Consider the following 55,824-nt stretch of genomic DNA (forward strand, 5'->3'; position numbering starts at 1 on the left):
AACACATGGTCGACGAGGTCGGGACCGATACCGATACCGGTATCCTCGACGGTGATATGCAGCTCATAATTGCCCTGCACCCGCTCGATGCCCACGATGCGGGTCAGCACATGGCCTTCCATGGTGAATTTGACAGCATTGCCCACGAGGTTGGTCAGAATCTGGCGGATACGCCCCGGATCGGCCACGAAACGGGTGGGCAGGAACATATCGTAATCGACGAGAAGCCGCAGGTTCCTGTCGCGCGCGGAAGGCTGCAGCAGCATGGTTACCTCATGCACACAACGTTCCAGATCGAAGACCTCGGGATAGAGTTTCAGCCGCTCGGCCTCGATCTTGGAATAATCGAGCACATCGTTGATGATGGTCAGCAGGGCCTCGCCCGACGAGCGGATCGTCTCCGCGTAAAGACGCTGATCCTCGGTCAGCTCGGTCTCCGCCAGAAGTTCGGCCATGCCGACCACGCCGTTCATCGGGGTGCGGATCTCGTGGCTCATATTGGCAAGGAAGGCCGATTTCGCGCGATTGGCGGATTCGGCCTTTTCGCGCGCCTCCTCCAGCTCGGCTTCGCGGGCGACATGCGCGGAGATATCCTGCGCGATGCAGACCAGATCGCCACCTTCGCCCCAGCGGTCGATCAGCCGGATATGGGCGCCCGAATGGGTGATGATCGTCATCGGCTCGATCGGATTGCGCCGGATGCGGGCGACCATCTCGTGATGCCAGTCGGCAGGGTCACGCCCGTCCAGATCGACCATCTTGTGTCGGGCCACGATCCGTAGGACCGAATCATAGGTATTGCCTGCGGTGATGGCGACCTCGCCCTCGAAGAAATCGAGATAGGTCTTGTTGGCGGCCACCAGACGCAGATCGGCGTCATAAACGGCAAACCCGTCCGGGATCGTCTCCAGCGCATCCCAGAGGCGGCGCTGCGCGATCAGCGCGACCGAATTCGCGCGTTCGAGATCGCCCATGACGCGGTGATTCTCGCCCTTGAGCGATTCTGCCTCCGTCAGGGCGCGGGTCAGGCCATGACGCTGCTCGACGATCTGGTCCGAGAGGGAACGGGCGTGTTGGGCCAGTTTCTGGTTTGCCGCAAAGAGTTCACGCTTCTTCTGGTCAAGCAGACGCTCGGCCGCGAGACGGGCGCGACGCTCTTGTGCCAGCTTGTCAGCGATGGTGTTCTTCGTGCCGGTCGGCATACTGGATCAGCCCCTATAACATACGCTTCGCATCTTCGTGACGTTCGGTAAATTTTGGCTTAAGCGGGACTCGCCACCGCAGCACAAGCTGTAGAAAAAGCTTCGTGTTTTTCTACTCAAGGGTGTAAATCTCCCGTATTTACAGCTTGGGTCCTACAGGCGGAAATGCAGAACCCGCCGCCACCGGAGGGGTGGGGCGGGTCGCGCGGGCGCAGACCGGCGTAAGAACAGGAGGACAGGCCTGTCAGGCGGCAGTGACCGACATCGGCACGAGGGGCTGACGCCCGTTCTCGGTCAGGAGCCACGCATCGCGGCCCTCGATCACCACGGCAGAGACCGGCCCGCCATAGCCTGCGCTGCTGTCCAGATTGAGGCGGTTGCCATAATGGGTCACCTGATCGAGCGCGGTATGGCCATGCACCACCAGACAGCCGTGATCGGTGGTATCCTCGAGCCAGCCCTTACGGATCCAGCACAGATCATCCTCGGTCTGGTTGCCGATACTGACGCCCGGACGGATGCCCGCATGGACGAACAGCAGATCGCCATAGATGAAATGGTTCGGCCGGCTGCCCAGCCAGAGGATATGCGATTCGGGTACTTTCTGAAGCGCTTCGGCATGAACGATATCAGCGGGGCGCTCGTCGGCATTCAGCACCCCGTAAGAGGCCAGCGTCGTATCGCCGCCAAGCCGCGGGTTGAGCCATGTCAGATCCTTGCGCAGCATCGGATCGGCATCGAAGGGATCATTCATGAAGATCGAGAACATCCGGTCGTGATTGCCCTTCAGCACCACCCAGTTCTTGCCCGCGCGCATGGAGGCGATGAGGTAATCAATCACTCCGGCGCTATCGGGGCCGCGGTCCGCCACATCGCCCACATGGATGACGGGGGCGGAGGTGTCACCACAGGCCGCGCGGTCCTGCTCGATCAGATCGTGCGCAATCTTCAGCTTGTCGAGATGTCCGTGAATGTCTCCGATGGCGTAGGCGCGCATATGTGATGTTCCTTGTAAATGGAAAAGGCCCCCGCGGGTCGCAGGGGCCTAAGCGTTCATTTACCTATTATGGCTTAGCCGAGAATGAATTCCAGCGGTTTTACCTGCTTGAAGATGCCCGAGGCTTTCATGGCCTCGACCGTCTCCGGCTTCAGGGCCTCGTCGAGATAGGCGATCGCGATGGCTTCGCCACCGGCTTTCGAGCGGCCGAGGGTGAAGTTCGCGAGGTTTGCGCCATGCTCGCCCAGCAGCGTGCCGAGCTTGCCGATCACGCCGGGAACGTCGTCATTGGTGGTGTAGAGCATGTGCTCGCCCACTTCGGCGTCGATATTGATACCTTTGATCTGGATGAAGCGCGGCTTGTCATCCGAGAACACGGTGCCCGCGATCGAACGCTCTTTCGATTCGGAGACGACGGTGACCTTGATGTAGCCCTCGTAGACGCCCGATTTGGTCTGCGAGGTGGTCGAGATCTTGATCCCGCGCTCTTTGGCCAGAGCAGGCGCCGAAACCATGTTCACGTCGGGCTGGCTGGCCTTCATGATACCGGCTACAACGGCGGCATCCAGCGCCTTGAGGTTCAGATCGGCTGCGGCGCCATCATAGGTGATGTTGATCGCTTTGATCGCATCCTCGGTCATCTGGCCGATGAAACCACCCAGATGCTGGCCCAGCTTGACCCACGGGCCCATGACCTTGGCTTCTTCCGCGGTCATCGACGGCATGTTCAGCGCGTTTTCGACAGCACCGTCCAGCAGGTAGTTGGACATCTGCTCGGCGACTTGCAGCGCCACGTTTTCCTGCGCTTCGGTCGTGGACGCACCGAGGTGGGGCGTGCAGACGACATTGGGCAGATTGAACAGCACGTTATTGGTGGCGGGCTCTTCGGCGAACACGTCGAGGGCCGCACCGGCCACATGGCCCGATTTCAGCAGATCCGCGAGTGCTTCCTCGTCAACCAGACCACCACGGGCGCAGTTGATGACGCGAACGCCTTTCTTGGTTTTCTCGAGGTTCTCGCGCGAGAGGATGTTCTTGGTCTGCTCGGTCAGCGGAACGTGCAGGGTGATGAAATCGGCGCGCTTCAGGAGGTCTTCGAGTTCGACCTTCTCGACGCCCATTTTCTCGGCCTTTTCCTCACCGAGGAAGGGGTCATAGGCGACCACTTTCATCTTCAGGCCGCGTGCACGGTCGCAGACGATACCACCGATATTGCCGGCACCGATCACACCGAGGGTCTTGCCCGAAAGCTCGACACCCATGAATTTCGACTTTTCCCACTTGCCCGCATGGGTCGAGGCCGAGGCTTCGGGGATCTGGCGGGCCACGGCGAACATCATCGCGATGGCGTGCTCGGCGGTGGTGATCATGTTGCCGAAGGGCGTGTTCATGACGATCACGCCTTTTTTCGACGCCGCTTCCTTGTCGACGTTATCGGTGCCGATACCGGCGCGGCCCACGACCTTCAGATTGGTCGCGTGCTCCAGAAGTTTCGCGGTCACTTTGGTGGCCGAGCGGATAGCGAGGCCGTCATATTTGCCGATTACCTCGGCGAGCTTGTCTTTGTCCTTGCCGAGTTTGGGCTCGAAATCGACTTCGATGCCACGGTCACGGAAGATCTGGACGGCGGTTTCGGACAGGCTGTCAGAGACGAGAACTTTGGGGGCCATGTGCGGGCTCCTTGAATATGGGGGTATCTGGGGAAACGGACGGGCAGGGGCTGCCCGTCACGACATCACAGAAGAGATCACTCTTGCGCGGCGATCTCGGCTTCGAACGCGTATTCGATCCAGGGCATCAGCGCCTCGACATCGGCTTTCTCAACCGTCGAGCCACACCAGATGCGCAGGCCAGCCGGTGCATCGCGATACGCGCCTGCATCCAGCGCCACACCTTCGGCTTCCAGCCGTTTTGCAACGGCTTTGGCGAAGGTCGCGCCATCCTTGATACGGTCATCGGTGAATTTCACGCAGACCGAGGTGGTGGAAGCGTTTGCCGCGTTATTGGCGAGGTTGGCGATCCACGGTTTGGCCGCGCAGAAGTCCCAGACCACTTGGGCATTGGCATCGGCGCGGGCGATCAGCCCTTCGAGGCCACCGATGGTCTTGGCCCAGTTCAGCGCAACGATATAGTCCTCGACGCAGAGCATGGAGGGCGTGTTGATGGTCTCGCCCTTGAAGATACCCTCGATCAGCTTCCCGCCTTTGGTCATGCGGAAGATCTTCGGCATCGGCCATGCGGGGGTATAGCTCTCGAGGCGGGCAACCGCGCGGGGCGACAGGATCAGGACGCCATGGCCGCCTTCACCGCCCAGCACTTTCTGCCAGGAGAAGGTGGTGACATCGAGCTTGTCCCAGGGCAGGTCCATCGCGAAAGCGGCCGAGGTCGCGTCGCAGATGGTCAGGCCCTCGCGGTCGGCGGGGATCGCATCGCCATTGGCCACGCGCACGCCGGAGGTGGTGCCGTTCCAGGTGAAGACGACATCGGTGTTGAAATCGACGGTCGCGAAATCGACGATGTCACCGTAATCGGCGGTCTTCGTCTCTGCGTCGAGCTTCAGCTGTTTCACGACATCGGTGACCCAGCCTGCGCCGAAGCTTTCCCATGCGCACATGGTAACCTTGCGCTCGCCCAGAAGCGACCACAGCGCCATTTCCACAGCGCCGGTATCCGATGCCGGAACGATGCCGATCTTGTAATCGGCAGGCACGCCCAGAATTTCACGAGTGGTTTCGATCGCCTCTTTCAGCTTGGCCTTGCCAACAGCTGCGCGGTGCGAACGGCCCAGAGGCGCGTCGGCAAGCATGTCGAGGGAGAAACCGGGGATCTTCGTGCAGGGGCCCGAAGAAAAACGCGGATTAGCCGGCCGCGTGGCCGGAGCTTCAATAGCCATATCTGGTATCCTCTCAGATAAACGCCCCTCGTTGGGGAGGGGTGTCCCGCTGTCGCCTCTACGCCTGTGCACTCGCCCTTGCAACAGGAATTTTGTCTCAATGCGAAGGATTAGAGTGGTTTTGCGACATCTGCATGGCAGGGGTGCGCGGGGTGCAGGGATGTTAGCGCCTACAGCCCCGCAGCCTGTCTATCCGGTGGGGGCAGGAGGGGGCGACCGGAGCCGCCGGCCCTGCCTTGCACGATGGTGGAACTCGGCGCAGCCTGAGGCCGGACCACAGAGGGAGAAGTGGATGCGGGAACTGGTGATTCGGCCATTCGAGGCCAGAGACGAGGAGGCGTGGCGCGTGCTCTGGCGCGGCTATCTGGACTTCTATCAGGCGCAGTGCGCCGACGAGGTCTACAAGGCGTCCTTCGCGCGGATGCTTGATCCGGAGCGGCCGCAGCAGGTGGGGTTTTTGGCCGAGTCCGAGGGGGCGCTTCTCGGCCTCGCCCATGTGATTTTCCATGCCCATAACTGGCATCTGGAGGAGGTCTGCTATCTACAGGATCTCTATGTCGCGCCGGAGGCGCGCGGGTCGGGTGCGGGCCGTGCCCTGATCGAGGCGGTCTACCGGCTGGCCGACACGCGTGGCGCGCCTGCTGTCTACTGGACGACGCAGGAGGACAACAGGACCGCACGACAGCTCTATGATCGGATCGGCGAGAAGACGGCCTTCATCAAATACCAGCGTCCGGCCTGACACCGAAGCGCTGCGGGGTCTTCGGCCATCAGGGGCGGCGGGGCTGGCCGCAAACGGGTGGGCCGCAAACGGGCGGGCTGGAAACGGGCGGGGCTTTCGCGCTATATCGCGGGCAACCTCATGATCCGGAGATCTTGCGCATGTATGTAGCCCTTCTGCTGGCCAGCCCGACCACCCCGAAACTCGATGACACCACCGTTGTGGCGCTGCGCAATGCTTGGGGTGGCGGCGAGATCACATGGCTTGCCGAGGGAATCGCGGCAGAATTCCCGATCGAGACGATCCCAGATAACCGCTGGACGGTCTGGGAGGACCTGCAGGCGCTGCAGATCGATCTGGTGGTCGTGCCTTCCGAAGGCCGCAGGAAGAAGATGCTGCTGGCCGATATGGACAGCACCATGATCCAGCAGGAATGTATTGACGAGCTGGCCGATGTGGCGGGCGTGGGCAGCCGCGTGAAAGAGATCACCGCCAAGGCGATGAATGGCGAGCTGGATTTCGAGGGCGCGCTGACCGAGCGCGTGGGCCTACTGGCCGGCCTTCCCGAGACGGTGATCAGGGAGGTTATCGACACCCGGATCACCCTGATGCCGGGTGGTCCGGAACTCTTGGCCACCATGAAACGCGATGGCGCCTATTGCGCGTTGGTTTCGGGGGGCTTCACGGCCTTCACCCGCCATATCGCGGCGACCCTTGGCTTTGACGAGAACCGCGCCAATACCCTGCTGGTCGAGAATGGCAAACTGACCGGCAAGCCGGGCCTGCCTATTCTGGGGCGTGAGGCCAAGGTGCAGGCCTTCCACGAGATCTCCGAGCGTTTGGGCCTGTCTGCCGATCAGGTGATGGCCGTGGGCGACGGGGCCAATGATCTGGGGATGCTGACCATTGCCGGTGCCGGTGTGGCGCTGCACGCCAAGCCCTCTGTGGCCGCGCAATGCGATATCCGTATCAACCATGGTGATCTGACGGCGCTTCTCTATGTGCAGGGCTATAGCCTCGCGGACTTCGCCTGATCGGCAGGAACTGGCGGATAGGCTGCCGCTTTGACCGCGGGAACGATCACAGAATTGCGGGGTCGCTTGCCCTTTAAGGTGCGACCTCCTAAGCCTTGAGGCAACTTGACGCGCTGAGGAAAGGGTGACCGGAATGTCGATCTTGCAGGTAAAACTGGGCGTGGCCGTTCTGGTATCGGCGCTCGCACTGGCCGGTTGCCAGACCACGACGGGCGGGCGGGCCACGGGCACCGTGATCGCGGGCGATACGGTCCTGAGTGCGCCTGCAGGCTATTGCGTGGCGGGGGAGGGCAATCCCGGCCAGACCGAGAATAACGTGATACTCTTTGGGGACTGTGCGGCGGTCACCGACGATGCGACGCGGCAGGGCGCTCCGCATCCGGCGATGCTGTCGGCCACGGTCGGGCCCAAGATGACCGGAACGCTCAAGAGCCGTTTTCCGATGATCGAGGCCTTCTTCCGTTCGGCGGCAGGGCAGGCGGCCATTGCTCGCTCGGGGCGCAGCGATGATGTCGATATCCTGAAATCGCAGAGCTCGGGAGATATCCTTCTGCTGAAGGTGCGTGACCGTTCGCTGGCCGAGGAATTTCCCGTTTCGGCGGAATACTGGCGCGGGGTGACCTCGCTGGAGGGGCATCTGACCGCGCTGTCGGTCATGCCGCTGAACACCCAGCCGATGAGCGATGCGCAGCAGCTGAAGCTGCTCAAGGATTTCGTAGGGCGGTCCGCTGCGGCAACGAAGGCGCATCTGGCCCGACAGGCTCAGCCCGCGCAATAACGGCTGCGCGCTAACCGGTCCCTGCCGTAACCGGTCTGGATCAGGCCGCAGCTCGCGGAATAACTCGCCTCCGGCGGTTCTGGTCAGGAAGCCGTGCCGCCATATCTTACGGCAGATGAAATACGAAATAACCTCAGGGGCTTCTGATCGCGCAGTCTTGACGTAACGCAACTTGTCTGCTTGGTCTGATAGTGACGGGGCGCAAGTCGGGGAAGCGGGGCGGAAAATGGCGCAAAGACAGAGCGGTCTGATGGACCGGCTGGCATTCAGGCGGATGCAGCGGCGCTGGGAGAGGGCGCAGAAAGCAGCACGGTTGCGGGGTGCGGGCGATCTGTCTGAGCTCTGGCGCGAGGTCACCGAGCTGACGCGCACGGGGGAGGCCCTGTGTCATACGATTTCCTGCGAGCGGGCGGCGCGTTTCGCGCGCAGCGAGACGATCGAACGGCCCTTGGGGTGTGACTGGGCATGGCGGCCACCGGTTATGACCCTGCCGGTCGCGCCGGACCAGCTGGCGGGGGCCGCCTCGGGCAGTCTGCTCGGCGAGGGGATAAAGCTGTTCCATGACTGCCCGTCGCAGGAGATAAGCCTGCGCCAGATCCGCAATACCGGCGCAAGCGCCACGCCTTTCGGCATCGAGCTGGAGGTGTTCGGCTTCCATGGCAGTTTCCTCTCGCTGGTGCTCGATCTACCCCAGGATGCGGTTTCCGGCTTCCGGCTGCATCATCTGGTCGAGCTCGATCTCGATATGGAGATGGAAGAGCCCCGTCCTGTCTATTGCCGTTTCAACATCCAGCACGGGCCCAATCATGACCAGCTTCTGGGCCAGATGCCCGAGGGCGGCGGGGTCGTCCAGTTCGATCTGGCCTATACCAAACTCAACGAGAAGCGGCTCGAGAAAGCGTGGATCGATCTGCTCTTCGAGGCGCCCGCAATGAACAAGATCACGCTGCGTGATATGACGCTTCTACGCCATCCGCGTGCCGATCTCTGACCCGAACTCTTCTCCGAAGGAGCCCCGCCTATGACTGTCGAATTCTCACGCCTGCGCGCCGGTGAATGGATCGTCGAGCTGTCTGCCCCGGGACAGCCCGTTCTGGAGGTCAGTTGCCACGGAACGGTGCTCGAGGACGGGATATGGGAGGATCTCGGAGAAGGACGCTGGCGCCTGCGCCAGCCACTGCCGGTGCAGATGCTGGAGGAGGGGGCCCAGACCCTCCTGCTGGCGGAACACTCGGGCGAAGTGGTCGCGCGGTTGCCCCTTCTGGCGGGCGCGCCGGTCGCACAGGAACTGGTTGCGCAGGTCGACCGGTTGCAGGCAGAGCTGGATCTGCTCAAGCGCGCCTTCCGCGCGCATTGCCGCGACACACGGTAGCCATCGCGCGGTTCAGCCCAGTGTGCCGCTGCGGCGGACCTCTTCGAAAAGCTGTTTGCACAGAGTGACGGTTCCGTCCTCGCAATGCTCCTCGACCGAAAGCCCGAACCTGCCCATCTGGGCGGTATAGGCCAGCGCGCCGGCGCCGGTGATAAGGCGGGCGTAGGTATCGGGCTGATCCCTGAACTGCCAGATCGGCTCGGGCTGGGGATGCACGGTTTCCCAACGGCGCGCGGCCTCGATCAGCATGTCGCGGGAGGCGACATCCGGCCCCAGATCGATCCGCAGCGCCTCAAGCCCCGTAAACTGACCCGCGAAGGCAGAGCGGTAGTTATTGGTCGCCACGACGAATTTCTGGGTATCCTCGACGGGTCGCCCCTGATGGCGCATATCGCGGATACGCCCGTGCCCCTCGCCTGTCGCTGCCCCTTGCAGATCAAAGGCAGGCGGGGCCGAGATGTCGATCTCGTAGGTCAGGCCCAGCATGACGTCGAAATTATAGGCGGGGACGCTGGGGCGGATCAGTGTCTGGCCCTGCGAGCCAGCGGGGATTGTCTCGAAAACGATGGCGGCCCGCTCGAGCCAGCTCTTCAGCCCGGCACCGTCGATGATGACGGCAGTGACGATATTGGGGAATAGATAGATCTCGCTGAGATTGCGGATACTGAGCGGGCCGGGTTTCAGATCGAGATAATATTCCGTCCCTGATCTCCCGCCCGATTTGCAAGGGGCTACAGCCGAAAGCAGGGGTAATTCCCCTTCGATCCGGCCTTCCAGCAGGGTTCGCACATGCTCGCGCTGGGCATGGGCCACGAAGGTCAGGGCGGCATCGGGCGCGGCCAGCGAGAAATAGCTGTGCAGCGGTACATCGAGCCGCGCGATACGCTGCCGGCTATGGCGCTGCACCTCGTCATGGGCCTGTGCCGTGCAGGCCACGATTCTCGGCGCCTCGGGCACGCTGGGCGTCTGGCGGACAGGGATGGCCTGCACCTGCGCGCGGGCCACCTGCCACCCCTGAGCATCGTGATGTAATGTCAGGTCGATCTGCCCCAGATGGCTGCCGAAATGGCCGGGCGTGACGGTTGGCACGCCATGCAGGACGCCGTGCTCGGGGTCGATCCAGTCCCGCGCGGGCACGTCAGGGCCGGGGAAAGTGATGTGGTCATGGCCGGCAACAAGCGCATCCAGCCCCTCGAGGCGGGCCAGAAGGGTCGCGACATGCTCGGCATGGGGATCGTCCTCGCGCGCATCGGGGTCGATGCCGGTATGGGCAAGCGCGACGACCAGATCGCAGCCCTGCGCCTTAAGTGTCGCGATCTCGTCTCTGGCGGTATCGACAATGGCACGGCTTTGCAGTCGGCCGGCCAGAAACGCACTGTCCCACAGGATGAATTGCGGCGGTAACACGCCAAAGACCCCGATCCGAAGCATATGGACCGTGCCCGCCTCATCGGTCAGCGCCCGCTCGATGATCGTATGGGATTGGGTCAGCGGCGCCCCCTGCGCGGTCAGGGCATTGGCCGCAAGGCAGGGGAAACGCGCGTCCGACAGGCTTTCGAGAAGGAATTCCAGACCGTAATTGAATTCGTGATTTCCCAGCGCTACCGCATCATAGCCCAACGCATTCATCGCCTCGATCACCGGATGGGGCGCGGCGGGACGCCCGGTGCGGTTGCGCGCCCAGTATTCGGTCAGCGGCGTTCCTTGCAGGAAGTCTCCATTGTCGAACAACAAAGTGTTCGGACAGTCGGCGCGGGCGGCGTCGATCAGGGTTGCCACCCGCGCGAGCCCGCAGCTGGTATCCTCACGGTCGGAAAACAGGTCATAGCCCCGCACATGCCCGTGCAGATCCGTCGTTGCCAGAAGGCGCAGACGCAGGGGTGTCACTTGGCCGTTATGCGGCTGCTGCGTGGGCACGGGCATCGCATTCCTCTCGAACGGGCGATCCAAGATCGCCTTTTGTCACTCATACCATATTAACCGCGCTCAACCCTAAGGTGTATTTGTGACATCAGGTCACGGAGGGAAAAGCTATACTCTTTTGACGATTAAGGCCTAAATTCGTAACACTAAGCAAGCGTATTGCGTAACCAGACTTAAAATCGGGGTCTCCCTTCATGTCATCTGCTGCTTCTGGCCGAATCCTTCCATCGCAAGGACCGTTTTTCCACGACCGTCGGACAGGGCTGGCCTTTGCGGGGGGCGGGCTGGACCGTGCCGGGCTTTCGCGTGAGATGCCCGATCTGGCGGATGCGTGGGTTCTGGCGGTGGCGCAGGGGCAAATCCTGTGCTGCGGCGATCACGAGGCAACGCCCGTTCTGGGGCTTCTGCCGGCTTCCGCGCCGCTTTTTTCGGGGCAGGCGGGCACGCAGGTGCTCTTGGGGCAGGTCGAGGGAAAGATGATCGTCGCGCGGGATCTTCCGCCCGACATCTCCGCCCCCGAGGGTCTTGGTTTCCGCGATCTGCGCGAGGTGATGACGGATCTGACCCCGCTCGAGGCCGAGCTGTCGGCCACGGCGCGCGGGGTGCTCGGCTGGCACCGCAGCCACGGGTTCTGCGCCAGCTGCGGCCAGAGATCCGAACCGGTGCAATCGGGCTGGCAGCGGCAATGTCCGTCCTGCGGGGCCGCGCATTTCCCGCGCACAGATCCCTGTGTCATCATGCTGGTGACCCACGGCAACGACCTGCTGCTGGGGCGTAACCCCAATTGGCCGGAGGGGATGTATTCCTGTCTCGCGGGCTTCATGGAACCCGGCGAGACGGTCGAGGCCGCCGTGCGTCGCGAAGTCTTCGAGGAAACCTCGGTAAGCGTTGGCCCCGTCCGGCCCGTGGCCTCGCAGCCTTGGCCCTTTCCGGCCTCGCTGATGATGGGGTGCCATGCCGAGGCGCTCAGCCGCGAGATCGTGACGGACCCGATCGAGATCGAGGATGCACTCTGGATCAGTCGCGAGCGGCTGTTGCAGGTGATGGCGGGGCGCGATAGCGTGATACGCGCGCCACGTCGCGGTGCCATTGCAGGTTGGTTAATGCGGGAATGGCTTGCAGACCGTCTGTGAATGGCGTCTAGATCAGACCTAACGTCATGATCGCCGTGATCTTTTCAGTTGGCATGTGCCAAGGAGTGCCGGATGAAATTCTCGACCAGAGAAGATATGCCTGTCCCTGTTGAGTTTGTCTTCGACGAGCTCAGCCGCTTCGATGCTATTGAAGAGGTTGCCCGCGAGCGTGGTGTGAAACTTCACCGCACCGACCAGCTGGAAGGCGCGGGCAAAGGCGCAAGCTGGGAGATCGCTTTCCGCCTGCGGGGCAAGATGCGCAAGCTGACTGCGGAGGTCACGCGGTTCGAGCGTCCGGAGGCGGTGGGGCTTTCAGGCGAATCGTCGAGCTTCCTGATCGAGACGGTGATCCTGCTGACCGCGCTGTCGCGCACCCGCACGCGGTTGCAGGTCGGGCTGGATATACGTCCGCGCACGCTGGGCGCGCGGCTCATGCTGCAATCGGCAAAGCTTGGCCGCTCTAGTCTCGACCGCAAATTCGCCGACCGCATATCGAAGCAGGCCAAGGAGATCTCGGCCCGCTACGAGGCATCGGGTCAGGCGTGATCTACGGGCCCTAGCTGCCCGCATTGGGCTCCGTGCGGCCGCTTAGCCGCAGATTTCCTGACGGATCGGATCTGCCGGATAGACGCCGAGGATTTCCATCATATCGGTGAAATAGGACAGCTCCTCGAGCGCCAGTTTCAGGTTGGGGTCCTCGGGGTGGCCTTCGACATCGGCATAGAACTGGGTTGCGGTGAAATTGCCGCGCACCATGTAGCTCTCGAGCTTGGTCATGTTCACGCCATTGGTCGCAAAGCCGCCAAGCGCCTTGTAGAGGGCGGCCGGAATATTGCGCACGCGGAAGATGAAGCTGGTCATCATCCGCTCGGAACGGCGCGAGAAATCGGGCTGGCGCGACATAACAAGGAAGCGGGTCGTATTGTTCGAGGCATCCTCGATATGGCGGGCCAGAACCTCGAGCCCGTAGATATCGCCTGCCAGCTCCGAGGCCAGTGCCGCAACCGAGCGGTCGCCTTTTTCGGCCACGATCTTGGCGGAGCCTGCGGTATCGGCCCCCACGATGCGGTGCAGGTTATGGGCGCTCAGGAAGTTGCGGACCTGCCCCAGAAGGACGGTATGCGACATCGCCGATTTCACCTCGGACAGCTCTGTGCCGGGCAGGGCCAGCAGGTTGATATGCACCCGCACGAACGCCTCGCCGATCACCTTCAGCCCCGAGGATGGCAGCAGCTGGTGGATATCGGCCACGCGGCCATAGGTGGAGTTCTCGACCGGCAGCATGCCCAGATCGGCCTCGCCCGAGCGGACGGCCTCGATCGCATCCTCGAAGGTCCGGCAGGGAAGGGCCTCCATATCGGGGAGCGCATCATGGCAGGCCTGATGGGAATAGGCCCCCAATTCACCTTGAAAAGCGATTTTTCCGGTCGTGGTCATCGGGTTCTTCCTGTCTGTTTGCCAAGCTGCCTACCGCCAGATTGCCTGCAAGAAAAGGAAAATATCGTCGGGAGCTGTGCGGCAGGTAGGGGATTTACCGTCTGGAGCCGCGCGACTAAGATGCGCGTCATGACCATGCATAACCTCCCGCCCTCCGATCTGAGCTATGATGCCGCCCTCGCGGCGCTCGAATGGCTATGCGAGCTGGGCGCGGACGAGGCGCAGGGCGACGGGGCGGTGGATTGCTACGCGCTGCCCGACCGGCTGGCCAAGCCGGAGGTCGTGCAGGCCGCACCTGTTATGGCCGAAAAACCGGCGGCGCCTGTGCGCGTTCAGGCCGTGCCACAGGTCGATCATGTCGGGCTGGCCGCGCAGGCGGCAGGGCAGGCGCGCAGTCTGGCCGATCTGCACGAGGCGCTCGATGCGTTCGAGACCTGCGAGCTACGCAAGGGCGCGCGCTGCACGCTGCGTGCCGAAGGGCCCGAGAATGCGCGTGTTCTGGTCATCGGCGACGCGCCCGATCGCGAGGACGAGCGCGCAGGCCGTCCGTTCACGGGGGCGCAGGGGCGGATGCTCGACCGGATGTTTGGCGCCATCGGGCTGGGGCGCGAGGCCCCCGACCGCAATGCGGCGCTCTTTGTCGCGCCGGTTCTGCCGTGGCGCCCACCGGGCCAGCGCGAGCCCGAAGCCGCCGAGATCGCGATGATGCGCCCGTTCCTGATGCGGATGGTCGAGCTGGTGGACCCCGATATTGTGGTCCTGATGGGAAATGCCGCCTGCTCGGCAGGGATCGGCAAACGCGGGATTATCCGTCTGCGCGGGCAATGGGCCGAGGCTTTTGGCAAGCCCGCGATCGCCATGTATTCGCCCGCCCAGCTTCTGCGCCAGCCCGAGGCCAAGCGCGATACATGGGCCGATCTCCTGTCGCTGCGGGCGCGGCTCGACGGCTAGACCTGCCGCAGGCGGCCAAGTTTTTCTATGCGGCACCGGCAAAGACTGGCACAATGCTCCAACCTCGCCCGATAGTTCCGGATACGCGCATAGATGCATTTTCTTTCACGCAGCCTTGGCGGAATTTTCCTGTTTGCCCTGACGCTTGGCCTGCTTGCCACGGCGGTGGCCGTGATGCGGATGGGCCCGTCCGGAACGGAGCACGGGCACGCAAGAGCACCCTCGGAACGTATTTATGCCGCCGATGTGGTGGCGCTTGAGTATCAGGATCTTCACCCCGAACTGACCGCCTATGGCGAGATCCGCTCGACACGGCGGCTGGAGTTGCGTGCCTCGAGCGGGGGAACAGTTGTGGAGCTGTCCCCTGTCTTCGAGGATGGGGCAATGGTGCGGCAGGGCGATGTGCTGGTGCGGCTCGATCCGGCGCAGGCGCAGGCCGCGCGCGACAGTGCGGCTGCCAGCCTGTCCGAGGCCGAGGCGGCTCTCGCGCAGGCCGGACGGGCGCTGGTGATCGCCGGCGATGACCTGAAGGCCGCGCAGGCACAGGCCGCGCTGCGGCTCAAGGCGCTGCAACGCCAGCAGGATCTGAACACACGCGGGATCGGCTCGGCGGCGGTCACCGAGGAGGCCGAACTGGCCGCCTCTTCCGCTGATCAGGCCGTTCTGTCGCGCCGCTCGGCGCTCTCGCAGGCGCAGGCGGTGCTCGATCAGGGGAAAACCACGCTGAGCCGCGCGCGGATCGATCTGGCCGAGGCCGAGCGCGAATTGTCGGAGACCGTGATCCGCGCGGGCTTCGACGGCATCCTCGGCGGGGTGATGGCGGTGCAGGGCGGGCTGGTCTCGGCCAACGAGATGCTGGGCGAGCTGATCGACCCGGGCGCGCTGGAAGTCGCGTTCCGTGTGTCCACCAGCCAGTTTTTGCGGCTGACCGATGAGGGCGGTGCCTTGCTGCCACTGGAGGCGCAGGTGCGGCTTGAGACAGCGGAGGCGCAGGTGCAATCGTCGGCGCAGCTCCTCAGGGCGGGGGCAAGTGTCGAGGCGGGCACGGCGGGACGGCTTCTTTACGCGCGCCTTGCGGAGACGCGCGGCTTCCGGCCCGGTGATTTTGTGACCGTGACGCTGAGCGAGCCGCTTCTGGCCGATGTCGCGCGGCTTCCGTCACAGGCGGTGGATGGGAATGGCGAGGTGCTGGCGCTGGATGGCGAGAACCGCCTTTACGCCGCGCAGGCGCGCATCCTGCGTCGCGAGGGCGATACGGTGCTGGTGCGCTCGGATCTGCCGCAGGGCACGCTGGTCGTGGCGCGGCGCAGCCCGCTTCTGGGGCAGGGGATCAAGCTGCGTCCGCTAACAGAGGCATCCCATGACCAGAGCCTGATCGACCTGACCCCCGATCACCGTCAGGCCCTGATGGAGGCCGCCGAGCGCGATACGGGCCTTAGCACCAGCCAGCGCGAGAGCCTGTTGAGCCAATTGCAGCAGGACCGCGTGCCCGCTGCCGTGATCGACCGGCTTGAACAGCGGGGCGGCTGAGATGGGGCTGATCGGGCTTTTCACCCGCCATGCCACGCTGGCCAATATCGTGCTGGTGGTGATGCTCTGCGCGGGGATCGTGGCCGCCCCCAAACTGCGGGCGCAGTTCTTTCCCGATACGGTCAGCGACGAGATCGATGTTTCGGTTGCCTGGGAGGGGGCGGGCGCCGAGGATGTGGATCGCGCGATCATTCAGGTGCTCGAACCGTCGCTGCTGAGCGTCGAAGGGGTGGCCGCGACAGAAAGCACGGCCCGTGAAGGCCGCGCCGAGATCGAGCTGGAATTCGAGCCCGGATGGGATATGGGCCGCGCGATGGATGACGTGCAGAGCGCCATCCAGCTGGCGGGCGATCTCCCCGAGGCCGCCGAGACCCCCGAGATCCGGCAGAGCGTGTGGCGCGATACGGTCACAGATGTGATCATTACCGGTCCGCTCGCCCCCGAACAGCTGGGCCGTCTGGCCGACGAAATGATGGCGCGCCTCTATGCCCAAGGCGTGACCCGTACCACGCTGTCGGGGATTGCCGCGCCCGAGGTAAGGGTGGAGGTGCCCACGACCTCGCTGATGGCACATGATGTCAGCCTGAGCCGGATCATCGCGGTGATCCGAGCCGCCACAGATGCCACGCCGGCGGGCGATGTGGCCTCGGGGGCGGCGCGGGTGCGCGCGGGCGAGGAGCGCCGCGAGGCCCGCCAGATCCGCGATCTGGTGATCCGCACCGATGCCGATGGCGCGGCGCTGACGGTGGGTGATGTCGCGCGGATCAGCGTGGAGGGCGCGGCGCGCGAGCGGGCCTATTATGTGGGCGCCAATCCCGCGATGACGATCAATGTGGCACGCTCGGCCCAGGGCGATGCGATCGCCCTGCAGGGCAAAGTCGAGCAGGTCGTGGCCGCGATGCGCCCCGATCTGCCCGCCAATACCACGATCGAGCTGGTGCGCAGCCGGACCGAGCGGATCGTGGCGCGGCTCGATCTGCTGGTCGATAACGGTCTGGTCGGGCTCGGTCTTGTGCTGGTGCTGTTGTTCCTGTTTCTCAATGCACGCACGGCGATCTGGGTGGCGATGGGCATTCCCGCCTCGCTCGCCGCCGGTCTGGCGGTGATGTATCTGGGCGGTATGACGCTGAACATGATGTCGCTTTTCGCGCTGATCCTGACCTTGGGGATTGTTGTCGATGATGCGATCGTGGTGGGCGAGCATGCCGATTTCCGCGCCCGCCATCTGGGCGAGCCGCCCGAGGTGGCTGCCGAAATGGGCGCGCGCCGGATGCTGGCGCCGGTCTTTGCCTCGACGCTGACCACCATCATCGCTTTTGCGGGGCTGGTGGTGATCGGCGGGCGGATGGGCGATATGATCATGGATATCCCGCTGACGGTGATCGCGGTGCTCGCGGCCTCGCTGGTCGAATGTTTCCTGATCCTGCCCAACCATATGTCTCACGCGCTGGCGCATATCGGGCAGCCGCGCTGGTATGATGCGCCCTCGCGGCTGACCAATCGCGGGCTGGACTGGTTCCGACGCAAGGCGATGCGGCCTTTGGTGCGCGGTATCCTCCATGCGCGCTATCCGGTGCTGGCATTTGCGGTGCTGCTGCTGGCGGTGCAGGTGGCTTTGCTGAAAACCGGTCAGGTGCAGTGGCGCTTCTTCTCGCCGCCCGAACGGTCGAGTATTTCGGGGGCCTTTGCCATGGCCAATGGCACCACCCGCGAGGACAGCTATGCCGTCATGCGCGAGCTGCAGGCGCTGGTGGCAAAGGTGGGAGCCGATTACGAGACCGAATACGGGCTCAATCCGGTGACCTATGTGATCGGCCAGCTCGGCGGGGCCTCGGGGCGGTCTCTGGCCTCGGCCGATACCAAGGACACCGACCAGCTGGGCTCGATCTCGGTCGAGCTGGTCGATCAGGATCTGCGCCCCTATTCCAGCGCCGATTTCATCCGCCGCCTGCAGCAGGAGGCGCCCGATAATCCGGCTCTGGAGGAGCTTTCCTTCCGTGGTTTCCGCGCGGGGCCTGGCGGCGACAGCCTTGCGGTGCAGTTTACGGGCGCCGAGACACGGGTGCTCAAACAGGCCGCCGAAGAGTTGAAAACCGCACTATCGGCCTATCCCGAGGTCTCGGCGCTGGAGGATAATCTGGCCTATGACAAGGAGGATCTGATCCTCGATCTGACACCGCAGGGACAGGCACTGGGTTTTGATACGGAGACATTGGGGCAGGAATTGCGCGCCCGCCTGAACGGCACCGAAGCCGCGAGCTATCCTGACGGGGTGCGCTCGGCCACGATCCGCGTGGAACTGCCCGAGGCCGAGAAGACCGCCGATTTCATCGACCGGATGCAGCTACAAAGCCCCGGTGGCCAGTGGGTGCCCTTGTCGGATATTGTCACGGTGCGGCGCGAGGCGGGCTTTTCCACCATCCGCCGCGACGACGGGCTCCGCCAGATCGAGGTGACGGGGGATATCTCCGAGGACGACCCTGAACGCGCCAATGCGATCATGACCGAGATGCAGGACCGCATTCTGCCCGATATCGCGCAGCGGCTGGGGGTCGGCTGGCTGCAGACAGGGCAGGCCGCCGACGAGCGCGCCTTTATGAATGATGCGAAGCTCGGTCTGATCCTGTGTCTCTTGGGGATCTATGTGGTTCTGGCATGGATACTGGCCAGCTGGGCGCGGCCACTGGTGGTGATGGCGGTCATCCCCTTCGGGCTCGTGGGCGCGGTCTGGGGGCATTACCTCTGGGACACGCCCATGTCGATGTTCGCCGTGGTGGGCGGGCTCGGCATGGTGGGGATCATCATCAATGATGCCATCGTGCTGATCTCGACGGTGGATGACTACGCGCGGCACCGTGGTTTGCGCCCTGCGATTGTGGAGGCGGTGGCCGACCGTCTGCGGCCTGTGCTGCTGACAACATTGACCACCGTTCTCGGGCTCGCGCCGCTTCTCTACGAGGGCAGCGCCGAGGCGCAATTCCTGAAATCGACGGTCATCACGCTGGTCTACGGGCTTGGCTTCGGGATGGTGATCGTGCTGCTCTTGGTGCCTGCCGTGCTGGCGGTTCAGGCCGATATCCTCCGGATCCTCGCCTCGACGCGGCGCGGACTGAAAGCGCCGCGCCTTGCGGGCGCACTCTGGTGGGGTATCGGGCTGATCGTTCTGGGGGCGGCGCTCGGCTTCGGACCGGTGATCGCGCGGGATGGTAGCGTGTCGCAGAGCTGGCTGGTCTTTGCGCCCTTCATTCTGGGCGCGCTCGCCGTGGCCGCATGGCGCACGCGCCGGAGGCGCTAGTTACATCCGCGCGCAGCCATCCATCTCGTAGGCATGGGTCTTATCGAGCACCGTGATCCGCAGATCTTTCGGATCCAGATCGAAGGGCTCGGAATTGGGCGGCACCAGATCTGCCGTGGCACTCAGGGTATTCCCCTGATGTGACATTTGCGAATCGGACACCCAGACGGGCTGCGAAGGCAGTTCGAAGAGCGCCACTTGATCGGGAGCGGCATCGGACGGTAGCTGTGCCGTTACACGGACCCCGTCGCGGATCGGTGCTATGGTGCAGCGTGCCGTGCTGGGAACCTTTTTGGGCTGGGCTGCCAGCGCCTGTGTGATCACTGCATCCTGCGCGCCTTTGCCCTCCAGATCGGCGGCCAGATCGAGCGAGACGGGGATGCAGATATCATGGCAGATCCCCAGATCGAGATCGGCCTCCAGCTGGATCGGCTGGCTGGCATCTTCTGGCATCAGCTCGATCGGCAGGATCATCTGGTCCTTGTAACCGATTGAGCGCGTTCCGCTTTCCATGAATACCTGCGGTCGCGGCCAGTAGATTTTCACATCCTTCAGATTGCTCGAGGCCTTGAAGTTGAAGCTCGGCGGGATGCCCGCATCGCCTGGATGGCGCCAGTAGGTCTTCCAGCCTGCATCCAGTGTGATGCGGATCGCGGCCATGCGCGTGCCGCTCTTTGTCTGCCAGCCGTCCAGCACCTCGGCATGGCTCAGCCCCATCGGTAGTGGCACGGCCTCGGAGGTGGGTGGCAGGGTCATGGCAAGCTCGGTCGTCTGCGCGAAGGCAGGAACCGCACCACAAACGGTCGCGAAAAGGCCTAATCCCAGCCCGGAAGATGCAAGTCTTGTCATGATGCTCATGAGTTCCGCTTATCGCCAAGAAGACGCTTCCGCAAAGTCACAAACGCGCCAGCAAGGCTAATGGCGGCCTTTTGGCCACGTTGACACCTTGAAGAGTGACCTCTTGCGGACCAGTTTGATGGAAAGACATTGCGGACTGGTGCCAATGCGGCATCAGATCGGGACAATGCGGCGCATGAGGAGGCCCTGATGGATCTGAGCGGCAAGATTTTGATTGCGATGCCCGGTATGGGTGATCAGCGGTTCGAACATTCGGTGATCATGGTCTGCGCCCATTCCGAGGAAGGGGCGATGGGGCTGATCGTTAACAAGCCCCTGCCCAAGCCCGATCTGCCCGATCTCTTGGAGCAGCTGGGGATCACCATGACCGCTTCCGATGACAGCAGCGAACGTCCGATCCTGTTTGGCGGGCCGGTCGAGACCGGTCGTGGCTTCGTGCTGCATTCGACCGAGTGGGATGGCGGCGGGCCGGTGATGGAGGTGGGCGAGGAGCTGGCCATGACCGCCACCCGCGACATTCTCGAGGATATTGCCGCAGGCAACGGGCCGGATCGCGCGGTTCTGGCGCTCGGCTATGCCGGTTGGGGGCCGGGCCAGCTGGAACAGGAGATCCTCGATAATGGCTGGCTGATTGCCGATGGCGATGCCGAGCTGGCGCTCTCGGGAGATTACGCCAATAAATGGGTGCGCGCGCTGGGGACGATGGGGATTGATCCCCGCACACTCTCTGCGACCGCGGGCCACGCCTGAGGAGGCTCAGGGGCGGTGTTATGGGCGGGGCGCTGCGGCCCGATCCAGCCGGTCATTGACCGCCAGACCCAGCCCTGTATCGGGCACGGGCGCCACTGCGATGCAGCTGGCGCCTTTTTGCTGCGCCAGCGCATCGGCCTCGCGCAAGAGCCCGAAGAGGCGGGTTGCGGCCTCGGTCGTATCGCCCGCCTCCGAGAGATTGAAATCGGCGCCCGCACAATGGGATCCGAAACCGATCCAGATCTCTCCCGACTGGCGGTCGGTGGCGTTCAGCCGCACCGCCGCGCCCGGTGCATAATGCGATTTCAGCTGGCCCGGCGCATTGGGTTTGTCGGCATTGCCGCCCGTGGGCAGGGCGCGGCCCAGCGTGGCCTCGATCTCCTCGAGTGCCAGCCCGCCGGGGCGCAGGAGCGCCAGCGGATCGAGCGAGAGGATCGTCGATTCGACGCCCACCCCGCAGGCCCCGCCCTCCAGCACCGCCGCGATCCTGCCCGAGAGCCCGTCCATCACATGCGCTGCGGTCGTGGGGCTGATCCGCCCCGAGGGGTTGGCCGAGGGCGCGGCCAGCGGCCCGTCATATTCCTGCAGTAATTTGCGCGCGACCGGATGGGCGGGCATGCGGATGGCCAGAGTGTCGAGCTCAGCGGTCACCAGATCGGAGATCCCTGCATCGGGGCGCAAAGGCAGCACCAGCGTCAGGGGTCCCGGCCAGTAGCGCGCGATCAGCGGCCGCGCCGCCTCGGGGATGGTGACATAGCGCTCGGCCATCTCGACCGAATGCACATGCACGATCAACGGGTTGAACTTGGGCCGCCCTTTGGCCGTATAGATCGCGGCGACGGCCTCGCTGTTGCGGGCATCGCCGCCCAGCCCGTAGACCGTCTCTGTGGCAAAGGCCACCAGTTCGCCTCGGCCCAGCAGGCGGGCGGCCTCGGTATAGCCTTCGGGGGTGGCGGAGAGGAGATCGGTCATGGGCGGTATCGGATCTGTTTGACGTAGCGTCGTGATTGCTGGAAAGAGGCAAGGCAGTAACCTCGTCCCCGTTACAGCCTTGTGCATAAGCCTGTCTGCCGCAAATGCCAAGCGGCTGCCACGGGTCGGGTTGAGGGAGGTCATGGCAGGACATCATGGGTTATCGCGCCGCCGCCGGAGATATCCGTTTCATCCTCGATCATCTCACGCCCTTGCCGCAGCTTTATGGCAGCGCGGCCTTCCCCGATCTCTCGCCCGATCTTGCGGGGTCGATCCTGACCGAGGCCGCGAGGATTTCCGATGAGGTCTTGGCACCCTGCAACCGTGCGGGCGATCTTTATCCGGCGCGGCTCGAGAACGGGAAGGTCGTGACCTCGCCCGGTTTCCGCGCCGCCTATACCGCGCTGGCCGAGGGCGGATGGGTAGCGCTGGCCGCGCCCGAGGCTTATGGCGGGATGGGCCTGCCGCAGGCGCTGGGGTTGGCGGTGAACGACATGATGACAGGGGCCAATATGGCGCTGCATCTGAAGCTGATGCTGACGCAAGGCCAGATCGAGGCGCTGTCGCATCATGGCAGTGCCGAGCAGCAGGCGTTCTATCTGCCCAAGCTGATTTCGGGCGACTGGTCGGGCACGATGAACCTGACCGAGCCGCAGGCCGGATCGGATCTGGCCGATATGCGCACGCGGGCCATCCCCGATGCCGACGGTAGCTATGCGGTGACGGGGCAGAAGATCTTCATCTCTTGGGGCGATAGCGATCTGGTGGAGAATGTCAGCCATCTGGTGCTGGCGCGGTTGCCCGATGCGCCCGCGGGCACCAAGGGGATCAGTCTGTTCGTGGTGCCCAAACTCCTGCCCGACGGGGCGCGCAACAGCCTGCATGTGGCAAGCCTCGAGCACAAGATGGGGCTGCATGGCTCGCCTACCTGTGTGATGGTCTTCGAGGGGGCCAAGGGCTGGATGGTGGGGGAGCCCCATGCCGGGCTCGCCGCGATGTTTACCATGATGAACAATGCGCGCCTGTCGGTGGGCGTGGAGGGGATCGGCGTGGCCGAGGCCGCGCTGCAAAAGGCCGCGCAATTTGCCACCGAGCGGGTGCAGGGCCGCCCGATCATCGAGTTTGCCGGTATCCGCAGGCTCTTGGGAGAGGCGCGGGCCGAGCTGTTCGCGGCGCGGGCGCTGGCGCTGAAGGCCGGTGTGGCGCTGGATATGGCGGGGGCCGATCCTGCGGGAGATTGGGCCCTGCGCGCGGCGTTCCTGACGCCGGTCGTGAAGGTCTATGGCACCGAGGTCGGCGCACGCGCTTCGGATGCAGGTATCCAGATCCATGGGGGTATGGGCTTTATCGAGGAAACGGGGGCCGCGCAGTTCTGGCGCGATGTGCGGGTGACGGCCATCTACGAGGGCACCAACGGTATTCAGGCGCTGGATCTAGTGGGCCGAAAGATGCGCGACGGGGGGCGGATGGCCTGTCAGCTGTTACAGGAGGTGCAGGAACAGGCCGCGCGGGCCCACCGGCAGTATCCCGATCTGGCCGCACCGGTCCGGGAGGCGGCCGAGGCCGTGCGCGCGGCGGTCGAATGGCTGGTCTCGCAGGACCAGACCACACGGGCCGAGGCCGCGGAAGATATGGTGCAGGCCCTTGCGCTGGTTCTGGGGGCGGGAGCGCATCTGGAGGCTGTGCTGGCCGATCCGGACCGTCGGGCGCTGGCGGCGGTGCATATCGGGCGGGTGCTGCCGCGCTCTGCGGGCGCGGTTGCCGCCATGCGGGCGGGCTCTGGACTTCGGGCGCTTTCGCTTCCAGATTTGGGGCTATGACAAGCCCTCTCTCCGCCCCCCGATCCATCCGCTATCCCTGGCCCGAGCCGCCCGCCCCGGGCACGCTCTGCGAGGTGGCGCCCCGCATCTTCTGGTTCCGGCTGCCGCTACCGATGGCGCTCGACCATGTGAATGGCTATGCGCTGGACGAGGGCGACAGCTGGACGCTGGTCGATCCGGGGGTGGACCGGCCCGCCTGTCGCAAGGCATTGATGGCGCTTCTGGACGGGCCTCTGGCCGAAAAGCCGGTGCGCCGCGTCGTGGTCACCCATCACCATCCCGATCATATCGGGCTTGCGGGATGGCTGCAGGGGCGGGGCGCCGAGCTGTGGACCACGCGCACCGCATGGCTGATGGCGCGGATGCTCCAGCACGATGTGCAGGACCGCCCCGATCCACAGACCGTGGCTTTCTGGCGGGCGGCCGGGATACGGGCGGATATGCTGGAAAAGCGGTTGCAGGAACGGCCTTTCAACTTTGCCGATTGCACGGCGCCGCTGCCTCTGGGCTACCGGCGGCTGGTCGAGGGCGAGCGGATCGAGATGGCGGGGCGGGAGTGGAACGTGCGGATGGGCAATGGCCATGCGCCCGAACATGCGACCTTCTGGAGCGGCGATCTGGTGATCGGTGGGGATCAGCTGCTCCCCTCGATCTCGGCCAATCTGGGTGTCTATGCGACAGAACCCGAGGCCGATCCGGTCGCCGAATGGATGGCGGCCACGCAGTCCTTCCTGCCTCTGGCGCGCGAGACGCAGCTGGTCCTGCCCGGCCACAAGCTGCCCTTTACCGGCCTGCCCACGCGGCTTGCCCAGATGATCCAGAACCATGATGGCGCGCTGGACCGCCTGCGCGCGCATCTGGGCGCTGGCCCGAAGACCGCCTGCGAGTGTTTCGCGCCGCTTTTCAAGCGCGAGATCGACGAGGGCACCTATGGGCTGGCGATGGTGGAGGCGGTGGCCCATCTTAACCATCTGCTGCATCTGGGCGAGGTGCGGCGCGAGCCGCGCGCGGATGGCGCGTGGCTCTGGCATCTGCTCTGAGCCCTGCGCCAGATGTGAGCCCGCGTGTTCTAAGGCCGTGTTTTTATGATCGTGCCCTTGGCAGAACAGCTTGCGGTTTTATCTGTCACGGGCCTGTGTTGCTGTTGTCTCCAGCCGGATTTGATGCTTCACAAAGGCGGGATAGGGGATGTTGGCCCCTAGTGATTGCAAAAGATTGAAGGGGGTCTGGCTGATGCGCCGACTACTTGTTTGTTTGGGCATGTTGCTGGGCCTTGCTGCCTGTGCGGCTGAACCGCATTGGGCGCCGGATGACGCTGTTGCCAAAGCCCATTATGTGTCGGGCGATCCGCCCTCGGTCACGCTTTACACCGTGGTCAGCCGCGAGACCGGCGCAGGTGGCCATTCGGGCCTTATGATCGACGGGCCGGAGCGGGTTCTCTATGATCCGGCGGGCACATGGTATCACCCCTATTCGCCCGAGCGGAACGACCTGCATTTCGGTATCACCGAGCGGATGCGCAAATTCTATATCGACTACCACGCCCGCGACCGTTGGGACGTGATCGAGCAGAAGGTACCGGTCACCATGGCGCAGGCGCAGCAGATCCGCGCGAATGCCGAGAAATACGGGGCCGCGCGGAAATCCTATTGCGCCAATGCGATCTCGACCGTGCTGAAGGATGTGCCGGGCTTCGGGGCGATCCACCATACATGGTCGCCCAAGAAGCTCTCGCGCTATTTCTCCGAACTGCCGGGCGCGACCTATCGCGTCTATCATGACAACGATCCCGAGAATAATACGGGCGTCCTGATGATCCAGCAGACGGATCCGCGCGCCGCCGAAATCCGCGAGAAAGCCTTCGAGCTTCAGGATGGCAAAGCCGCGAACTGACAAAGGGCCCCTCGGGGCCCTTTTCCTTTGCGCGGTGCGCACCTGTTCAGAACAGGACGAACAGCCCCAGATAGAGCGCCGCGAACCCTGCCAGAATGGCGATCAGCACATTGCGCGAAGCGATGCCTGCGGCGAGCGTCAGCAGGGCCGCCAGCATGCGCGCGGGTTCGATCTGACCGTCGGTTGCCGCAGGCCAGAGCACCAGTGGCGCGACCATTCCGGGCAATACGGCGACCGGCGTATAGCGCAGATAGCGCAGCAACCATTCGGGCATGGGTTTGCGCGCGGCCAGCCCCAGAAACACATAGCGCAGGGCAAAAGTGCCGATCCCGAGGATCGCGATGATCATCCAGATCTGGGCGGTGCTATACTGGCTCATGCGGATTGCCTCCGTGCCTTGATCCGGCCAACAAATAGCTCGACCTGCGCACCGGTGACCATTGCGCAGACCGCCGCCACCAACAGCCCCGTGCCTGCGGGCAGAAAGCCCAAGAGGAGCGTAACCACCACCGAGACCAGCGCCGCCGCGATATGTGGCAGCGACCGCAGCGCGGGCGCGATCATCGCCAGAAAGGTGATCGGCACCGCGAAATCCAGCGCGAATTCCTGCGGGATCGAGGCCCCCACCAAGGCCCCCAGCAGTGTGGCCAGAAACCACAAGGGCGGCAGGATCATGCTACAGCCCGCATAGAAGGCCAGCCGTTCGCCTATGCTCAGGTTCGGGCGACTGCGGTATTCGGTTTCTGCGGTCGCAAAGGTCTGGTCGATCAGGAAATAGGCCACCAGCATGTGCTGCCAGCGTTTTGCCTGGCCCAGATAGGGGGCAAGCGCCGCCGAATACATGGCCATGCGCATATTGATCGCAAGCGAGGTGAGGATGACCAGCACCACCGAGGCATGTTCGCTCATCAGGTGGATGGCGGAAAACTGCGAGGCCCCCGCCAGCACCAGTATGGTGAAGCCCATGACCTGTGCCAGATCGAAACCGGCCTCGGTCGCGGCCACGCCGAACAGAAGCCCGAAGGGCGCGATCACGAGGGTGAAGGGGAGCGTGCTGATCACGCCACGCAGAAATGCCTTACGCAAGGGGATGCTTTACTCTTGTAAGTTGGGGTCTGTGGGGGCATGTCATAAAGCCTGTCTGGGCGCTCTCAAACCCAGAATTGTATCGGAGGCAATTTGGGGTATTTCGGCCTGATCCTCGCGGGGGGCGAAGGACGTCGTCTTGGGGGTGTCGATAAGGCGCTTGTTCCGCTGGGCGGTCAGCCTCTTCTGGCACATGTGATGGCGCGGTTCGCACCGCAGGTCGAGCGCGTGGCGATTTCGGCCAATGGTGATGGTGCGCGGTTTGCGCCCTGGTCTCAGGGCTGCCCCGTTCTGCCCGATCCGCCCGCGCATCTGCACGAGGGGCCGCTGGCGGGGATACTGGCCGGTCTCGATTGGGCGCAGGCGCAGGGCGCGCAGGGTGTGGTCACGGTGGCGGTGGATACGCCTTTCCTGCCGCACGATCTTGCCGCGCGCCTTGCGGGGGAGGGACCGGCGCTGGCCATGTCGTCAGAGCGCAGGCATCCGACCTTTGCCGCATGGCCGGTGGGCCTGCGCGATGAGGTGGCGCAAGCCCTGCGCGCGGGAGAGCGCCGTTTGGGGCGGCCTCTGCAGGGTGCGCGCGCGGTGGTATTCGAGGCGCCGCCCGATCCGTTCTTCAATATCAACACGCCCGAGGATCTGGCGCTTGCCGCGGGGAGGGCCGTGCGATGATCTATCGTATCCGGCGGGGCATCCCCGATCATCATCGTGCGGCGGCGGCGAAGCTCTACTGGCAGGCCTTCGGCAGCAAGCTGGGCCGTGTTCTGGGGCCCGACCCGCGGGCGCTGGCCTTTGTCGAACGGGTGATGGATGGCACGCACGGGTTTTGCGCGATCAACGAGGAGACGCAGGAGCTTCTGGGGATCGTGGGGTTCCGCACGGCGCACGGAGCGTTCGTGGGAGGCGATAATGCAGATCTGCGGGAAATCTACGGGTTGTTCGGTGCTGCATGGCGGCTGACCTGCCTGTGGGTGCTGGCCCGCGATCAGGAACATAAGGCGATGGTGGTGGACGGGCTGTCCGTGCGCGCCGACCAGCGCTCGGGCGGGATCGGCACAGCGTTGCTCGAGGCGGTCTGCACCGAGGCCCGTAGGCGCGGCTATGTCCAGCTGCGGCTTGATGTGATCAAGGAAAACATGCGGGCACGGGCGCTCTATGAACGGCTGGGCTTCCATGTGGTGCGGGTGCGGGAGAGCCGGCTGACGGAGATGCTGTTCCTCTACCGCACGGTGTTCATGATGGTGCGCCCGCTCAAACCATGGGATAACGGGCGCAATGCGCCCGATCCGGGGCCGTCCCGCTCATCAGGCTGAGGTCAGTCGAAGGTGCCGGTGACGCGGCCTAACAGCATGAAGGCGCGGGCCGAACGGGTGTCGGACAGCTCCGAGATCTCCAGATCGCTGGCATTGGGCTCGAAGCCCGCGAAGGTCTTGTCGAACTGGCGCAGGAAATGGTGCGCCGCATCGCGGAAGACCGTGTCGTTGCGCATCCGTGCGGCGGTCAGCGCCAGCGACGAGCGGTCACGCACACCGCCCAGAGCCGCGACCTCGCGGCCACGCTCGCCCTTGGCAAAGCGGCGCCACAGTTCGGGGCGCGCACGGTCGGGCTTGAGATCGTCCATATAGATGCCGTCCTGCGACATGAGGTTCAGGACATCCTGCGCCGAGCGGATCAGCTTGGCCATCATCCGGTCCTCGAGTGCGCGGCGCAGCGCACGGAAGCCCTCGCGGTCATCGGCGGTATCGGGGAAGTTCAGCGCCCGCACGAAATCGGACACCGTTACAGGCGTGCCGACCGGATCGACAGGCGCGCCAAGTTCCAGCGTCGGCTGCTCCTCGTAGAGCGGACGGGCGGGTGCAGGGCTGATCAGGGCCATCTTGGTATCGGCATGGGCCTCGAGCAGTTGCCCCTCGCCACGCGCCATCAGAGTGGCGATCGTAGCCTCGGTCTGGCGTGTGCTCTGGAGCAGTTCGTCGAGCTTCTTGTCCTGCGCGCCATCACGGCGGGCACGGGCCTCGGTGACCCATGCCTGACGCATCGCGTCCACAGAGGCCCGCAGAGACTGTGCCTCGGCCCGCATCTCGCGGGCCGAACGCGCGGTGAGGGCCGCGATCCAAATCATCGCGAAGGGCAGGAAGATACCCACAAGCGCGAAGACCAGACCCAGCGCCCCTGTCGAGCTGTCCGTTTCCGACCCGACGGGCGCGAGAGCCCAGATCCCGATGACCAGTGCCAGCCAGATCAGGCTCAGAACAGCCGCAATGATCTCGCCGCGGCCGATGCTGCCGCCCGTGACGGGCGGGGTCTGATCGAGCGGGCGGTTCAACGGATCGGGTTTTTCGGTTGCCATCTGCGGGCTCCGTCAGGTCAGGAGGATCGGATACGAAAGCTCAGACGAAGAGAATCTCGAGAATCTCGTAGCTGCGCGTGCCACCGGGGGTGCGCACATCGACGGTATCGCCTTCGTCCTTGCCGATCAGGGCGCGCGCGAGGGGCGATTTCACGTTCAGGAGACCTTTTTCCAGATCGGCTTCCTGTTCGCCGACGATCTGGTAGGATTTCTCCTCATCGGTATCGACATCGACGATCTTCACGGTCGCGCTGAATTTCACCGATCCCGACATGGTTTTCGGATCGATTACCTGCGCGAGGCCGAGAATGCTCTCGATCTCCTTGATGCGGCCTTCGATAAAGCTCTGCTTTTCACGCGCCGAGTGGTATTCGGCGTTTTCCGAGAGGTCGCCCAGCTCGCGCGCTTCCGAGATCGCCTGGATGATTGCAGGACGTTCGACGGATTTCAGTTTCTTCAGCTCGGCATCCAGCCGGTTAAACCCCGCGCGGGTCAGCGGTATCTTTTCCATAAGCAAGGCCCTTTGCCGTTTTGTTTTTCCTTGGGCGGTCCGTGAAGTGTAAATCGGGGATGACGCCGCAGTGTCAAGGCCCTGCCACGGCGAGATGCGAAATTTCGCGCCTGATCGGCGGAATGTCGGTTTCGTATTTCCGGCGATCGACACATGGCGCTAGACATGGGGTCGCATTGCCTTGAACAAGAAGGTAGGCTAGTCGAAGTAAAAAAGCACGCGCAAGGCCAGCTAGGGAGCCCCTGATTTATGACCGAGATTACCCGCGAGTCGATGGAATATGACGTTGTCATCGTTGGAGCCGGCCCGTCGGGGCTGTCTGCGGCGATCCGTCTGAAACAGATCGATCCCGAGCTGGAGGTCGTGGTGCTGGAGAAGGGCTCCGAGGTGGGCGCGCATATTCTCTCGGGCGCTGTGCTGGATCCGGTGGGGCTGACGAAGCTGATCCCCGACTGGAAGGAAAAGGGCGCGCCGCTCAATACACCGGTGACGGAAGATAACTTCCTTCTGCTGACCGAGACCAAGGCCACCAGGATCCCGCATTGGCCGATGCCCAAGCTGATGTCGAACGAGGGCAATTACATCGTATCGATGGGCAATGTCTGCCGCTGGCTGGCCGAGCAGGCCGAAGAGCTGGGCGTCGAGATCTTCCCCGGTATGGCAGCTTCGGAACTTGTCATGGAGGGCGACCGCGTGGCGGGGGTCGTGGCGGGCGAGTTCGGCCGCGAGGCCGATGGCACGCCGGGGCCTGCCTATGAACCGGGCATGGAGCTGCGCGGCAAATATGTGTTCCTCAGCGAGGGCGTGCGCGGGTCTCTCTCGAAGATCGTGATCGACCGCTATAACCTCTCCGAAGGCCATTGCCCGCAGAAATTCGGCCTTGGCATGAAGGAGATCTGGGAGATCGACCCCGCCAAGCATTCCGAAGGCACTGTCACCCATACGATGGGTTGGCCGCTGGGCAATAATGCGGGTGGCGGCTCGTTTATCTATCACCTCGAGAACAATCAGGTCTATGTGGGTTTCGTGGTCCATCTGAACTACGAGAACCCTTATGTCTTCCCCTATATGGAATTCCAGCGCTTCAAACATCACCCCGAGGTGGCGAAGCTCCTCGAGGGCGGTAAGCGCGTGGCTTACGGCGCGCGGGCGATCTCGGAAGGCGGCTACCAGTCGCTGCCCAAGATGAGCTTCCCGGGCGGCGTGCTCTTGGGTTGTTCGGCGGGTATGGTCAATGTGCCGCGCATCAAGGGCAACCATAATGCGATGCTCTCGGGGATTGCGGCGGCCGAGGCTGCGGCCAAGGCGATCAAGGCGGGCCGTTCGGGCGATGAGCTGGTGGCCTATGAGGCCGAGGTGCGGGGCGGCGCGATTGGCCGCGACCTGAAAAAGGTGCGCAATGTCAAACCGATGTGGGCGAAATGGGGCATGTATGCCTCGACCGTGCTGGGCGGGTTCGACATGTGGACCAACGAGCTCTTCGGCTTCTCGGTCTTCGGCACGCTGGCGCATGGCAAGACCGATGCGGCAGCCACGGGCGAGGCCAAGGATTTCCAGCCTATCGAGTATCCCAAACCCGATGGCAAGCTGTCGTTTGACCGGCTGACCAATGTGAGCTTCTCCTTCACCAACCACGAGGAAAGCCAGCCCTGCCACCTGAAGCTGCGCGATGCGTCGGTGCCGATCTCGGTCAACCTGCCGAAATATGCCGAGCCCGCGCAGCGTTACTGCCCCGCAGGTGTCTATGAAGTGCTGGACGGCGAGGACGGCCCGCGCTTCCAGATCAACTTCCAGAACTGCGTCCATTGCAAGACCTGCGATATCAAGGACCCGTCCCAGAATATCGACTGGACCACACCCCAGGGCGGCGATGGCCCGAACTATCCCAATATGTGACGAGAAGGGGCCGGAAGGCCCTTTTTTTTGCATCCGGAAGGCGGCCGGCATTTAATCTCGCATTCAGCATATTGCCGCAAGGTAAGGGTGATTCCTACGGAGACGCCCATGGTTGTGCAAATGCCTCGCATGCCCCGCCTTGACCATCTTGTTCTGAGGCTTCTGGCCAGTGGTGGCGCTGTCGCGCCGGTAGGGCTCGACGCGCGGCATCTTCCGGGCCGCGATATGCTGACGGTGCAGATCGGGTTCGAGCAAGCGATTGCCCTTTGTGGCGAAAGCCCCGGTATGGGGCGGCTTCTCAGATCCGTCATTGGCGCGGAGCGGGTCGAGATCTCTTGCTTTCTTCTGCCTGCGAACAAGGCCGCCTATAAGGAACGTCTTGTGCAGCGTCTGGTGGCGCTGGAGCAGGATCCGGCCCTTGATGCGGCGATTGCCAAGGGGCGGCTGAGGATCCTGACGGCCGATGAGGTGCCCGAGCTGAATATCCAGCCGACGATCCGCTACCGGCTGTTGAGCGGGGACGGCAAGATCATGGGCTCGGGGCTCTACAGTCCCGAAGGGTTCGATCAGGCGCTCTATGACCGATGGCGCGAGGGGCGCTGGCAGCGGATCATCGGCAAGGCCTATGTCTATTACGAGCTATAGGCGGGGTCAGTCCCGCGCTTCGCCCTGAATGAAGCAGGTGCAGGAGCCCTGACCATAAAGCTTGCCATCCTCGGTGCCGCGGATCTCGCCGGTGGCAACGCCTGTCGAGCGCCCGATATGGGTGAGGAGGCCGGTGATGGTCAGCTCGGTCCCGGGTTTGATGGCGCGGATCAGGTTGATCTTGTATTCGATGGTGGACTGGAACTGGCCCTTTTTCAGACCCGAGATCACCGCCATCGACATGCAGCTATCGAGCACCATGCCATACCAGCCGCCCTGGGTGGACCCGAACGCGTTGCTTTGCTCATGCAGCGGGAAGCCACGGAAGGTGACCTTGCCATATTCGGCTCCGATCACGCGGAAATTCATGATCTTGGCGACGGTCGGGTGGGGTGCGGAGCCGTCGATGATCTTTTGCAGATAGGTCACGCCATCGACCGAGGTCACCTCGTCGCGGGTCAGGAAATCATCTGCGTTTTCGGCAAAATAGGCGGGATCGGTCATAGGAGACTCCATACAGATGGCATGAAAAAGGGGCCGAGCGGCCCCTGTTTCGCGTATCTTGTCAGGCATGGCCTGCTTAGGCAACCGCGCCCAGATCAAGCCCCTGTGCAAGGCCGAGATTCTGGCACACGCGGCCCGTCAGAACGGGGCGGTTGACGGTGTAGAAATGCAGGTCTTCCACGCCCCCGGCGATCAGCTCTTCACACAGCTTGGTGCAAAGTTCGATCGACAGCTCCTGCTCGCGGTCCTCGGCAATGGCCTTCTCGAAGGCTGGACCGAGATGCTCGGGGATATTCGCGCCGCAATTGGCCGCGAAGCGCTGCACGCCCTTCCACGACTGGATCGGCAGGATGCCGGGAATGATGGTGGCCTTCACGCCCTCTTTCTCGCAGCGGTCGCGGAAGCGGAAGAAGGTCTCCGCCTCGAAGAAAAACTGGGTCAGCGCCGAGGTCGCACCGGCCTCGCATTTACGTTTGAGCCAGCGCACATCGGCCATATCATCGGCGGCATCGGGGTGCGGCTCGGGATAGGCGCCACACCGGATGGTAAAGCGGCCATCGGCGGCCAGCGCCTCGATCAGCTCGACCGAGGAGGCAAAGCCTTCGGGATGGGGCGTGAAGCGCTCCTGGCCTTTGGGGGCATCGCCGCGCAGCGCCACCAGCTGGTTGACGCCCGCTTCGGCATAGGCATCCACGATCTCCATCGTCTCGGCGCGGGTGGCGTTGACGCAGGTGAGGTGGGCGGCCACGTTCAGCCCGTAATTCTTGCCAATGGTGGTCACCGCCTCATGGGTCAGCTTGCGGGTCGTGCCACCAGCACCATAGGTCACCGAGACGAATTCCGGCTGCATCGGGGCCAGAACCTTTACCGTCTCCCAAAGGCGGAACGACGCTTCCAGCGTTTGCGGGGGGAAAAATTCGAAACTCAGACGAGGCGTGGTCATGGCGGTATCCTTACTGCTTGGCGGCGCTTGTGCCAGATTCCTCAATGTGAGACAAACTCATATTGCTCAAGAATAACATGAGTCAGATCGAATGTACCTTGAATTGCGGCACCTGCGAACGATCCGTGCGATCCATGAATCGGGTGGTCTGGCCCGCGCGGCCGAGGCGTTGAATATAACACAAAGTGCTTTGTCGCATCAGATCAAGGGTTTGGAGGAGCAGGCGGGGATGGAGCTGTTTGTGCGGCGCTCGCGGCCCATGCGGTTATCGGCCGCGGGGCAAAAGCTCTTGCGTCTGGCCGAACGTATCCTTCCCGAGATTCGCGCGATCGAGGACGAGTTCACCGCGCTCAGGCAAGGGCGGGCAGGTCGGCTGCATATCGCCATCGAATGCCATGCCTGCTACGACTGGCTCTTTCCGGTGCTCGAGCAGTTCCGCCGCGCTTGGCCCGAGGTGGATATCGACATCCGCCCCGGTCTGGCTTTCCGCGCGTTGCCGGCGCTCCAGAACGAGGAAGTGGATCTGGTGATCTCCTCCGATCCCGAGGAGCTGGATGGCGTGGTGTTCAACCCGCTGTTCGACTATGCGCCCACCTTTATCGCCTCCTCCAGCAGCCCTCTGGCGGCTAAGCCCTTCATCGAGGCCGAGGATTTTCTGGACCAGACACTGATCACCTATCCGGTCGACCGCGCGCGCTCCGATATCTTCTCGGGGCTGCTGACGCCTGCGCGGATCGAGCCGCGGACCCATCGGCAGGTAGAGCTGACGGCGGTGATCCTGATGCTGGTGGCGGCCGGGCGCGGGGTGGCCGTGCTGCCCGACTGGGTGCTGCGGGATGTGCGGTATCGGCCTGATTACATAACGAAACAGGTGACGAAGACCGGCCTGCAGAAACGCCTTTATGCCGCGACGCGGACGGAGAATGCGACCCGACCCTATATGGCGCATTTTCTCGAGCTGGCGCGGACCGAACCGGTGAAGTTGCAGGGGCAGGACGCCCTCGCGCTGGCGAAACCCGCCCAATAAGGCCGAAAGCCTATTATAGAGGCGTATATAAGGCTTGGAATCGCCTCCCCGACGGTATAAGCGGTCGCTTCGAACCCCCCAAGGAGATCTCCCATGCAAGGCAGCGCAAATCTTAACCTCATGATCAAAGCCGCCCGTAAGGCAGGCCGGTCGCTGGTGAAGGACTTCCGCGAAGTCGAGAACCTGCAGGTCTCCTCCAAAGGTCCAGGGGATTTCGTGTCGCGCGCCGACCGCGAGGCCGAGAAGCTCATCAAGGAAGAGCTGCTGAATGCGCGCCCCACCTATGGCTGGCTGGGTGAGGAAACCGGTGAGGAAGAGGGCAAGGACCCGACCCGCCGCTGGATCGTCGACCCGCTGGATGGCACCACCAACTTCCTGCACGGCATGCCGCATTGGGCCGTTTCGATTGCTCTCGAGCATAAGGGTGAAGTCGTTGCCGGTGTGATCTTCGATGCTGCCAAGGACGAAATGTTCTTTGCCGAGAAGGGCTTTGGTGCCTTCATGAACGATACCCGCCTGCGGGTGTCGGGCCGTCGCTCGATGACCGATGCGGTCTTTGCAACCGGTGTGCCCTTCGGCGCCAAGAACACGCTGCCCGCGACGCTGCGCGATCTGGCGCGCCTGATGCCCGCCTGTGCCGGTGTACGCCGCTGGGGGGCGGCTTCGCTGGATCTGGCCTATGTGGCCGCGGGCCGCTACGACGGTTATTGGGAGCGCGAGCTGAAGGCGTGGGACATGGCGGCCGGTCTGGTGATCGTCAAGGAAGCCGGCGGGTTCGTGTCTGCCGTGCGCGAGGATCAGGAGATCTTTGCGAGCGGTTCGGTCGTGGCGACCAATGCCGAGATGTTCGAGCCTTTGACGAAAATTCTCCGTAAGCCGGAGTAAGCTCGTTCACCTCTTGTTCACCTTGCTCTGCGATGTTTGGAACAACGCAGAAAGCGAGGTGGATTATGCATCAAGAACAGGACTGGATTCTGGCGGGTGTGACAGCGCGTCGTGTTGTCGTTGACCATCAGGTTGTGGCTGTGGCGATGGGGCTGATCGAGATCGGTCGCGCCGCGCGCGATATCGCCACCTCCGAGGCGGCCGAGGTGCAGCTGCATGGCCGCGTTGCCCGTATCCGCGAAGGGATTGCCCGCGTCGAGGCGCGGATTGCCAAGCTGAATATCATTGATCCGTCGCTCGAGGCTGCCGCAGACGCGCTCTGGGCCGAACTGGCCAGCTATCGGGAGAGCCTGCCGCTGGAGCTGGCATTCCGTGCCGATCAGCGTGATCGCGCGATCGATCGTCTGGAAACCGCGCGCCAGCGTCTGCAGCGCGTGATGGGGCTGATTGACGAAACCCGTCCCGATGATAAGCCCGACCTGCGTCAGTTGCTGCATGATCTGGTGGAAGGTGCGATGTCGCGCCGCGCCGAGGAGATCATCCGGCAGGCGCGCGAGGAAGCGCGGGCCCGTTTTGCAGGGGCGCCACTGCCCGATCCCTGTCTCGAGGATTTCCACATGACCCAGCCTGAAGGATGGTCGGCCTGGCAAGCCTCCCGATTGCTGCGTGAGAACACGGATATGCAGCGCGCCGCTGCGTAACAAAGGCCGCTGCGTCGCGTCGGGGCTGTCGCAGCGCAGCGGTCTTTTGAAACTCCGAACGATCAGCCGGGGCTTTGCTCCGGCTTTTTTATGCGCTGCTGCCCTAATAGTTTACCAAATTTATCAAGAATCGCGCCGTCCATCGTTGACAAGCTTGCTCAGTTTGTATTTCTGATAGAAATACTCTGATATTGAGGACGAGATGGAACCTGAATCGATTACAGTGGATCCAGCGACCGGCCTAAGCCGTCTGACGGACTTCCTCCAGATGGGCGGTCCCGCGATCTGGGCAATTGCCCTGTTGTCGGTGCTTACAGTGGCGCTGATCTTGTGGAAACTCTATCGCTTCGCCTGCTTCGGGGCGTGGTCCGGCGGACGCCACTCACGGGCCGCTCTGGTCAAATGGAAGGCGGGGCAGCATGACGCGGCCATAGGCCTCCTTGACGGACGCCGCAGTCTGCGCGCGCGATTGACCCGCGCGGCCATGATGGCCGCCCATTCCAATCTCACCGATACCGAGGCGCGCGAGGAAACCGGCCGTGTGGCACATGGCCTGCTGGCCAAGGCACGCGGGGGGCTGCGCGGTCTGGAGCTTGCCGCGACGATCGGTCCGCTGATCGGCCTTCTGGGCACGGTGACGGGGATGATCTCGGCGTTTCAGGCCTTGCAGGAGGCGGGTGCCCGTGCCGATCCGTCCACGCTGGCGGGGGGGATCTGGGAGGCTCTTCTAACCACAGCGGCGGGTATGGCGGTGGCCATTCCGGCGCAGGTCGCGCTGACCTGGTTTGAGAGCATCACCGACCGGCTACGCGAGGATATGGAAGACACCGCGACACAGGTTTTTGTGTCCCGCGAGGCAACGCCAGAAACGATCCGCGCGCTTGCGGCGGAGTGAGACCCGATGTTCAATTTCGCGCCCGACCGTCCGCGCCGCAAGCCGGATCTGACCCCAATGATCGATGTGGTCTTTCTGCTTCTTGTTTTCTTCATGCTGGCATCGCGTTTCAGTCAGGATGTCAGTCTGCCGCTGGCCTCTGCCAGCGGGGCAGCCTCGGAATGGACAGGCGCGCCGCGGCTGGTCGATATCGGCCCCGAGGGTGTGGTCAAGCTGAACGGTGTCTCGCGGAGTTTCGATGATCTGCTGGCCGAGCTGGACCGGCTGACCGAGACCCGTGCCGATCCGGTGATCCTGCGCGCCAAGGAGGCGGATCTGCAGGATCTGGTTTCGGTGATGGACCGGCTGACCGCCGCTGGGTTCAGTCGCTTGATTCTGGTGGAGTGAGGCCCATGCAATTTGCGCCGCCCAAACGGCAGAAGGGCAATGCCTCGCTCTTGCCGATGATCAACGTGGTGTTCCTGCTGCTGATCTTTTTCCTGATCTCGGCAAAATTGGCGCCGCCCGAACCTTTCCCGACCGAGCCGCCGGTCTCGGAGGCAGCCTCCGAGGCGGAAGGCGAGTTCAGCGTTTATCTAGGCGCGGACGGGCAGCTGGGTTTTCGCGAGCTGACCCTTGCCGCAAAGGATGATGTTACACCGCTGCTCGACGCGCTCGTTGCGGCGCGCGAGGCGTATTGTGCGCAGTCGGATTGTTCGGCGCAACCGGCGCATCTGCTATTGCGCGGAGATCAGAGTGCCGGGGCCACCCGTCTGGCCGCGCTATTGCCGGTTCTGGGCAAGGCCGGATTCGCTCAGGTCGAACTGGTGACATCGCGGGGAGACGCCCGATGACCACGATGCGGATCTTCGAACTGGGCAGCTTTGCTATTGTCGCGGCGGCGCTGCATGTGCTGGCCTTCGGGCTTGTCTCGCGGGACGAGGGCTCGATGTCGGCAGGTGCTGCGGGCGATGCGATGGTCAGCCTCGAGGCAGCCGATGCGCAGGTCGCCGCTATGGTAGAGCAATGGGAAAATCCGCAGGTGCCGGAGCCGGTGATGCAGCTGTCTTCCGAGCCGCCGGTCATCCAGCCGCCCAAGATCGAGCTGCCGCCATCCGATCTGCCCATGTTGACCGACGCGCCGCCGATCCCCGAGGTCGAGAAGGCGGAACCCGAGGTTCCGCCGGAGCCGGAGCGCTCTGCCCTTGCGCCGGAGGCCACGGAGCGCCCGATGGCGCGTCCCGAGAGGCCAGCACCCAAGCGTCAGGCCAAACCGGAGCCCGCACGCAAGTCGGACCGGACAAGTGCCGCACAGGCGGCACAGGCGGCCTCGGGCAGCGGCAATCGTGGTGCGGCGGGCGAGAACGGACAGGCCAAGGCTGCTACCCTCTCCAAGGCGCAGGCCGACAATCTTCGTGGCCGTTGGGGCGCGCAGATCCGCCAGCGGATCGAACGGCGTAAGCGGTATCCGTCTGCGGCGCGTGGCGCGCAGGGACAGGCTGTCGTGCGCTTGACGGTGTCGGCCGCGGGCCAGTTGGTCTCGGTGTCGCTCGCACGGTCCTCGGGCAATGCCGCAATCGATCAGGCGGCTGTGACCGCAGTGCAGCGGGCAGGGCAGTTTCCGGCCGCTCCCCGCGGGCTTGGCGCCTCCAGCCTGAGTTTTTCGCTGCCGATGAGCTTTGCGCGCCGGTAGGCTGGAAGGCTTCGTTGCTTTGGATATATGTATCGCTAACTATAGGCGGATATAGAGTCCGGAGAATGAGGGAATACGGATGCTGCAAGAATTTAAGGACTTCATTGCCAAGGGTAATGTGATGGACATGGCGGTGGGGATCATCGTCGGCGCGGCCTTCACCGCGATTGTCAAATCGATCGTGTCGGATCTGCTCAATCCGATTATCGGCCTCATCATCGGCGGGCTGGATTTCAGCAATATGTATGTCGTTCTTTCGGGCGATGTGCCGGCCGGATCGAGCTTGCAGAGCGCGCGTGATGCGGGGGCGGCGATCTTTGCCTATGGGGCCTTCCTGACCTCCGTGATCAATTTCCTCATCATTGCTTTCATCGTCTTCTTGCTGGTGCGTATGGTGAACCGCATCCGCAAGGCCGCCGAGAAGCCGCAGGAGGTTGCGCCGGAGGTGAAAACCGGCCCGAGTCAGCTGGATGTTCTGATCGATATCCGCGATGCGCTGAAAAAAGAGTAATTATTGCCGTTTTTTGCGGTGATGCTTTCTTGAATAAACTCTGAAATTAGAAGATTCTTCGGCCCGGACGAGTTTGGGTCGAAGGAAACCATATGTCACTCGATGCGACGGATCGCCGGATACTGATGGTCCTGCAGCAGCAGGGCCGCATCTCGAACGCCGATCTGAGCGAGCGGGTCAATCTGTCGGCCTCCGCCTGTCATCGGCGTGTGCAGCGGCTCGAGGAAGAGGGCTATATCCGCGATTATGTCGCGCTTCTCGACCGCCGCAGGCTTGGTCGGAACACTACGGTCTTCGTCGAGATTACCCTCTCGAGCCAGAAAGACGAGGTGCTGCGCGCGTTCGAGAGCGAGGTGCGCAAGGTCCCCGAGGTTCTGGAATGCCATCTGATGGCGGGCAAAGCGGATTTCCTTTTGAAGGTCGTAGCGCAGGATACTGACGATTTCGCGCTGCTGCATCGCGCGCGTCTGGCCTCGCTTCCTGGCGTGGCGCAGCTTCAATCGAGCTTCTCGTTGCACGAAGTCCAGAACACCACAGCGCTTCCGATATAATTTAATCGCGATTTAAAGATTCAACCTTAGACAGTTCCAGTGCTCAGTGTGTGAGGTTGGGATGAGGCTTGAGGTAGCGATTCTGTTTTTTTCCATGTTGGTTGCGCCTTTGGCCCATCTGTCAGGCTCCGTTCCGGAACGGGTGGGGCTAGTGGTGATGATTGTGCCGCCATGGAGCGATGCAAGTGTCGTGGCAGAGGATGCGGGGGCGCAGCTGATCGGTCCGACACGCGCTCCGTTCGGGCAATTGGTTTCTATCGATAATATGGCGCAGGCCGAGCAATTGGAAAAGGCCGGTGCTTGGTTCCTCTTGGACGCCGAAAAGGTGGAATGGATATGCGGATGAATAGTATTCTGGCGTTTTTTCATGATGATAGTGATCAGCCCTTTGCTGGCCGCGAAGCTGCGATCAAATATCTCGCAATCGGCATGGTCGCTTCGGCGGCAGGGATTTCCATCGTGGCATGGATCATTGGCACGGCCTTCTGGATCGCATCCATCTCCGCGATAGGCTTCGCGGCGCTGGCGGTCTGGGGCTGGCGTCTGGGCGACACCAAGAAGGGTCGTTCGATTCTCGCGCAGGGGATGATCGGCCAGTGTTTCTCTTTTACCGCTGCCTTTGCCGGACATCAGTGGATCATCGATACCCATATGGCATTCTTCGTCATGTGTGCGATGGCTACCGCCCTTGTCGATGTGCGGGCGTTGACTGTGATTGCGGTCAGTACTGTGATCCACCAGGCTGGGCTCGGCCTTGCCTATCCGGTGCTCGTCTATCCCAGCACGGATGTTTACGAGAATATGGAGCGGATACTTCTGCATGGCGGGCTCTTCTCGCTGGAAGCTGGTGTGCTGATCGAGGTCGTACGCCGCCGCCAGAAGCTCTTCCGCGATGCGATGGAGCGCATGGCCCAGCTGGAGGTGCTGACCGCCGAATCCTCTGCCGCCCGTGAAAAGGCCGAGCAGATGTCACAGGAGGCGAATGAGCACCGGAAGATCGCAGAGGCAGCAGCAGCAGAGGCGAAGCAATCCGGTGAGCTAGCGGCCCGTCAGGCCGAAGAGAAACACGCAGCCGATATGGCGGTCATGGAAGCCGAGCGGAAACAGACGGCCGAGCGCGAAGAGCGCCAGAAAAAGCAGGAAGCCTTCGTTGTGGCGCTGAAATCGGCGCTGGAACGTTTGGCAAACGGGGATCTCTCGGTGCGCATGACGATGCCTGACGATCCCAATTACGCCGACCTTGCCCAGAATTTCAATGTGTCGGTCGAACAGCTTGCGCGGACCGTGACGACCGCTTTCGAATGCTCTGCCGATATCCGCGCGCAGATTTCCGAGATCACTGCAGCAGCCGATAACCTGTCCTCGCGGTCCGAACGTCAGGCGAGCGCGCTGGGTGATGCGGCCGCGGCCATCAACCAGCTGACGGTGTCTATCGAGCAGGCCGCGATGGTCAGCCGCGATACCTCGACTTCCGCCGAGAAGGCCCGACAGGCCGCAGGTGAAAGCTCGACCGTCGTCGCGGAGTCGATCGAGGCGATGGCGGCAATTGAGGAAAGCTCGAACCAGATCGCCCGTATCTCGTCTGTGATCGACGATATCGCCTTCCAGACCAATCTTCTGGCGCTCAATGCCGGTGTCGAGGCGGCGCGGGCGGGTGATGCAGGGCGCGGCTTTGCCGTCGTTGCATCGGAAGTGCGGGAGCTGGCGCAGCGTTCCTCTTCGTCGGCGCAGGAAATCAGCAAGCTGATCGAGGCTTCCGGCCGTCAGGTGAAAACCGGTGCCGAGCTCGTGAACCGGACCGTTTCCGAGTTGGATCGGATCATCCGCCATGTCAGCCAGATCGCGACCCAGATCCGCGAACTGGCCGAGGCTGCAACCGAACAGTCACGCTCGGTGAACGAGGTGAACAGCTCGGTCGAGCAGCTCGACCGGACGACCCAGCAGAACGTGGCCATGCTCGAAGAGACCACGGCAGCCCATAATGCTCTGAACGAAATGGCAGGGCGCCTTGAGCAGACGATGTCGGTGTTCCGCCGAAATCTCGCGCAGGAGCAGGCGGGCTGGTCTGCCGAGCCTCAGGCGCGCGCGGGCTGAGGGCTTATTTCGGGCTGCGCTTTGCCAGAATGCGTTGTAGCGTGCGGCGATGCATATGCAGACGCCGCGCGGTCTCAGAAACATTGCGGTCGCAAAGCTCGTAGACACGCTGGATATGTTCCCACCGCACACGATCCGCGCTCATCGGGTTTTCCGGAGGCGCGGGTTGTGTATCTTCGCGGGCGAGAAGCGCGTTGGTGATATCGGTCGCATCTGCCGGCTTCGATAGATAATCGGTTGCGCCCATCTTCACTGCGGCCACCGCGGTCGCGATTGCGCCATATCCGGTCAGAACCACGATCCGCGCATCCTCGCGGGCTTCACGCAGGGCTTCGACGACATCGAGCCCGTTGCCATCCTCTAGCCGCAGATCGATGACCGCATAGGCTGGGGCGGATTGTGCCACGAGGTTTTTGCCCTCGGCCACAGAGGCTGCCACGCGCACTTCGAAGCCACGCTTCTCCATTGCACGCGCAAGGCGCGTCAGAAAGGCCTGATCGTCATCGACCAGCAACAGGCTCCGGTCGGAGCCGATTTCGGCAGAGAGATCTTCAACCATTGGACAATCCGGACAGTTACAACGCTTGTCGTCTTTTACGCAGCGATGTGGACGGGGTCAAATGCTGCAGGGACGAAAGCGCCTGGGGTCAACTGTTTTTTGCGTGATCCAGATAGCAGCCGATACGGTCTGCCATCTCGTCGGGCGTGGCGTCGCGGTCGAAATAGTCCACATAGCCGAGATCCGGCAGGATGAGGTAGCTCTGCGTCGAATGGCTGATCAGGGTGTAGGGGTCGTTCGGGTCCTGAACCGAGAACAACACGCGATAGGCTTTCGCGACTTGTTTGATCTGTTCGGGGGTGCCTGTCAGGCCGATCATCTTCGGGCTCATGACATCGGTAAAGGCGGTAAGGCTCTCGGGCGTATCGCGGGCGCTATCCACCGACACGAAGACCGGCTGGACATCGTAGCCGCGCTCGTCAAGGATCTCGGTGGCCTGCGCATTCCGCATCGTGTCGAGCGGGCATACGTCGGGGCAATAGGTGTAGCCGAAATAGAGAATGGTCGGCCTGGTGAAGATATCCCTATCCGTTACGGTCTCGCCGGTTTCCGAAGTCAGCGTGAAGGCTCCCCCCAAATCCGCACGGGTCCCGCTACCCGCAGCGCGGCATTCGGCAAAGACATCTTTCGGGCCGCTTTGTGTGATCGCCCAGCCTGTCACGAGCCCTGCCAGAACGATTATGGCGCCCGCGATAGCGTAATGTTTGGTCTGGAGAGGCATCGCTTTTCTCCCGTATCGACGACAGACAAGTTGAAGTCACGGTGGTAAGAGGATTTTGCGTAACTGTTACCAGCAACGGCATCCTCTTTGAAGCTCGTAGATTGTCCTTGCTGTATTTTGACTTAACGGAAGGAAAGCCGCATGGTTGCTCCAGATCTGACGCTCCCTGCCAATCGGCCCACCTCCCATGAATGGGTGCGGCTGCGCACGCTGACATTCCTGCGTTGGACTGCGGTTATCGGGCAGCTGATGGCCATTCTGGTGGCGTGGTTCCTGCTCGGAATCGGGCTCAACCTTGTCTGGTGCCTGGCGACGGTCGGGACATCGGTGCTGGTCAATCTGCTGGCGCTGTTCCTGACGCCGGAAAGCCGCAGGTTGTCGCAGGGGGCGGTTCTGACGCTCCTGCTGTTTGACACGGCGCAGCTCGCGGTGCTGTTGCTGCTGACCGGCGGGCTGAACAATCCTTTCGCGCTGCTGATCCTTGTCCCTACCACGATTGCGGCGACCACACTTGAATGGCGGGCCACGATGCTGATCGGGGCGGTGACGCTGGTGCTGACGACGCTGGTGGCGGGGCTCTATATTCCGCTGGTATCGACCGGTGGCGAGGTGATCCAGCTGCCCGAACTGTTCGAGTTCGGATACTGGACGGCAATCGTGATCGGGGTGGTGTTCCTTGGTGCCTATGCGCAGCGTATATCGCATGACAGCCGCGTGATGGCCGAGGCCCTTCTGGCCGCGCAGCTGGCTCTGTCGCGCGAACAGAAGCTGACCGACCTGGGGGGAGTGGTGGCGGCTGCCGCGCATGAGCTGGGCACGCCGCTTGCCACGATCAAGCTGGTCTCGAGCGAGCTTGCCGACGAACTGGCCGATGACGAGGATCTGCGCGCGGATGCGCTCCTGATCCGCGAACAGGCCGACCGTTGCCGCGATATCCTGCGCTCGATGGGGCGGGCGGGGAAGGACGATCTGCATCTGCGCACCGCGCCGCTGATCTCGGTTCTGCGTGAGGCGGCCGAGCCACACATGGATCGCGGTAAGGAAATTATCTTTACGACAGAACCGATTGGCGATGGCAGTGATAAGCAACCGGCGATCTATCGCTATCCCGAGTTGATCCATGCGCTGCGTAATCTGGTGCAGAATGCGGTGGATTTCGCTGACGGTCGGGTCTGGGTCGATGCGCTCTGGAGTGGCTCGACCATTGTTGTGCGGGTCTGTGATGACGGGCGCGGTTATGCGCCGGATGTGATCGGCCGGATCGGTGATCCTTTCCTGCACGGGCGCAGCTCGAATAGCCGCAAAGAATATGAGGGGATGGGGCTGGGGCTGTTCATTGCCAAGACCCTGCTCGAACGGACGGGCGCACGGATCACCTTCCGTAACGGGACCACGCCTTTTGTCGCGGCCAATCGCAAGCCCGAACGCTCCGGCGCGATCGTGGAGCTAGCATGGCCGCTCGAGCGTCTTCTGGCGCCCGAGCGCGAGGCCCTTGGCGAGAATGTTCCCATAGAGAGCTGATGCGAAACGTTTTATTAAGCTTAACTACGCATTAACCATTGTGTTGCATTCTTGGTCTCGGTTTATGGCGTGAGGCTGGGAAATGTTGGAAATTTTGGTCATCACTGGGTTGGTTGCGATCGCATCTGCCGTTTCGGCGTCGGTGGCGATCTTGCTGCTTACACGCCTGCAGGCCGGACAGCGCAAGAAGGACGCGCGGTCCCTCCAGCCGATGATCGAGCAGACGGTCCTGCTCTTCGATGACGAGGAGCTTGTCGATGCGACCGCCCCGGCACGGACACTTCTGGAAGCCTCCCCTCTGGCCTCGAGTGACTGGGGACGCCTCATCGCCTTCCTGACGCCGCGCTTCGAATCGGTGCGTGACCGGCTCGCGGGTATTGCCGAGATCGGGCGGATCGAGGTCTCCGGCTTTCCGGGTCCGAATGGCGGGGCGCCGCTGCGGCTCATTGCCGAGGATGTGAACGGCTTGACGCGGATCACATTGGTTGATCCGGAAGCCGAGGGCCAAGGGCTTCTGGTGGACGGGCTGTCGCAGCGCGCGCTCGAGGACGAACTCGAGAACCTGCGCCATGCGCTCGATCTGTCGCCCTCTCTGGTTTGGCAGGAAAGCGCAGCCGGCGAGACGATCTGGGCCAACCGAGCCTATCTGCTGCGCGCCGGGTCTCTGGCGGAGGAAGAGGTCACGCTCAGCTGGCCACTCCCGCAGCTGTTCAAACTCGAACAGGAACAGACCGAATATGCGCCGCGCCGCGTGATGCTCCAGGACGAGGACGGGATCGATACATGGTTTGATTGCTACAGCTATCATCTGGGGGACAACTGGGTGCATTTCGCGCAATCGGCGGATGCCACGGTTTATGCTGAAAAAGCACTGCGCGATTTCGTCCAGACGCTGACCAAGACCTTTGCCGATCTGCCGATCGGGCTGGCCATCTTCAACCGTCAGCGCCAGTTGCAGCTCTTCAACCCCGCGCTCAGTGATCTGACCGCCCTCGGGGTGGATTTCCTCTCGAAACGTCCCTCGCTCTATGCCTTCCTCGACCGCCTGCGCGAGACCCGAATGATGGCCGAACCGAAGGATTACCGAAGCTGGCGCGAGCAGATGACCACGCTCGAGAAACAGGCGGCAGCCGGTTATCATTCCGAGACGTGGAACCTGCCCAATGGTCAGACCTATCGCGTGACAGGGCGTCCGCATCCCGACGGGGCGATCGCTTTCCTTTTCGAGGATATCACCTCCGAGATGACGTTGACGCGCAAGTTTCATACCGAACGCGAGATGGATCGCGCGGTGCTGGACAATATCGCGGAAGCCGTTGCCGTTTTCCTGCCGTCGGGCGAGCTGAGTTCGGCCAATGCAGCCTATCATCGTCTTTGGCCCGCGCAATCGGCAGGGATGTGTCTGCATGATTCGTTGCGCGCATGGGCCGAGGCCTGTGTGCCGACCGAGGTCTGGAGCCGCGCGCGCCTGCGTTTGGGAGCGATGGCCGAGCGCGAGCCGCTGGCGGGGGATGTGACCCTGCGCGACGGGCGGGTAATTGCCTGCCGTTTCGTGCCACTGGCGGGCGGAGCCCTTATGGCGAGCTTTGCCGAAAAGGAACTGCTGGCCGAGGTAGAGCCGCTTCGCAAACTCGCAGCGCAATAGCGCCTTTGCATGGACGAACGGTCAGGATAGAACGGGCGCTATGACCGCTCCTATCCTGACCCTGCCTCTCGCCGATCCCGATGCCACCGCCAGACTTGGCCGCGTCATCGCCCCCTTCCTGAAAGCGGGCGATGTTCTGTTGCTCGACGGCCAGATCGGGGCAGGGAAAACCCATTTTTCTCGGGCGTTGATCCAGTATCGGCTCGAAAGGCTCGGCATGTTCGAGGATGTGCCCTCGCCGACCTTTACTCTCGTGCAGGTCTATGAGGCCGAGCCCGAGATCTGGCATAGCGATCTCTATCGCCTTTCCCATCCCGATGACGTTCTGGAGCTCGGGCTCGAGGAGGCCTTCCATGACGCGATCTGTCTGGTTGAATGGCCCGATCGTCTGGGAGATCTGGTCCCCCATGCCGCGCTGCACCTTGCCTTCTCGCTGACAGAAGATGGTGCGGCACGGCAGGTGGTCTTCAGCGGCGACGAGACATGGGCGCGGCGTCTGCCGGATATGCTGGAGGGGCTGTGATGGACATCGAGCGCTTCCTCGCGCAGGCAGGCTGGGGCGGTGCGCAGCGCGAGCCGCTTGCCGGCGATGCTTCTGCCCGTCGCTACGAGCGGGTCGGGGGAGAGCGCCCCGCCGTCCTCATGATCACCCAGCCGGGAGACGAGTTGCAACGGTTCCTCCGCATGACCGACTGGCTGGCGGCGCAGGGGTTTTCGGTCCCGCAGATCTATGCCCGCGCGCCAGAGCAGGGGTTGCTGCTGCTCGAGGATCTGGGGGATGACCTTGTGGCGCGGCTCATTGGCGCCGACCCCGCCCGCGAGGACGAGCTTTACGGTCTGATCACCGATGTGCTGGTTGCCCTGCGTGCGGTGACACCGCCCGCGGGTCTGACGGAACTGGATGGCCGCGGGCTTGCCGCGCTGACGAAGCTGACCGAGGACTGGTATCCGATGACGGCGGCGGCGGATCTCTCGGGGGACATTGCCCGCGCGTTCGAGGCGCTGGATGACGGTCAGCGTGTTGTGTCGCTCCGGGATTTCCACGCCGAGAACGCGCTCCTTCTGCCCGCGCGGCAGGGCGTCGCCCGGCTCGGACTTCTGGATTATCAGGACGCGGTCCTGGCCCATCCCGCCTATGATCTCGTCTCGGCCCTGCAGGATGCACGGCGCGATGTCTCGCGCCAGACTGAAACAGCCCAGATCGCGCGCTATTGCGCCATGACGGGGCAGGATAACGCAATTTTTTCCGCCATTTACGCCTGTCTCGGGGCGCAGCGTGCGTTGCGCATTCTGGGAATTTTCGTGCGCCTGTGCGTGGCAATGGGCAAGCCGCGCTATCTCGAGTTCATGCCGCGCGTCTGGGGACATCTCGATCACAATCTGGCCCACCCCGCCCTCGCGCAATTGCGCGCAACGGTCATGGCAGCTATGCCGCGCCCCGATGTCCCCCTGATCGAGGAGATACGCCGACAATGTGCGACACGCCCGATAGCCTGATGTTGTTTGCCGCCGGTTTCGGCACGCGGATGGGGGCGCTGACCGCGGATTGTCCGAAGCCGCTCGTTGAGGTGGCGGGGCGTCCGCTCATTGATCATGCGCTCGATCTGGTCGTGGAGGCCGGGATCGGACGGAGCGTCGCCAATATCCATTATCGCGGCGATCAGATCGTCCGGCATCTGGCAGGGTCCGATGTGATGATTTCCGACGAGACGGACGAGATTCTGGAAACCGGTGGCGGGCTGCGCAAGGCGCTTCCGCTTCTGGGGCAGGGGCCTGTGTTTACGCTCAATACCGATGCCATCTGGACAGGCCCGAATCCGCTCGCGGCCCTGCGCACAGCATGGGACCCGAAGAAGATGTCAGCGCTGCTGATGCTGGTGCCGCCGGAACGGGCGACGGGTCATAAAGGCGCGGGCGATTTTACCTTGACGGAGGGGCGCCTGACGCGTGGTCCCGGATTTGTCTATACTGGTGCGCAGCTTATCGATCCGTCAGAACTTTCGGAAATTCCTGAAGCCGCGTTTTCGCTGAACCTGCTCTGGGACAGGATGCTGGCACAGGGGCGGGTGTACGGTCTCGTCCATTCGGGCGGCTGGTGTGATGTCGGGCGTCCCGAAAGCATTCCGCTGGCCGAGGCGCTGCTGGAGCTGGCCGATGATTGAGCGCGGCATCTATGCGCTGCCTTGCGGCGTGGATTTTCCCCGCGAGCTGGTGGCAGGTCTGATCGCGCGGATGCAGGACCAGCCGCCCGAGGCCATGGCGCGGGTGCGGCTCTATCTGAACTCGGGGCGGATGCTACGCCGTGTGCGTGAGGAATTCGACCGACATGGAGCGCGGTTTCTGCCGCAGCTGAAACTGGTGACCGATCTCGGGCGGGCGCCCATGCGCGGGCTGCCCCCCGCCGAGCCCGCGCTCCGGCGGCGGCTCGAGCTGGCGCAGCTGGTCGCGGGGCTGGTCGACCGTTTGCCGGGGTTCGAGGCGGGGCACGGGATCTTCGGGCTGGCTGACAGTCTGGCCACGCTGATGGCCGAGATGCAGAGCGAGGGCGTGACGCCCGACGATCTCGAGGCGCTGGAGATTGCCGATACCCATGCGCAACACTGGCGGTTGAGCCTTAATTTCATTCGCATTGTTGCCCGCTATTTCGAGGCTGACGCAACCCCCGATGCCGAAGCCCGCCAGCGCCGTGTGGTCGAGCAGATCATCGCGGATTGGGCGGAAGCAGGGCCGACAGATCCGATCATCGTGGCGGGTTCGACCGGCTCGCGCGGGGCCACGGGGCTGTTCATGCAGGCGGTTGCACGGCTTCCCCAAGGCGCGCTGGTGCTGCCGGGGTTTGATTTCTCGATGCCGGAGCATGCGTGGAAAAGCCTGAAGTCGGGCAGTTTCCCGATCGAGGATCACCCGCAATACCGCTATCGCGCGATGCTGGATGCGGTCGAGGCGGAGCCCGGCGATGTGCTCCGCTGGCATGACCGCTCCGAGCCGTCACCGGAGCGTAACGCGCTGATCTCGCTGGCGCTGCGCCCCGCACCGGTGACCGATCAATGGATGCGCGAGGGCGCGGATCTGCCCGATCTGCTGGACGCCTGCAAGGATCTGACGCTGATCGAGGCGCGTGATCCGCGCGCCGAGGCCAATGCCATCGCGCTGGTTTTGCGCGATGCGGCCGAGCGTGGGGTGCCGACCGCGCTCATCACGCCCGACCGGATGCTGACCCGGCGGGTGGCGGTGGCGCTTGACCGCTGGGGGATCATCCCCGATGACTCGGCGGGGCAACCGCTGCAACAGACCGCGCCGGGGCGGCTCTTGCGCCATCTGGCGGCGATGCGTGGCGAGGCGCTGACGCTGGACGGGCTGCTGATCCTGCTCAAACATCCGCTGACCGCCACAGGCTCGACGATGCGCGGGACGCATCTTCGCTATACCCGTGAACTGGAGCTGGATCTGCGCCGCAACGGGCCGGCTTTCCCCGATCATCCGGCGTTGGTGGCATGGGCACAGAAATATGCCGATAAACCCGACTATGTTGAGAAACTGACATGGGCGAACTGGCTGGGCGCGTTTTTCCCCATGCTGATGTCGCCTTATGAACAGCCGCTTAGTGACTGTGTCAGCCACCATCTGGCCCTTGCGGCGCATCTGGCGACAGGGCCGGATGGCTCGGTCGAGGCCAGCGAGCTGTGGCTTCAGGATGGCGGGCGCGAGGCATGGCGGGTGTTTTCCGAACTGGCCCGCGAGGCGGTGAATGGCGGCAGCTATACGGCGGCCTCCTATACCGATCTGGTCAATCACCTGCTGCAGGGGTCGATGACACGCGCGGGTCTCGCCGCCCATCGTGACATCACCATTTTCGGGGCGCTCGAGGCGCGGGTTCAGGGCGCGGAGCAGGTCATTCTGGCAGGGCTGAACGAGGGCTCGTGGCCCGAAGCCCCCGATCCCGATCCGTGGCTCTCGCGGCAGATGCGTCTGGCGGCGGGGCTGTTGCTGCCCGAACGCCAGACCGGACTTTCGGCGCATGACTTCCAGCAAGCGGTTGGTGCCCCGCGCGTGATCCTGACGCGCGCGAAACGTGATGCCGAGGCCGAGACCGTGCCCTCGCGCTGGGTGAACCGGCTGGTCAACCTGATGTCGGGCCTGCCCGACCGGCGTGGCCCCGAGGCGCTTGTCGAGATGCGCGCGCGCGGCGCGACATGGCTCGGGCTCGCCTCGAGCCTCGACCGTCCGCTGGGCGAGACCAAGCCCATGCGCCGACCCTCGCCGCGCCCGCCGATTGAGGCGCGGCCCAAGGATCTGTCGGTCACGCAGGTGAAGACGCTGATCCGCGATCCCTATACGATCTATGCCCGAAAGGTGCTGCGGCTTTATCCGCTCAACCCGCTGCGTCCCGAGCCGGATGCGCTGCAACGGGGCAATGTGCTGCACGAGATCGTCGAGCGTTATGTGAAGGAGCGCCCCGAGGGCGAGCAGGCGGCAGAGGGTGAGCAGCGCCTCATCCGCATCGCCGAGGAGGTGCTCGGGCAATCGGTGCCATGGCCCTCGGTGCAGCGGCTCTGGCTCGCGCGGATCACCAAGATCGCGCAGCGATTTGCCACGGACGAGGTGGCGCGCGCCAAGCTGGGCAAACCCGCGATCATCGAGGAAAAGGGCGGGCTTGCCGTGCCCGACCTCGCGTTCCGCCTGACCGCCAAGCCCGACCGGATCGACATTCTGACAAACGGGTTGAGCCGGATTTACGACTATAAATCAGGGGTTCTACCCTCTGCAGGCGAGATGATCCATTTCGACAAGCAGCTTCTGCTGGAGGCGGCGATGGTCAGGCGTGGGGCCTTCAGCCAGATCGGCCCGAGCGAGGTGGAAGGCATGACCTATATCCGTCTGGGCGGCGAGGGCGAGACGGCCCCCTATACCACGACAGTCGAGTTCAAACCCCGCGGCGGTGAGCTTCAGACCGAGACGGCGGAAGAGGCATGGGCCAAATTCTGCAAGCTGGTGGGCACTTACATGAAGCCGGAGCAGGGCTTTACCGCGCGGCGCGCAATGCACGGCGCGCAGGATAGCAGCGATTACGACCAGCTCTCTCGCTATGGCGAGTGGGAGCTGAGCGAGATACCGGACGGGGAAGATCTGATATGAGCACCACCCCCTTGCGCAATGACGCCACGCTCCGCCAGATCCGCGCGGCCTCGCCCACGGCCTCCACATGGCTTTCGGCCAATGCGGGGTCTGGCAAGACGCGGGTGCTGACCGACCGTGTCGCGCGGCTCCTGCTGAACGGGAGCGAGCCGCAGAAGGTCCTGTGCCTGACCTATACCAAGGCGGCGGCAACCGAGATGCAGAACCGTCTGCTGAAACGTCTGGGCGAATGGGCGATGCTGCCCGATGACGCGCTACGCCAGCAACTTCTTGATCTGGGTGAGGAAATCACCATCGATGCCGAGCGTCTGGCCGAGGCGCGCAGGCTCTTTGCCAAAGCGATCGAGACGCCGGGCGGGTTGAAGATCCAGACCATCCACTCTTTCTGTGCAGCCCTCCTGCGGCGGTTCCCGCTTGAGGCGGGGGTGCCGCATGGGTTCTCGGAGATGGATGACCGCTCGGGCGATCTCTTGCGTCAGTCCATCCTCGAGGAGATTGCCACAGGTGAGGATTGCCCTGTGCTGGACGGGCTGGTGCGGTATTATTCAACCGATGATCTGGGCGGGCTGCTGGCCAATATCGCGGGCAACAAGGACGGGTTCGCACAGGATCTGACCCGCGACAAAATCCTTCCGCTTTATGGTCTGCCTCCCGGGTTCGACGCTCAGGCGCTGCTGGACGAGGTGTTTGACGCCCATGATCTGAAGACCCTGCGGGATCTGGTGGCGGTTATGGCCAAGGGGGCGGCGACCGATCAGAAAAATGCGCTGAAACTCGGCCTGATCACGGCACCCGATCTGGAGGCGCTGGCCATTCTGGAGGATGTCTGCCTGACGGGGGCCACGGCCAAGGCGCCGTTTTCGGCCAAAATCGGCACGGTCCCCACCAAGGCGACACAGAAGGCGGCGGGGACGGCGATGGACCCGTTCAACGAACTGATGGAGCGGGTTGAACAGGCCCGTCCCTTGCGTCTAGGTCTGCAAGCCGCCGACCGCACCGAGGCGTTGCAGACCTTCGCGCGGGTCTTCCTGCCGAAGCTCGAGGCGGCAAAGGCCGCGCGAGGCTGGCTCGATTTCGACGATCTGATCGAGCGGGCAGGACGGTTGTTGTCGGATAGCACCATGGCGCAATGGGTGTTGTTCCGGCTGGATGGCGGGATCGACCATATTCTCGTGGACGAGGCGCAGGATACCTCGCCCAGCCAGTGGAAGGTCATCGAGCGTCTGGCCGACGAGTTTACCGCAGGCGAGGGCGCGCGCGACGAGACGCGCACGATCTTCGTGGTGGGCGATCGCAAGCAGTCGATCTATTCCTTCCAGGGGGCCGATCTGCGCGCGTTCGAGGCGATGCAGCGGCATTTTGCGCAGAAATTCGCAGCCGTCGGACGGCCCTTGCAGGAAGCGCAGCTTCTGCACAGTTTCCGTTCCTCGGCGGCGGTGCTGGGCTTGACCGATGTGACCTTTCTGGGCGAGGCCAATGAGGGTCTGGGCGGCGCGCCCGAGCATATCGCCTTTTTCGACCAGATGCCCGGTCGGGTAGATCTGTGGCCGGTGGTCGAGAAGACCGAGACCGAGCAGGAAGAGACATGGGAGAACCCCGTCGACCTGCGCACCGATACCGATCCGACCGTGGTGCTGGCCCGCACCGTGGCCGCCGAGATCCGCGCGATGATCGATCAGGGTGTGCGCCTGCCCGAGGGCAAGGAGAGCCGCCCGCTGCATGAGGGCGATATCCTCATTCTGGTGCAGCGGCGCGGCGCGCTCTTTTCCGAGATCATCCGCGCGTGCAAGGCGGCGGGGCTGGCGATTGCCGGCGCCGACCGGTTGAAGCTGGGGGCGGAGCTGGCGGTGAAGGATATCCGCTCGGTGCTGGCCTTCCTTGCCACGGCCGAGGATGATCTGGCCTTGGCCGAGGCGCTGAAATCGCCGCTGTTTGGCTGGAGCGAGCAGGATCTCTATACGCTGGCGCAGCCGCGCAAGGGCTACCTGTGGGAGGCTTTGCGCAAATCCGAAAGCCATCCCGAAACGCTGAGGATCCTGCAGGATCTGCGCGATCAGGCCGATTTCCTGCGTCCGCATGATCTGATCGAGCGGCTCTTGACCCGCCATGGCGGGCGCGAGCGGCTGATCGCGCGGCTGGGGGTCGAGGCCGAGGACGGGATCGACGAGCTGATCTCGCAGGCGCTGGCGTTCGAGCGGGCCGAGGTGCCGAGCCTGACGGGGTTCCTCGTGTGGCTCGATGCCGATGATGTCGAGGTCAAACGCCAGCTGGCCGGGGCGGGGCGCTCGATCCGTGTGATGACGGTGCATGGTTCCAAAGGGCTCGAGGCGCCGGTAGTCATCCTGCCCGATACGGGCAAGCCGCATGTCAAGGCACGGCCGCTCAATATCTACCGGCTCGAGGATGGCACGGCGGCATGGGCCGCGCCGTCTGCCGACCGGTCTCCCGAGGAGGCGGATGCGCAGGCGGCCAATGTCGCGCGCCAGACCGAGGAGAAGATGCGTCTCCTCTATGTGGCGATGACGCGGGCCGAGAAATGGCTGATTGTGGCCGCGCAGGGCAAGATCGGCGAGGGCGATGACAGCTGGTATTCGATGATCTCGACCGGCCTTGTGCAGGCAGGGGACCGCCCCGCCACGGGCCATTCCCCCGATCTGCAGAGCCTGGGAGAGATCCGCCGCGTGCAATATGGCAACTGGCCCGAGGCGGGGTTCAAGGCCGGGCGCGTGGTCGAGACCTATCCCGAGCTGCCCGATTGGGCGCGTCTGCCCGCCTTGCGCCCCGAGCGCCCGAAGCGCGTGCTGACGCCTTCGGATCTGGGCGGGGCGAAAGCATTGGCGGGCGATCTGCCCGGTATCTTCGACGAGGAGGCGGCCAAACGGCGCGGGCGCCAGATCCATATGTTGCTCGAGCATCTCCCTAACTGGCCCGAGGCCGACTGGGAGGACTGGGCACGCGATCTGCTGCTGAGTGGCGAGGACGCGGCCCATGAGACCGAGCTACCCGCACTGATGGCCGAGGCGCGGGCGGTGCTGTCCGCCCCCGCGATGCAGCCCTTCCTTGCGCCCGAGGCTCTGGCCGAGGTGGAGCTGACGGCCACGCTGGACGGTGAACTGATGCACGGGATCATCGACCGGCTTCTGGTCGGGCCGGATCTCGTGCAGGTGCTGGATTACAAATCGAACCAGATCGTGCCTGCCGATGTGGCGCAGACGCCGCTCGGACTGGTCCGCCAACTGGCGGCCTATCGGGCCATGCTGCGCCAGATCTATCCCGACCGCCGGATCGAATGCGGTCTCCTGTGGACGGCGCAGGCGCGGATCGACTGGCTGGGGGACGCACAGATGGATGCGGCTTTGCGCACCGAGAGCGCATCTTGACGGCGCGGGGCCGCATACCTACGTTCTCATCAACTTAGTATTCAGGAGAAATCCCATGGCAACAGTCGCAGTCACCGACGCAACCTTCGATTCCGAAGTCCGTAAATCCGACGTCCCCGTCGTCGTCGATTTCTGGGCGGAATGGTGCGGCCCGTGCCGCCAGATCGGCCCGGCGCTCGAAGAGATCGCAGGCGAGATGGCCGGTAAGGTCAAGATCGTAAAGGTCAATGTCGACGAGAACCCCGAAAGCCCCGCCGCTCTTGGCGTGCGCGGTATTCCGGCGCTCTTCCTGTTCAAGGATGGCGAGGTCGTCTCCAACAAGATCGGCGCGGCTCCGAAAGCGGCGCTTCAGAACTGGATCAACGACGCGATCTGATCGTTTTGATATCACTCTGAAAAGGCGCCTTTCGGGGCGTCTTTTTTATGTCGGTTCAGCCGGTCGAATGGCTTGAGATCGCGAAGCTCTGCGGGTGGAATTTTGGCTGGCCATCGCTCATTGTGGTGACATCCGGCGTGGCCTTCAGCCCGAGGGCGGTCAGAAATTCTGTATAGGGGCCCTCTTCAAGGCGGGTATCAAGCCGCACGAACCTTCCCGCAAGCCCTGCCATGAGCGAGGTGGTCAGCCGGATCGCATCCTGACTCCCTGTGGCGGTAACCGGTCCGATAAGTGTGCCGCGCCCGAAGCGCCTGCGCATGCCAAACCCCGTGATTTGTCCGCGCGCCTCGATCACATAACAATCCGAACGATCCGCCAAAACGGCAAGCAGAGCGCGCCGGTCGGCCTCATAGCTTTCTCCGTCAAGCGCATAGATGGCCTGCAGATCTTGCGCTTCGGCCTTGCGGACTTCGCGGGCGATAGAAAAATCGCATGGCAGGATCCCCTCGTATTTATAGACAGGCAGATCCGCCCGCATTCCGAGATCACGATAGGAGGCGACATCATTTTTGCAGGCGTTGAGAAAAACGCCTCTGGTGCTGCGGCTTCGCGTGCTCCGGTCGATCATTTCGTGCGCCAGCGTTCCGAACAGGCTG

54 protein-coding genes (2 of these 54 running past the window's edge) are annotated in these 55,824 nt (G+C 63.5%); 37 read left to right on the forward strand and 17 right to left on the reverse strand.

What is annotated here, in order from left to right:
- The 4 genes from VSX56_RS02925 to VSX56_RS02940 form a co-directional block, all read right to left on the reverse strand.
- On the reverse strand, positions 1-1,202 hold the 5' portion of the coding sequence (locus VSX56_RS02925; protein WP_350934731.1) for a response regulator. It extends 1,012 nt beyond the left edge of the window; the window shows 1,202 of its 2,214 coding nt (coding positions 1-1,202); its start codon is at positions 1,200-1,202; its stop codon lies beyond the left edge, outside the window.
- Positions 1,203-1,446: 244 nt separating this feature from the next.
- Positions 1,447-2,199, reverse strand: coding sequence for a metallophosphoesterase (locus tag VSX56_RS02930; RefSeq protein ID WP_339113672.1), 753 nt, complete (start codon positions 2,197-2,199; stop codon positions 1,447-1,449).
- Between the two features lie 74 nt (positions 2,200-2,273).
- On the reverse strand, positions 2,274-3,869 hold the full coding sequence (gene serA, locus VSX56_RS02935) for a phosphoglycerate dehydrogenase (protein ID WP_339113671.1): 1,596 nt from the start codon (positions 3,867-3,869) through the stop codon (positions 2,274-2,276).
- Positions 3,870-3,946: 77 nt separating this feature from the next.
- Complete coding sequence (locus VSX56_RS02940) at positions 3,947-5,092, reverse strand: phosphoserine transaminase (RefSeq protein WP_339113670.1); 1,146 nt, start codon at positions 5,090-5,092, stop codon at positions 3,947-3,949.
- A 292-nt stretch (positions 5,093-5,384) separates the two neighbouring features.
- Here VSX56_RS02940 and VSX56_RS02945 point away from each other — a divergent pair, with 292 nt between their 5' ends.
- The 5 genes from VSX56_RS02945 (at position 5,385) to VSX56_RS02965 (ending at position 8,997) form a co-directional block, all read left to right on the forward strand.
- Entirely contained in the window at positions 5,385-5,834 is a 450-nt protein-coding gene (locus VSX56_RS02945) for a GNAT family N-acetyltransferase (protein WP_350934735.1), read from the forward strand.
- Between the two features lie 140 nt (positions 5,835-5,974).
- Positions 5,975-6,847 (forward strand): phosphoserine phosphatase SerB, encoded by an 873-nt coding sequence (gene serB / locus VSX56_RS02950; protein WP_339113668.1) that lies wholly within the window; start codon positions 5,975-5,977, stop codon positions 6,845-6,847.
- 133 nt (positions 6,848-6,980) lie between these two features.
- A complete protein-coding gene (locus VSX56_RS02955; protein ID WP_339113667.1) occupies positions 6,981-7,625 on the forward strand; it encodes a hypothetical protein in 645 nt (214 codons plus the stop codon).
- A gap of 226 nt (positions 7,626-7,851) precedes the next feature.
- Entirely contained in the window at positions 7,852-8,616 is a 765-nt protein-coding gene (locus VSX56_RS02960; RefSeq protein ID WP_350934738.1) for a DUF6478 family protein, read from the forward strand.
- 30 nt (positions 8,617-8,646) lie between these two features.
- Complete coding sequence (locus tag VSX56_RS02965) at positions 8,647-8,997, forward strand: hypothetical protein (RefSeq protein ID WP_339113665.1); 351 nt, start codon at positions 8,647-8,649, stop codon at positions 8,995-8,997.
- A 12-nt stretch (positions 8,998-9,009) separates the two neighbouring features.
- Here the strand turns inward: VSX56_RS02965 and VSX56_RS02970 are convergent, their stop codons facing one another.
- On the reverse strand, positions 9,010-10,920 hold the full coding sequence (locus VSX56_RS02970; RefSeq protein WP_350934740.1) for a bifunctional 2',3'-cyclic-nucleotide 2'-phosphodiesterase/3'-nucleotidase: 1,911 nt from the start codon (positions 10,918-10,920) through the stop codon (positions 9,010-9,012).
- A gap of 194 nt (positions 10,921-11,114) precedes the next feature.
- Between VSX56_RS02970 and nudC the strand changes: the two genes are divergently transcribed.
- Both nudC and VSX56_RS02980 read left to right on the forward strand, forming a co-directional pair.
- Positions 11,115-12,053 (forward strand): NAD(+) diphosphatase, encoded by a 939-nt coding sequence (gene nudC / locus VSX56_RS02975; protein ID WP_350934743.1) that lies wholly within the window; start codon positions 11,115-11,117, stop codon positions 12,051-12,053.
- Positions 12,054-12,125: 72 nt separating this feature from the next.
- Positions 12,126-12,599 carry an SRPBCC family protein gene (locus VSX56_RS02980; protein ID WP_350934745.1) on the forward strand — a complete coding sequence of 158 codons (474 nt, stop codon included), beginning with the start codon at positions 12,126-12,128 and terminating at the stop codon, positions 12,597-12,599.
- Positions 12,600-12,641: 42 nt separating this feature from the next.
- On the opposite strand, the gene VSX56_RS02985 is transcribed toward VSX56_RS02980, so the two are convergent.
- Positions 12,642-13,490, reverse strand: coding sequence for a prephenate dehydratase (locus VSX56_RS02985; RefSeq protein WP_339113661.1), 849 nt, complete (start codon positions 13,488-13,490; stop codon positions 12,642-12,644).
- Between the two features lie 129 nt (positions 13,491-13,619).
- Between VSX56_RS02985 and VSX56_RS02990 the strand changes: the two genes are divergently transcribed.
- The 3 genes from VSX56_RS02990 to VSX56_RS03000 all read left to right on the forward strand — a co-directional run bounded on the left by VSX56_RS02990 (position 13,620) and on the right by VSX56_RS03000 (position 19,266).
- Positions 13,620-14,441, forward strand: coding sequence for a uracil-DNA glycosylase (locus VSX56_RS02990; protein ID WP_339113660.1), 822 nt, complete (start codon positions 13,620-13,622; stop codon positions 14,439-14,441).
- Positions 14,442-14,534: 93 nt separating this feature from the next.
- A complete protein-coding gene (locus tag VSX56_RS02995; protein WP_350934748.1) occupies positions 14,535-15,971 on the forward strand; it encodes an efflux RND transporter periplasmic adaptor subunit in 1,437 nt (478 codons plus the stop codon).
- A 1-nt stretch (position 15,972) separates the two neighbouring features.
- The gene (locus tag VSX56_RS03000) at positions 15,973-19,266 is read left to right on the forward strand and encodes an efflux RND transporter permease subunit (RefSeq protein WP_350934750.1); all 3,294 of its coding nucleotides are present in this window, start codon (positions 15,973-15,975) and stop codon (positions 19,264-19,266) included.
- Here the strand turns inward: VSX56_RS03000 and VSX56_RS03005 are convergent, their stop codons facing one another.
- The gene (locus VSX56_RS03005; protein WP_350934752.1) at positions 19,267-20,115 is read right to left on the reverse strand and encodes a protein-disulfide reductase DsbD domain-containing protein; all 849 of its coding nucleotides are present in this window, start codon (positions 20,113-20,115) and stop codon (positions 19,267-19,269) included. It lies immediately after the preceding gene.
- A gap of 198 nt (positions 20,116-20,313) precedes the next feature.
- Here VSX56_RS03005 and VSX56_RS03010 point away from each other — a divergent pair, with 198 nt between their 5' ends.
- A complete protein-coding gene (locus VSX56_RS03010; RefSeq protein WP_339113656.1) occupies positions 20,314-20,874 on the forward strand; it encodes a YqgE/AlgH family protein in 561 nt (186 codons plus the stop codon).
- Positions 20,875-20,892: 18 nt separating this feature from the next.
- On the opposite strand, the gene VSX56_RS03015 is transcribed toward VSX56_RS03010, so the two are convergent.
- Positions 20,893-21,846, reverse strand: a complete 954-nt coding sequence (locus tag VSX56_RS03015; RefSeq protein ID WP_350934754.1) for an L-threonylcarbamoyladenylate synthase — start codon at positions 21,844-21,846, stop codon at positions 20,893-20,895.
- 155 nt (positions 21,847-22,001) lie between these two features.
- Here VSX56_RS03015 and VSX56_RS03020 point away from each other — a divergent pair, with 155 nt between their 5' ends.
- The 3 genes from VSX56_RS03020 (at position 22,002) to VSX56_RS03030 (ending at position 25,559) form a co-directional block, all read left to right on the forward strand.
- On the forward strand, positions 22,002-23,666 hold the full coding sequence (locus VSX56_RS03020; protein WP_350934757.1) for an acyl-CoA dehydrogenase family protein: 1,665 nt from the start codon (positions 22,002-22,004) through the stop codon (positions 23,664-23,666).
- Positions 23,663-24,706: an MBL fold metallo-hydrolase gene (locus VSX56_RS03025; RefSeq protein ID WP_350934759.1), complete on the forward strand. Its 1,044-nt coding sequence runs from the start codon at positions 23,663-23,665 to the stop codon at positions 24,704-24,706. The genes VSX56_RS03020 and VSX56_RS03025 overlap by 4 nt, the downstream gene beginning before the upstream one ends.
- Positions 24,707-24,899: 193 nt before the next feature.
- The gene (locus VSX56_RS03030; protein WP_339113652.1) at positions 24,900-25,559 is read left to right on the forward strand and encodes a hypothetical protein; all 660 of its coding nucleotides are present in this window, start codon (positions 24,900-24,902) and stop codon (positions 25,557-25,559) included.
- Between the two features lie 46 nt (positions 25,560-25,605).
- On the opposite strand, the gene VSX56_RS03035 is transcribed toward VSX56_RS03030, so the two are convergent.
- Positions 25,606-25,938 carry an AzlD domain-containing protein gene (locus VSX56_RS03035; protein ID WP_339113651.1) on the reverse strand — a complete coding sequence of 111 codons (333 nt, stop codon included), beginning with the start codon at positions 25,936-25,938 and terminating at the stop codon, positions 25,606-25,608.
- Entirely contained in the window at positions 25,935-26,645 is a 711-nt protein-coding gene (locus VSX56_RS03040; protein WP_350934762.1) for an AzlC family ABC transporter permease, read from the reverse strand. The genes VSX56_RS03035 and VSX56_RS03040 overlap by 4 nt, the downstream gene beginning before the upstream one ends.
- 93 nt (positions 26,646-26,738) lie before the next feature.
- Between VSX56_RS03040 and mobA the strand changes: the two genes are divergently transcribed.
- Complete coding sequence (gene mobA / locus VSX56_RS03045) at positions 26,739-27,317, forward strand: molybdenum cofactor guanylyltransferase MobA (RefSeq protein ID WP_350934764.1); 579 nt, start codon at positions 26,739-26,741, stop codon at positions 27,315-27,317.
- Positions 27,314-27,958, forward strand: coding sequence for a GNAT family N-acetyltransferase (locus VSX56_RS03050; RefSeq protein WP_350934766.1), 645 nt, complete (start codon positions 27,314-27,316; stop codon positions 27,956-27,958). Before mobA ends, VSX56_RS03050 begins: the two co-directional genes overlap by 4 nt.
- 2 nt (positions 27,959-27,960) lie before the next feature.
- Here VSX56_RS03050 and VSX56_RS03055 read toward each other — a convergent pair whose 3' ends face one another.
- The gene (locus tag VSX56_RS03055) at positions 27,961-28,995 is read right to left on the reverse strand and encodes a hypothetical protein (RefSeq protein WP_350934768.1); all 1,035 of its coding nucleotides are present in this window, start codon (positions 28,993-28,995) and stop codon (positions 27,961-27,963) included.
- 40 nt (positions 28,996-29,035) lie between these two features.
- Positions 29,036-29,506: a transcription elongation factor GreA gene (gene greA, locus VSX56_RS03060; protein ID WP_339113646.1), complete on the reverse strand. Its 471-nt coding sequence runs from the start codon at positions 29,504-29,506 to the stop codon at positions 29,036-29,038.
- 249 nt (positions 29,507-29,755) lie between these two features.
- Here greA and VSX56_RS03065 point away from each other — a divergent pair, with 249 nt between their 5' ends.
- Both VSX56_RS03065 and VSX56_RS03070 read left to right on the forward strand, forming a co-directional pair.
- On the forward strand, positions 29,756-31,402 hold the full coding sequence (locus tag VSX56_RS03065; protein WP_350934771.1) for an electron transfer flavoprotein-ubiquinone oxidoreductase: 1,647 nt from the start codon (positions 29,756-29,758) through the stop codon (positions 31,400-31,402).
- 108 nt (positions 31,403-31,510) lie between these two features.
- Complete coding sequence (locus tag VSX56_RS03070; RefSeq protein ID WP_339113644.1) at positions 31,511-32,047, forward strand: hypothetical protein; 537 nt, start codon at positions 31,511-31,513, stop codon at positions 32,045-32,047.
- A 6-nt stretch (positions 32,048-32,053) separates the two neighbouring features.
- Here the strand turns inward: VSX56_RS03070 and VSX56_RS03075 are convergent, their stop codons facing one another.
- Together VSX56_RS03075 and metF are read right to left on the reverse strand one after the other, a co-directional pair.
- Positions 32,054-32,551: a PaaI family thioesterase gene (locus tag VSX56_RS03075; RefSeq protein ID WP_339113643.1), complete on the reverse strand. Its 498-nt coding sequence runs from the start codon at positions 32,549-32,551 to the stop codon at positions 32,054-32,056.
- Between the two features lie 76 nt (positions 32,552-32,627).
- The gene (metF, locus tag VSX56_RS03080) at positions 32,628-33,494 is read right to left on the reverse strand and encodes a methylenetetrahydrofolate reductase [NAD(P)H] (protein WP_350934774.1); all 867 of its coding nucleotides are present in this window, start codon (positions 33,492-33,494) and stop codon (positions 32,628-32,630) included.
- Between the two features lie 91 nt (positions 33,495-33,585).
- Between metF and VSX56_RS03085 the strand changes: the two genes are divergently transcribed.
- The 11 genes from VSX56_RS03085 to VSX56_RS03135 all read left to right on the forward strand — a co-directional run bounded on the left by VSX56_RS03085 (position 33,586) and on the right by VSX56_RS03135 (position 41,830).
- On the forward strand, positions 33,586-34,521 hold the full coding sequence (locus VSX56_RS03085; RefSeq protein ID WP_339113641.1) for a LysR family transcriptional regulator: 936 nt from the start codon (positions 33,586-33,588) through the stop codon (positions 34,519-34,521).
- 93 nt (positions 34,522-34,614) lie between these two features.
- A complete protein-coding gene (locus VSX56_RS03090; RefSeq protein WP_339113640.1) occupies positions 34,615-35,406 on the forward strand; it encodes an inositol monophosphatase family protein in 792 nt (263 codons plus the stop codon).
- 65 nt (positions 35,407-35,471) lie between these two features.
- A complete protein-coding gene (locus VSX56_RS03095) occupies positions 35,472-36,107 on the forward strand; it encodes a hypothetical protein (RefSeq protein WP_350934777.1) in 636 nt (211 codons plus the stop codon).
- Positions 36,108-36,309: 202 nt separating this feature from the next.
- Positions 36,310-37,002: a MotA/TolQ/ExbB proton channel family protein gene (locus VSX56_RS03100; protein ID WP_339113638.1), complete on the forward strand. Its 693-nt coding sequence runs from the start codon at positions 36,310-36,312 to the stop codon at positions 37,000-37,002.
- Between the two features lie 6 nt (positions 37,003-37,008).
- A complete protein-coding gene (locus VSX56_RS03105; RefSeq protein ID WP_350934779.1) occupies positions 37,009-37,389 on the forward strand; it encodes an ExbD/TolR family protein in 381 nt (126 codons plus the stop codon).
- 5 nt (positions 37,390-37,394) lie between these two features.
- On the forward strand, positions 37,395-37,835 hold the full coding sequence (locus VSX56_RS03110; protein ID WP_350934781.1) for an ExbD/TolR family protein: 441 nt from the start codon (positions 37,395-37,397) through the stop codon (positions 37,833-37,835).
- Positions 37,832-38,674: a cell envelope integrity protein TolA gene (tolA, locus tag VSX56_RS03115; protein WP_350934783.1), complete on the forward strand. Its 843-nt coding sequence runs from the start codon at positions 37,832-37,834 to the stop codon at positions 38,672-38,674. Before VSX56_RS03110 ends, tolA begins: the two co-directional genes overlap by 4 nt.
- Before the next feature lie 79 nt (positions 38,675-38,753).
- Positions 38,754-39,185 (forward strand): large conductance mechanosensitive channel protein MscL, encoded by a 432-nt coding sequence (gene mscL / locus VSX56_RS03120; protein WP_339113634.1) that lies wholly within the window; start codon positions 38,754-38,756, stop codon positions 39,183-39,185.
- A gap of 92 nt (positions 39,186-39,277) precedes the next feature.
- Complete coding sequence (locus VSX56_RS03125) at positions 39,278-39,736, forward strand: Lrp/AsnC family transcriptional regulator (RefSeq protein ID WP_339113633.1); 459 nt, start codon at positions 39,278-39,280, stop codon at positions 39,734-39,736.
- A 61-nt stretch (positions 39,737-39,797) separates the two neighbouring features.
- Positions 39,798-40,082 (forward strand): hypothetical protein, encoded by a 285-nt coding sequence (locus tag VSX56_RS03130; protein WP_350934786.1) that lies wholly within the window; start codon positions 39,798-39,800, stop codon positions 40,080-40,082.
- Positions 40,079-41,830 carry a methyl-accepting chemotaxis protein gene (locus VSX56_RS03135; RefSeq protein ID WP_350934788.1) on the forward strand — a complete coding sequence of 584 codons (1,752 nt, stop codon included), beginning with the start codon at positions 40,079-40,081 and terminating at the stop codon, positions 41,828-41,830. The genes VSX56_RS03130 and VSX56_RS03135 overlap by 4 nt, the downstream gene beginning before the upstream one ends.
- 4 nt (positions 41,831-41,834) lie before the next feature.
- Here the strand turns inward: VSX56_RS03135 and VSX56_RS03140 are convergent, their stop codons facing one another.
- Positions 41,835-42,389, reverse strand: a complete 555-nt coding sequence (locus VSX56_RS03140; RefSeq protein ID WP_339113630.1) for an ActR/PrrA/RegA family redox response regulator transcription factor — start codon at positions 42,387-42,389, stop codon at positions 41,835-41,837.
- 88 nt (positions 42,390-42,477) lie between these two features.
- Complete coding sequence (locus VSX56_RS03145; RefSeq protein ID WP_339113629.1) at positions 42,478-43,110, reverse strand: SCO family protein; 633 nt, start codon at positions 43,108-43,110, stop codon at positions 42,478-42,480.
- 141 nt (positions 43,111-43,251) lie between these two features.
- Between VSX56_RS03145 and regB the strand changes: the two genes are divergently transcribed.
- The 8 genes from regB (at position 43,252) to trxA (ending at position 55,168) form a co-directional block, all read left to right on the forward strand.
- The gene (gene regB / locus VSX56_RS03150) at positions 43,252-44,631 is read left to right on the forward strand and encodes a sensor histidine kinase RegB (protein ID WP_339113628.1); all 1,380 of its coding nucleotides are present in this window, start codon (positions 43,252-43,254) and stop codon (positions 44,629-44,631) included.
- A 151-nt stretch (positions 44,632-44,782) separates the two neighbouring features.
- Positions 44,783-46,276 (forward strand): PAS-domain containing protein, encoded by a 1,494-nt coding sequence (locus VSX56_RS03155; RefSeq protein WP_350934791.1) that lies wholly within the window; start codon positions 44,783-44,785, stop codon positions 46,274-46,276.
- A gap of 40 nt (positions 46,277-46,316) precedes the next feature.
- Positions 46,317-46,799 carry a tRNA (adenosine(37)-N6)-threonylcarbamoyltransferase complex ATPase subunit type 1 TsaE gene (tsaE, locus tag VSX56_RS03160; protein ID WP_339113626.1) on the forward strand — a complete coding sequence of 161 codons (483 nt, stop codon included), beginning with the start codon at positions 46,317-46,319 and terminating at the stop codon, positions 46,797-46,799.
- The gene (locus VSX56_RS03165) at positions 46,799-47,773 is read left to right on the forward strand and encodes an aminoglycoside phosphotransferase family protein (protein WP_350934794.1); all 975 of its coding nucleotides are present in this window, start codon (positions 46,799-46,801) and stop codon (positions 47,771-47,773) included. Before tsaE ends, VSX56_RS03165 begins: the two co-directional genes overlap by 1 nt.
- Complete coding sequence (locus VSX56_RS03170) at positions 47,749-48,438, forward strand: nucleotidyltransferase family protein (RefSeq protein WP_350934796.1); 690 nt, start codon at positions 47,749-47,751, stop codon at positions 48,436-48,438. The genes VSX56_RS03165 and VSX56_RS03170 overlap by 25 nt, the downstream gene beginning before the upstream one ends.
- Positions 48,431-51,412 (forward strand): double-strand break repair protein AddB, encoded by a 2,982-nt coding sequence (gene addB / locus VSX56_RS03175; RefSeq protein ID WP_350934798.1) that lies wholly within the window; start codon positions 48,431-48,433, stop codon positions 51,410-51,412. Before VSX56_RS03170 ends, addB begins: the two co-directional genes overlap by 8 nt.
- Positions 51,409-54,792, forward strand: coding sequence for a double-strand break repair helicase AddA (gene addA, locus VSX56_RS03180; RefSeq protein ID WP_350934800.1), 3,384 nt, complete (start codon positions 51,409-51,411; stop codon positions 54,790-54,792). The genes addB and addA overlap by 4 nt, the downstream gene beginning before the upstream one ends.
- A 55-nt stretch (positions 54,793-54,847) precedes the next feature.
- A complete protein-coding gene (trxA, locus tag VSX56_RS03185; protein ID WP_339113621.1) occupies positions 54,848-55,168 on the forward strand; it encodes a thioredoxin in 321 nt (106 codons plus the stop codon).
- A gap of 55 nt (positions 55,169-55,223) precedes the next feature.
- Here trxA and VSX56_RS03190 read toward each other — a convergent pair whose 3' ends face one another.
- A protein-coding gene (locus VSX56_RS03190) for a GNAT family N-acetyltransferase (protein WP_350934803.1) crosses the window boundary here: on the reverse strand, positions 55,224-55,824 show its 3' portion. 215 nt of this gene lie beyond the right edge of the window; the window shows 601 of its 816 coding nt (coding positions 216-816); its start codon lies beyond the right edge, outside the window; it ends in the stop codon at positions 55,224-55,226.

The sequence above is a fragment of the Thioclava kandeliae genome (genome assembly GCF_040297545.1).
In the GTDB taxonomy this organism is placed as follows: domain Bacteria; phylum Pseudomonadota; class Alphaproteobacteria; order Rhodobacterales; family Rhodobacteraceae; genus Thioclava; species Thioclava kandeliae.

Coding starts and splice junctions, on each gene's coding strand:
- VSX56_RS02965 (WP_339113665.1), top strand. CDS start 8,647: ATGACTGTCGAATTCTCACGCCTGCGCGCCGGTGAATGGATCGTCGAG.
- VSX56_RS03025 (WP_350934759.1), top strand. CDS start 23,663: ATGACAAGCCCTCTCTCCGCCCCCCGATCCATCCGCTATCCCTGGCCC.
- VSX56_RS03135 (WP_350934788.1), top strand. CDS start 40,079: ATGAATAGTATTCTGGCGTTTTTTCATGATGATAGTGATCAGCCCTTT.
- VSX56_RS03065 (WP_350934771.1), top strand. CDS start 29,756: ATGACCGAGATTACCCGCGAGTCGATGGAATATGACGTTGTCATCGTT.
- serA (WP_339113671.1), bottom strand. CDS start 3,869: ATGGCCCCCAAAGTTCTCGTCTCTGACAGCCTGTCCGAAACCGCCGTC.
- tsaE (WP_339113626.1), top strand. CDS start 46,317: ATGACCGCTCCTATCCTGACCCTGCCTCTCGCCGATCCCGATGCCACC.
- greA (WP_339113646.1), bottom strand. CDS start 29,506: ATGGAAAAGATACCGCTGACCCGCGCGGGGTTTAACCGGCTGGATGCC.
- VSX56_RS03000 (WP_350934750.1), top strand. CDS start 15,973: ATGGGGCTGATCGGGCTTTTCACCCGCCATGCCACGCTGGCCAATATC.
- VSX56_RS02985 (WP_339113661.1), bottom strand. CDS start 13,490: ATGACCACGACCGGAAAAATCGCTTTTCAAGGTGAATTGGGGGCCTAT.
- regB (WP_339113628.1), top strand. CDS start 43,252: ATGGTTGCTCCAGATCTGACGCTCCCTGCCAATCGGCCCACCTCCCAT.
- VSX56_RS03170 (WP_350934796.1), top strand. CDS start 47,749: ATGTGCGACACGCCCGATAGCCTGATGTTGTTTGCCGCCGGTTTCGGC.
- VSX56_RS03100 (WP_339113638.1), top strand. CDS start 36,310: ATGGAACCTGAATCGATTACAGTGGATCCAGCGACCGGCCTAAGCCGT.
- serB (WP_339113668.1), top strand. CDS start 5,975: ATGTATGTAGCCCTTCTGCTGGCCAGCCCGACCACCCCGAAACTCGAT.
- metF (WP_350934774.1), bottom strand. CDS start 33,494: ATGACCACGCCTCGTCTGAGTTTCGAATTTTTCCCCCCGCAAACGCTG.
- VSX56_RS03105 (WP_350934779.1), top strand. CDS start 37,009: ATGTTCAATTTCGCGCCCGACCGTCCGCGCCGCAAGCCGGATCTGACC.
- VSX56_RS02990 (WP_339113660.1), top strand. CDS start 13,620: ATGACCATGCATAACCTCCCGCCCTCCGATCTGAGCTATGATGCCGCC.
- VSX56_RS03005 (WP_350934752.1), bottom strand. CDS start 20,115: ATGACAAGACTTGCATCTTCCGGGCTGGGATTAGGCCTTTTCGCGACC.
- VSX56_RS03085 (WP_339113641.1), top strand. CDS start 33,586: ATGTACCTTGAATTGCGGCACCTGCGAACGATCCGTGCGATCCATGAA.
- mscL (WP_339113634.1), top strand. CDS start 38,754: ATGCTGCAAGAATTTAAGGACTTCATTGCCAAGGGTAATGTGATGGAC.
- VSX56_RS03140 (WP_339113630.1), bottom strand. CDS start 42,389: ATGGTTGAAGATCTCTCTGCCGAAATCGGCTCCGACCGGAGCCTGTTG.
- VSX56_RS03145 (WP_339113629.1), bottom strand. CDS start 43,110: ATGCCTCTCCAGACCAAACATTACGCTATCGCGGGCGCCATAATCGTT.
- VSX56_RS02970 (WP_350934740.1), bottom strand. CDS start 10,920: ATGCCCGTGCCCACGCAGCAGCCGCATAACGGCCAAGTGACACCCCTG.
- VSX56_RS02945 (WP_350934735.1), top strand. CDS start 5,385: ATGCGGGAACTGGTGATTCGGCCATTCGAGGCCAGAGACGAGGAGGCG.
- VSX56_RS03075 (WP_339113643.1), bottom strand. CDS start 32,551: ATGACCGATCCCGCCTATTTTGCCGAAAACGCAGATGATTTCCTGACC.
- trxA (WP_339113621.1), top strand. CDS start 54,848: ATGGCAACAGTCGCAGTCACCGACGCAACCTTCGATTCCGAAGTCCGT.
- VSX56_RS03015 (WP_350934754.1), bottom strand. CDS start 21,846: ATGACCGATCTCCTCTCCGCCACCCCCGAAGGCTATACCGAGGCCGCC.
- VSX56_RS03090 (WP_339113640.1), top strand. CDS start 34,615: ATGCAAGGCAGCGCAAATCTTAACCTCATGATCAAAGCCGCCCGTAAG.
- VSX56_RS03010 (WP_339113656.1), top strand. CDS start 20,314: ATGGATCTGAGCGGCAAGATTTTGATTGCGATGCCCGGTATGGGTGAT.
- VSX56_RS03020 (WP_350934757.1), top strand. CDS start 22,002: ATGGGTTATCGCGCCGCCGCCGGAGATATCCGTTTCATCCTCGATCAT.
- VSX56_RS03125 (WP_339113633.1), top strand. CDS start 39,278: ATGTCACTCGATGCGACGGATCGCCGGATACTGATGGTCCTGCAGCAG.
- VSX56_RS02930 (WP_339113672.1), bottom strand. CDS start 2,199: ATGCGCGCCTACGCCATCGGAGACATTCACGGACATCTCGACAAGCTG.
- VSX56_RS02940 (WP_339113670.1), bottom strand. CDS start 5,092: ATGGCTATTGAAGCTCCGGCCACGCGGCCGGCTAATCCGCGTTTTTCT.
- VSX56_RS03165 (WP_350934794.1), top strand. CDS start 46,799: ATGGACATCGAGCGCTTCCTCGCGCAGGCAGGCTGGGGCGGTGCGCAG.
- VSX56_RS03070 (WP_339113644.1), top strand. CDS start 31,511: ATGGTTGTGCAAATGCCTCGCATGCCCCGCCTTGACCATCTTGTTCTG.
- VSX56_RS03110 (WP_350934781.1), top strand. CDS start 37,395: ATGCAATTTGCGCCGCCCAAACGGCAGAAGGGCAATGCCTCGCTCTTG.
- tolA (WP_350934783.1), top strand. CDS start 37,832: ATGACCACGATGCGGATCTTCGAACTGGGCAGCTTTGCTATTGTCGCG.
- VSX56_RS03055 (WP_350934768.1), bottom strand. CDS start 28,995: ATGGCAACCGAAAAACCCGATCCGTTGAACCGCCCGCTCGATCAGACC.
- VSX56_RS02995 (WP_350934748.1), top strand. CDS start 14,535: ATGCATTTTCTTTCACGCAGCCTTGGCGGAATTTTCCTGTTTGCCCTG.
- VSX56_RS03035 (WP_339113651.1), bottom strand. CDS start 25,938: ATGAGCCAGTATAGCACCGCCCAGATCTGGATGATCATCGCGATCCTC.
- addA (WP_350934800.1), top strand. CDS start 51,409: ATGAGCACCACCCCCTTGCGCAATGACGCCACGCTCCGCCAGATCCGC.
- addB (WP_350934798.1), top strand. CDS start 48,431: ATGATTGAGCGCGGCATCTATGCGCTGCCTTGCGGCGTGGATTTTCCC.
- nudC (WP_350934743.1), top strand. CDS start 11,115: ATGTCATCTGCTGCTTCTGGCCGAATCCTTCCATCGCAAGGACCGTTT.
- VSX56_RS03050 (WP_350934766.1), top strand. CDS start 27,314: ATGATCTATCGTATCCGGCGGGGCATCCCCGATCATCATCGTGCGGCG.
- VSX56_RS02980 (WP_350934745.1), top strand. CDS start 12,126: ATGAAATTCTCGACCAGAGAAGATATGCCTGTCCCTGTTGAGTTTGTC.
- VSX56_RS03130 (WP_350934786.1), top strand. CDS start 39,798: ATGAGGCTTGAGGTAGCGATTCTGTTTTTTTCCATGTTGGTTGCGCCT.
- VSX56_RS02955 (WP_339113667.1), top strand. CDS start 6,981: ATGTCGATCTTGCAGGTAAAACTGGGCGTGGCCGTTCTGGTATCGGCG.
- VSX56_RS03030 (WP_339113652.1), top strand. CDS start 24,900: ATGCGCCGACTACTTGTTTGTTTGGGCATGTTGCTGGGCCTTGCTGCC.
- VSX56_RS03095 (WP_350934777.1), top strand. CDS start 35,472: ATGCATCAAGAACAGGACTGGATTCTGGCGGGTGTGACAGCGCGTCGT.
- VSX56_RS02960 (WP_350934738.1), top strand. CDS start 7,852: ATGGCGCAAAGACAGAGCGGTCTGATGGACCGGCTGGCATTCAGGCGG.